A 46,164-nucleotide genomic window follows, 5' to 3' on the forward strand; every position below is an offset into this window, starting at 1 on the left:
CGCAGCACTGATCCAGGATCAGCCGGCCGAATTCATCGTGGCCGACAAGGGCTACGATTCGGATGCCTTCGTCGAAACAATTACGACGCAGGGCGGTCAGGCGGTAATCCCGCCGCGTTCCAACCGACTCAACCCCCGCTCGTTCGACCGGCATATCTACAAGAGCCGCAATCTGATCGAGCGTTTCTTCGCTCGCATCAAGCAATTCAGACGCATCGCCACGCGTTACGACAAGCTCGCCCACTCCTTCCTGTCGTTCGTCCATCTGGCTTGTTCCATCGTCTGGTTGGCTTGATTGAGAACAGACCCTAGGAGTTTCCATGCCCCTATCCCTGCCCCTTGGCCCCGTCATGGCGGATGTCGCCGGCCTGCGCCTCACGCCCGAAGAGCGGGAGCGCCTGCTGCATCCCATGCTCGGCGGCATCATTCTTTTCGCCCGCAACTGCGAAAGCCCCGCCCAGGTGGCCGAATTGGTGGCCGAGATCAAGGCCCTGCGCAGCCCGGCCCTGCTGGTCGGCATCGACCAGGAGGGCGGCCGGGTGCAGCGCTTGCGCGAGGGCGTGACGCGCCTGCCGCCCATGGCGCGCCTGGGCCAGCGCTACGACGCCGACGCGGACGCCGGACTGCGGCTGGCGGAGAACGCCGGCCGGCTGCTCGGCGTGGAGATGCGGGCGCTCGGCATCGACATCAGTTTCGCGCCGGTGCTGGACCTCGGCCTGGAAGTGAGCGCCGTCATCGGCGATCGCGCCTTCCACCGCGAGCCCGAGGGCGTGGCGCGCCTCGCAGCGGCCTTCTGGCGCGGCATGGAAGCGGCAGGGCTGCGCGGGGTGGGCAAGCACTTTCCCGGCCACGGCAGCACGGCGCTGGATTCGCATCTGGCCATTCCCGTGGACGAGCGCCCGCTGGCGGCCATCGAGGCGCTCGACCTCGTTCCTTTCCGCCGTCTGGTGGACGCCGGCATTCCCGGGATGATGCCGGCGCACGTCATTTATCCGCAGCTCGATCCCTTGCCGGCGGGTTTCTCCCGCTTCTGGCTGCAGGACGTGCTGCGCGGCCGGCTGGGCTTTGCGGGCTGCATCTTCAGCGATGATCTGTCCATGGCCGGGGCCGGCGCGGTGGGCGGCGTGGCGGAGCGGGTGGGGGCGGCGCTGCGGGCGGGCTGCGACATGCTGCTAGTCTGCAACGATCCGGCGGCCGCGCTGCAGGCCATGCAGGCGGCGGAAGCGCTCGGCGCGCGCGCCGACGCCGGGCGCCTGGAGCGCATGCGCGGGCAGGGCGGCACGCCCTGGCCGGCGCTGGCGGTGGCGCCGGATTATCTGGCCCTGCGCGAGGAGATCGGCCGCGCCTTCCCGCTGGCCTAAGCCAGGTTGCGCACCACGGCGCGCCGGCTGCCGGGGATCTGGCTCTTGAGCAGGCCGTCCTGCACCAGTCCCGCGCCCAGGCAGAGGCCGTCGTGGAAGATGGCGACTTGGCCGCCCTCCGGGCCGGCGTAGGGCACGCTGCCGCCCGCCAGCAGGGCCTGCAGGGCGCCTTGCTCGTGTTCGGCCAAGTCCACCCGGCGGCGGCTGATCCAGGGGGCGATGAACTGCAGGAAATCGCTGGTCACCTTGGTGAGCTTGCCCTCCCGGTTCAGGCGGGCCATGCGGATGCCGCTGCGCTGGGCCAGTTGCGCCACCGAGAGCTCCGTCTCCCGGCTGATCACCCACAGGTCCTTGTCGCGCAGATAGGCGAACTGATCCAGCAGCTCCGCCGGCAGGCCGTACTCGCTTTCCATGCGGCGCAGGATGGGCTGGATCTCGGGATGTTCGGGGGTCAGCAGGTCCGGCGCCCCGGCGCGGGCCGGACCGGCATGGCTGCGGGCTGGCCGGACGCGCGCCGCGTCGCCGGTCTTGGTGAAGGCAGCGATGAAGAAGCCCTGGCCGTCGTTGTCCTGCGGATTGAGCCGGATGCTGCGCGCCAGGCGCGGATCCAGCGCTTGCCCGTCCACTTGGGTCCAGCCGGCTTCGACGTTCACCCCGGGCAGCGGGGGCAGGGCTTCCAGCGTCAACGGCAGTTGGCGCAGGGCCCAGTCCACCCGCAGCTCGTTTTCCTCGGCCGTCAGGGTGCAGGTGGAGTAGACCAGCCGGCCGCCGGGGCGCAGCGCCTTGACCGCCGCGTGAAACAGGCGCTCCTGCACCTTGACCAGACGCTCCATCCGCTCGCGGCTCCACCAGCCGAGCACTTCCGGCTGGCGGCCGATGATGCCGAGGGCGGAGCAGGGGGCGTCCAGGAGCACACGGTCGAAGTAGCCCGGCAGCAGATTGCCCAAGCGTGCGCCGTCCATCTGGCTCTGGCTGACGTTGATCGTGCCGAGCCGGTCCAGGTTGAAAGCCAGGGCGCGCACGCGCGCCGCCGACACGTCGTTGGCCAGCACCAGGCCGCGGCCCTGCATGGCCTGGGCGAGCTGGGTGGTCTTGGAGCCGGGCGCGGCGCAGAGATCGAGCACGCGCTCGCCGGGCTGGGGATCGAGGACGCGCACCGGCAGGTAAGAGCTCAGATCCTGGAGGTAGTAGAGCCCCATGGCGTGCTCCAGGAGCCCGCCCACATTGGCATCTGCGGGCGCATAGGCGAGCAGGGCGGGGTCCAGGACGCTTGGACGGGTGTGGATGCCCTGGCGGGCCAAGCGGGCGCGCAGGGCCTCCACCTCGATGCGCTGGGTGTTGACCCGGATCTGGGAACGGGTCGGGCGGCCGGCGCAGGCGAGATAGGCCGCCGCCCGCTCGCCGAAGTAGCGCGTCGTAAAGTCGAGCAGGTCCTTGCCGGGCTCGAAGACGGCGGCCATGCTGCTGTGACCCGGCTCAGGGAATTCGGGCGCTCAGGCCCGGTCTAAATAGCTGCCGTCCACGGTGCTCACGCGGATCTTCTCGCCGGTGTTCACGAAGGGCGGCACCATCACGGTCAGGCCGGTCTCGACCTTGGCGGGCTTGTAGGAGCTGGCGGCGGTCTGCCCCTTGATGGCGGGGTCGGCCTCCACCACGGTCAGCACCACCGCCGGCGGCAGTTCCACGCCGATGGGACGGTCGTTATGGAAGTTGATCTGCACGTCCGTGTTCGGCAGCAGGAACTCCACCTGGCCTTCCAGGGCGTCGGCGTCCAGGGTCATCTGCTCGTAGGTGCTGGTATCCATGAACACGTAGCCGCTGCCGTCATTGTACAAGTACTGCATGGCGCGCGGCTCCACCACCGCCTTCTCCACCTTGTCCTCGGAGCGGAAGCGGATGTTGGTCTTGGTGCCGGTCTCGATGTTCTTCATCTCCACCTGCATGAAGGCGCCGCCCTTGCCGGGCTTGACGTGCTGGGTCTTGGCCACGCGCCACAGGCCCTTTTCGTATTCCAGCAGGTTGCCGGGACGGATGTCGAAAGCGGAAATCTTCATGAGCGCACTCCCTCGGAACGTTGCAATGATTTGAAATTCGCGCGATTGTACCCCATTCCCTTTTCGGCTGCCTAGCTGGCCCGGGCGGCACGGCCGCCCACTGACAAACGAGGACCACGATGACGGACAAGCGCACCCAACCCCTGGAAATCCGGCCCATGATGCTGAGCAAGCAGATGGAGATCGACTGGGCGGACGGGCACACCAGCCGCTACAGCTTCGAATATCTGCGCGTGGAATGCCCGTGCGCCGACTGCAAGGGCCACACCCCCGACCAGGCCAAGGTCATCACCGGCAAGGAGGGGATCGGCATCACCAACATCGAGCCGGTCGGCAATTACGCCGTCAAACTGTTTTTCGAGGACGGCCACAACACCGGCATCTACTCCTGGGATTATCTGCGTCACCTGGACCCGGCGGAGCGCAATAGCTGATCTTTTCCGCATGGCTTTCGATCTGAGCGAATTCCTGAAGAACCTGAGCACCCGCCCGGGCGTCTATCTCATGATCGGCCGGGGCGGCGAGGTGCTGTACGTCGGCAAGGCCCGCAATCTCAAGCGCCGCGTCAGTTCCTACTTCCAGAAGACCAAGCACCCGCCCAAGACCTTGGCCATGCTGGCCCAGGTGGATCACGTGGAGGTGAACGTCACCCACACGGAGACCGAGGCGCTGGTCCTGGAGAACAACCTCATCAAGCAGCACCAGCCGCGCTACAACGTGCTGCTGCGCGACGACAAGGGTTATCCCTACATCTACCTGGACACCACCCATCCCTTCCCGCGCCTGAGCTACCATCGCGGCGCGCGCAAGGGGAGGGGACGCTACTTCGGCCCCTATCCGGCCGCCGCCAGCGTGCGCGAAAGCCTCAATCTCATGCAGAAGGTCTTTCCTGTGCGCCAGTGCGACGACACCTACTACAAGAACCGCACCCGCCCCTGCCTGCAGTACCAGATCAAGCGCTGCAGCGGCCCCTGCGTCGGGCTGACGACACCCGAGGCCTACGCCGAGGACGTGCGCAACACGGTGCGCTTCCTGGAAGGCAAGACTCACGAGATCATCGACGAACTGGGCCGGCAGATGCAGGCCGCCGCCGAGGCGCTGGACTTCGAGCGTGCCGCGCAGCTGCGCAACCGCATCGCCGCCCTGAGCAAGGTGCAGGAGCGCCAGTACGTGGACCAGTCGGGCGGCGGCGACTTCGACATCGTCGCCGCCAGCCGCGAGCAGGACGCCGCCAGCGTCTACGTGGCTTTCATCCGCAGCGGCCGCCACCTGGGCGGCAAGGCGTTCTTCCCGCAGCATACGGAGGGCGTGAGCGAGGCCGATCTCCTGGCCGGCTTCCTGCCGCAGTTCTATCTGGACAAGTCGGTGCCCGGCAACGTCCTGGTCAGCCACATGCCGCGCAACGCCCAGTGGATCAGCGATGCGCTGGAGCAGCAGGCCGGCCACCGGGTGCAGATCAGCCACCCCCAGCGCGGGCCGCGGCGCCGCTGGCTGGACATGGCCGCCGTCAACGGCCGTGATGCCTTGCGCCGGCGCCTGGCCGGGCAGGCCACCGTGCTGGCCCGCTTCGAGGCCATGCGCGATGCCCTGGGCCTGGAGGCCACGCCCGAGCGCATCGAGTGCTTCGACATCAGCCACACCATGGGCGAGGCCACCGTCGCCAGCTGCGTGGTCTTCGACGCCAACGGTTCGCGCAAATCCGATTACCGCCGCTACAACATCAGCGGCGTGGCCCCCGGCGACGATTACGGCGCCATGCGCCAGGCGCTGACGCGGCGCTACGAGAAGCAGGTGGCGGCCGGCACCCCGTTGCCCGACCTCATCCTCATCGACGGCGGCCCCGGCCAGATCGGCGTGGCGGTGGACGTGCTGAACGGCCTGGGCGTCCATGACGTGCAGTTGTTGGGCGTGGCCAAGGGCACGACCCGCAAGCCGGGCCTGGAGCAGCTTTTCCTGCCCGGGCGCAAGGAGGCGCTGGTGCTGCCGGCCGACTCGCCGGCCCTGCTCGGCATCCAGCAGATCCGCGACGAGGCGCACCGCTTCGCCATCACCGGCCACCGCGCCCGGCGCGGCAAGGCACGCACCCAGTCGAGCCTGGAGGAGATCGCCGGCGTCGGGCCGAAGCGGCGCCAGGCGCTGCTGAAGGCTTTCGGCGGGCTGAAGGGCATCCTGAACGCCGGGATCGAGGACCTTGCCCGCGTGCCCGGGATCGATCACAATTTAGCGCAGAGAATCTATAACCAACTGCATCCCGACACCCCCTAGGAGCCGGCCCGGCCATGCTGGCAAGACTGCCCAATTACCTGACCCTGCTGCGGATCGCCCTGATCCCGGTGTTCGTGGCGTTTTTCTTCGTCGACGCTCCCTGGGGCAATGCCGGCGCCGCGCTGGTTTTCGCCGTCGCCTCCCTGACCGATTGGCTGGACGGCTATCTGGCGCGTAAGTACAACACCGTGTCGCCCTTCGGCACCTTCCTGGATCCAGTGGCGGACAAGCTCATGGTGGCCACCGCGCTCGTGCTGCTGACCGGCGCGGACCGGGCGCCGGGCCTGCTGACCGCCATCATCGTCGGCCGGGAGATCACCGTGTCCGCCCTGCGCGAATGGATGGCGGAGGTGGGGCAGCGCGCCAAGGTGGCGGTGTCATGGATCGGCAAGGGCAAGGCCACCAGCCAGATGCTCGCCATCGTTTTTCTGCTTTATGATTTCCCCATCTTTGGCCTGCCCACGCACAGCATCGGGCTCGCGCTGCTCTTTTTCGCCGCCTTCCTGACCTTGTGGAGCATGCTGGCCTATCTGCGCGCCGCTTGGCCGAACCTGCGCTTCGCGCCGCCGGAAAGCAAGTTGTGATGCAAGCGGGGCTTGACAGCCGCCGCGTAATCCATAGAATAGCGTTCATCACATGCGGGAATAGCTCAGTGGTAGAGCACAACCTTGCCAAGGTTGGGGTCGCGAGTTCGAGTCTCGTTTCCCGCTCCAAGATTTCCATGGGGAAAGCGGTGCTTTCCCCTTTCTTGCATTAAGCGCCCCCGGCTGGGTGGCAGAGTGGTTATGCAGCGGCCTGCAAAGCCGTGGACGCCGGTTCGATTCCGACCCCAGCCTCCAAATTCCTTCCCCCGCCCGGGTGGCGAAATCGGTAGACGCAAGGGACTTAAAATCCCTCGCCTTCGGGCATGCCGGTTCGAGTCCGGCCCCGGGCACCATCCCGTAAGTCAAGCAGTGACAACGAATTTTTCCTTCCCACCGCAGCATGCGGCGTGCCAGGGCTGTTCCCGCGGCAACGACCGTGCTGTTTGCTCGCCGCCGCCAACTCATCGTTGCCCATCAGGTGGCCGGGAACATTCTCTGCCGGCCGGCTTGTTTAAGATCGATTGCTAAGTGGTTGCCAGGAATGCCTTTCTCACCAGCGGATAATTTGCTATTTTTAGCGGCTGTCTTGCTGCGTCTGTTCTAAATTGCTTCGGCTTGTGCATGCGCGATGCCATTCGGTTTGCAGTGGCAGCCGCTCGTATTGCTTTTGCCATCGCCGCATTCCCGAATCGACCTTCGCCTTCTGCTTCAAGGCTGAATCCATGCCTTCGATAAAACCTGCGTTTTGGCACTACGCTGCTGCCTTGCTGCTCAGCGCGCTGGCCTTTTTCATCAATACGCTGCTGTCGCCCTACGGGGTGGCGCCTCTGGCTTTTTCCATCGCCGCGGTGATGCTGAGCGCATGGCTCGGCGGCTGGGGACCGGGGTTGCTGGCGACCGCCATGCTCGCCTTCGCGCTTCTGCACTTTCTGCCTCCCTTCGCCTCCTCCGAAGCAGCGCCCCTGTACGTGGTCTCGCGTCTGGCCAGCTTCATCCTGCTGGCGCTGCTCATCACCTGGCTCAGCGATCTCCTGCGCAGCGCCCTGCGGCGGACCGAAGCGGCGCAGGCGGATGCGGCCTTTCTCGCCGAAACCGGTGTGCTGCTGTCGGAATCCCTGGATTACACGACCACGCTGCAGCGCCTGGTCCAGGCGGCCGTTCCACGCTTTTGCGACGCCTGCATGGTGGACATGGCGCAACAGGATCGCTCCTTCGAGCGCGTGGCCGTGGCCCATCACAATCCCGCCAAGGATATGCTGCTGCGCGACCTGGGGCGGCTCTATCCGCCGGCTCCGAATCCCCGCTACGGCGTGTCCAAGGTCATCGACACCGGTCGTCCGGAAGTTCTGGCAAGGGTGACCGACGACATGCTGGCTGCCGTGGCGCGGGATGGGGAGCACCTCGCCGCGCTGCGGCAGCTGAAAATCCGCTCCTACATGTGCGTGCCTCTCATCGCCCGCGGCCGCACCCTGGGTGCCATCTCCTTCATCCTGTCGGAATCGACTCGCCGCTACGGGCCGGCGGATCTGGCCCTGGCGGAGGAGTTGGCCCGCCGGGCCGCCCTGGCCGTGGACAACGCCCGGCTCTACAGCGAGGTCTGCGCGACCGAACAGCAGCTGCGCGCGCAACTGAATTTCACCCGGGCCTTGACCCAGTGCCTGGGGGAAGGTGTCTATGCGCTGGATCTGGACGGCCGGCTCAGCTACATGAATCCCGCCGCGGAACGCATGCTCGGCTGGACGGAAGCGGAGCTGCGCGGCCGGGTGGTGCACGACCTCATTCACTTTCAGCATGCCGACGGCAGCAGGCATCCCCGCAGCGAGTGCCCCACCACGGCGGTCATGCGTTCGGGCGAACCGGTGCGCATCGATGACGATGTCTTCACCCAACGGGACGGCTCGCTGCTGCCGGTGGCCTACACCGCTTCGCCCATCACCGACGGCGACAGCAAGGGGGCGGTGCTCGCTTTCCACGACATCAGCGAGCGCAAGCGCAACGAAGCTCTGCTGCGCGGCCAGAAGGACCTGCTGGAGACCATCGCCCGCGGTGCGGCACCGGAAGCGGTGTTTGGCGCCTTGGCTGCTTTCATGGAGAGCCAGGCCCCCGGCTCGATGTGCGCCGTCCTGGTCCTGGACGACAGCGGCAGGCATTTCCGTTGCGCCGCACCCAGCCGCTTGCCGTCCGAGGTCGTTGACCTGGTCGAGGCGATGGCCGTCGCTCCCGGTGCCGGGCCTTGCGCCTGCGCCGCGGCGGCCGTGGACAAGGCGCCGGTCTTCGTGGCCGACATCATGGAGGATCCGCTCTGGAAGGATTACCTGGACTTGGCCCGCCGCCATGGGCTGCGCGCCTGCTGGGGCGCGCCCATTCTGGGGTCCGACGGCAGCGTGCTGGGTGCCATCACCATGGACTTTCACGAACCGCGCCGTCCCAGCCCGCGGGATCGCCAGCTGATCGACATCTCCACCCACTTGGCCGCCATCGCCCTGGAGCGCAGCCAGGCGGAAAAGCGCTTGCGCGAGAGCGAGGCGCGCTTTCGCGCCACCTTCGATCAGGCGGCGGTGGGCATGGCGCAGACGCAGCCGGACGGACGGTTGCTCCAGGTGAATCAGCGGCTGTGCGACATGCTCGGCTACGCGCCCGAGGAACTCTTGCAAAAGCGCTTTCAGGACATCACCCATCCGGCGGATCTGGAATCGAATATCGCCTGGGTGCAGCGACTGCTGGCCGGCGAGATCCAGACCTTCACCATCGAAAAGCGCTATTTGCGCAAGTGCGGCGAGACCTTGTGGGCCAACCTGACCGTGTCGCTGGTGCGCGCGGGGGGCGAACAGCCCGACCACTTCATTGCGATCATCGAAGACATCGGGGCGCGCAAGCGGGCGGAAGCGGAGATCCGGCGCCTGAACGCCAGCCTCGAGCAGCGGGTGGCGGAGCGTACCGCCGAGCTGCAGGCCAGCAACCTGGAGCTGGAGGCGTTCAGCTACTCGGTGTCGCACGACCTGCGCGCGCCGCTGCGCGCCATCAACGGCTTCAGCCAAGTGCTGCTGGAGGACTACGGCAAGCGGCTGGACGAGGAGGGCAGGCGCTATCTGGCGCGGGTGCGCGCCGCCAGCGAGCGGATGGCCGATCTCATGGACGCCCTGCTGAATCTGTCGCGGGTGACGCGCAGCGAGATGCAGCGGGAACAGATGAATCTGAGCGCCGCGGCGCACAAGATCGCGCGGCAACTGCAGCAGGCCGAACCGCAGCGGCAAGTCACCTTCGCGATTGCCGATGCGGTCACTGGCGAGGGTGATGCCAAGCTGCTGTGGCTGGCCTTGGAGAATTTGCTGGGCAATGCCTGGAAATTCACCCGCGACTGCGCGGACGCGCGCATCGAGTTCGGCGTGCGGGAGGAAGCGGGGGAGCGGGTCTACTGCGTGCGCGACAACGGCATCGGCTTCGACATGGCCTATGCCGACAAGCTCTTCGAGCCCTTCCATCGCCTGCACCCGCCTGCCCAATTCGAGGGCACCGGCATCGGCCTGGCCACCGTGCAGCGCATCGTCGCCCGCCACGGCGGGCGCATCTGGGCCGAAAGCACCGTGGGCCAGGGTGCGACCTTCTACTTCACTTTGTAAGGCTTGGATCTTGGAGGAGCCGGATAGGCGAGGCTATCCGGCTTGCTTGCGCTCGAGGGTGGAAATGGTGCAGACCAGGCTGCCCGGCTTGCGGTAGGGTTCCAGGTCCACCTCCTGGAGAAGCGGCACCTTGCCGTAATCGATGCTGCCCTTGCGGAAAGTCTTGGCGACCCGCACCCCGGCGCCCATGGTGACGCCGGTGCCGGCCAGGGCCTCCAGGCGCGCCCGGGCTTCGGCTTCGGCGGCCCTGGCCGCCTGCAGCGCCTGCTGGGCCTGCTGCCAAGCGCGGGCATGCCGCGCCCACTCGGCATCCTCGCGCAGCACGGGGTCCTGGGCGCCGAGTGGCGGCGGCTCGTCGGCTTGCACGTAGCCCCAGAAGGTGCGCTCGGCTTCCACCAGATCATGGATGTAGGCACCATCCGGGTAGACCTCCACCAGCACGCCCTGCGCCCCGTCGAAGGACCAGAGGTGACACACTTCGGCGCCGGTCACGCTCAGTTGATGCTGAATCTGCGCGATGTACTTCTGCGGCACCTTGCCCGCCCGCGCCAGGGAATGATCCTCCGTCCCGGGACACTTGATTTCCAGGATGAGATCCTCGTCCAGGGAGATGCCGTCCAGGCTGGCCAGCATGAAATCGTGCTGGGGATGGATCCGGCAGTGCGGCTCCACGATGTTGCCGGTGTACGCCTCGTAGGCCGCGCGGGCGACCGGCTCCAGGGCGATGCCGCGGCGCATGGCCCCGGTGCGGGGCGCCGGCGCCCGGCGGCCGGTCTTGCTCTCCCACAGCTCAAAGGGCGTGGCCCAGGGCGAATCGCCTGTCACGATCGGGGCCTCGGACGAACCGATGCCCCGACTGCGCCACGCCAGCCAGTCGGCCGTGCGCTGCTTCATGCCGCGGCCCGCCGCTTCTTCTCGAGCATCTTGACCGCCCGGTTATAGTCCTTGGCGGGCAGTTCCGCGAAGCTGGCGACGTGGAAGAAGGCCAGCATCTTGTCCACGTCCGCATGCACCTCGTCGGCCAGGGTGCGCAGATGCTCCTGCTGTTCCACCGTCACGGTGTCCACCTTCACTTCCTGCTGCTGGTGAATGGCGTTTTCCACCTCGTTGGCGCTGGCATACTCGCCGCCGTGCAGTCCCAGATTGGCCAGGGCCCGGCCCACCGCGCTGGTTTCGCAGTTCTCGATGGCGCTGGTGCGGTTGACCTGGCTGGAGTTGCGCCGCTCCTCGGCATAGCCGTTGCCGATCAGCACCCACTGGCCGTCATGGAAAAACTCGATGCGGGCCAGCACGATCACGCGCTCGTCGTTGGCCTCCACGATCTCGGTCAGAATGCGACCCTTGACGCCAAAGATTTCGCGGAAGACCTCGTTGCGTTGCGCGACGGTGGTGTAGCGCTTGCGGCCGAGCAGAATGCCCTTCTCGTTCAGTTCGGCAACCCGCTGCATGGCCGCTTTCAACAGTTTGTTCAACTCTTCCATATTCATCTCCATACGTTCGCCTGCCGCATCCCGGCGGGAGGCGGCAAAACAGGGCGGTGCGCCCGGGGCGCCAGCAGGGTTGATCAGAGGCAGAAACAAAGCGCTTGGAAGCGGTTCCGGTGCTGGCGGTCGAAGCTGTTTCCCAAGCTATAATCAGACCGCGAAATCGCAGAAAAGTTTCCGATGGCGGGGAAAGTGGAAGAAGAAATATGAAAAGCCTGGGAAACCAGGAATGATGGAGATGCGTCGTCAGGCGATCCCGCGTTCAAACAAAAGGATAAACGCTGGTGTTCGAGTTGTAAACATCCTTTGCAAGGCCGGAAACAAGGGGGCGGCCGGTGCGTGAGAGTGCCGGAAACCGGGGGTTTCTGGCCGCGGATGAAAAGTTGACCCGCTGATCGCCCGCATTAGGGGGGAAGGTCGCGCAGACGCGGCACTCAGGGGAGCACCACCATCGCATTTATCCCCAGATCGTCGGCCAGGCGCAGCCTGACGGTTTCCGCTTCACGGCTGTCCGCGAAAGGGCCAATTCGGACCTTGTAAAGCGTGCTCCCTGGCGATGGGTTGGACAGCACGCTGGCGTTGGCGATGCCCGCGCTCAGGAGCCGCTGGCGCAGTCCCTCGGCATTGCTGACGAGGGCAAAGGCGCCGGTCTGCAGATAAACGCCCGCCGAAGCGGTGGACGGCAGCGCAGGGACTGCCGGCGCCACCGGCGGCGCGACGGGGACGGGTGCCGGGGCGGTCGGCAACGGCGCACCGCCCAAGGCCACCACTTCCACCGGCGCGGTGCCGGTGATGCCCAGGCGCTTGGCGGTGCCGGCGGACAGGTCGATGAGCCGGCCGTCGATGAAGGGGCCGCGGTCGTTGACCATCACCTCCACGGAACGGCCGTTTTGCAGGTTGGTCACGCGTACCAGGGTCGGCAGGGGCAAGGTGCGATGGGCGGCGCTGATGCCGTCGGGATCGAAGCGGGTGCCCATGGAGGTGCGGTTGCCGGATTCCCAGCCGTACCACGAGGCGATGCCCCGTTCCCGATAGCCGGCGCTGCTGGCCATGGGGTAGTAGGTACGGCCCCGGATGGTATAGGGCCGGTTGTAGGCGGCCTTGGGATTGGGGGCGCTCAGTTCGGGGCGCGGCGGCGTGGTGCTGCAGGCCGTCACTGTGAGCAGGGTCGGGAAGGCGAGCAGGAGCGCTATGGCGCTGCCGGTCACGCGGGGCAGGCGTGGGATTGCAGTCGACACGGTGATCTTCCTCGGAGGCTTGGTGTTGTTCTTGCCGCGGGCGGCTAGCGCAGCAGCCGCTCCAGAATGTCCCGGTAGATTTCCGCCAGCTGATCCAGATCGGCCGCGCGGACGTGTTCGTTGAGCTTGTGGATGCTGGCGTTGATTGGTCCCAGCTCGATGACCTGGGCGCCGGTGGGGGCGATGAAGCGGCCGTCCGAGGTGCCGCCGCCCGTGGACAGCGCGGCCTCGCGGCCGGTGGCCGCCCGGATCGCCGCGCGTGCGGCGTTCACCAGCTCGCCCGGCGGGGTCAGGAAGGGCTGGCCGGACAGGGACCAGGTCAGCTCATAGTCGAGCCCGTGCCTGTTCAGCACCGCTTCCACGCCCGCCCGCAGCCCGGCGTCGCTGGAAGCCGGGGAGAAGCGGAAGTTGAAGTCGACGGTGCAGGTGCCGGGAATGACGTTGCTGGCGCCGGTGCCGGCATGGATGTTGGAGATCTGCAGGCGGGTGGGTTCGAAATAGTCGTTGCCCGCGTCCCACTCGATGCGGACCAGCTCGTCCAGGGCCGGCAGGGCCTTGTGGACGGGGTTGTCCGCCAGCTGCGGATAGGCGATGTGCCCCTGCACGCCCTTGATCACCAAGCGGCCGTTGAGGGAGCCGCGCCGGCCATTCTTGATGGTGTCGCCCAAAGCCTCGCCGGACGAGGGCTCGCCCACCAGGCAGTAGTCGATGCGGCGATTGTGCTGCCGCAGCCACTCCACCACCTTGACCGTGCCGTTCACGGCCGGCCCTTCCTCGTCGGAGGTGATCAGGAAGCCGATGCTGCCATGGTGCTGGGGGTGCAGGGCCACGAAGCGCTCCACGGCGACGAGCATGGCGGCCAGGCTGCCCTTCATGTCCGCCGCGCCGCGTCCGTAGAGCACGCCGTCGCGCAGGGCCGGGGTGAAGGGATCGCTGTGCCAGGCCTCCAGCGGACCGGTGGGCACCACGTCCGTGTGGCCGGCGAAGACGAAGAGCGGGCCGCTGCTGCCACGCTGGGCCCAGAAGTTCTGCACCTCGCCGAAGGGCAGGCGGGTGATCTCGAAGCCCAGCCGCTCCAGGCGCTCGATCATCAGGTCCTGGCAGCCGGCGTCCTCGGGCGTGACGGACGGCCGGGCGATGAGCGCCTGGGCGAGTTGCAGGACGGCGGACTGGTCAGCCATGGGTTCCCCTTATTTCGCTGGATGTATGTTATCTTGCCGGCACTTTATAGTGGCCGTTTTCAGTGGCGCCACGCCCTTCACGATGGAGATGCAGCGGATCATGAGTCTTTACCGCAAGGGGGAGCCTTACCTCGTCAAGCTGGCGGCGGGCGAGGGCGCGAAGATCTGCAGCTGCGGCCAGACCGCGTCCCCGCCCTTCTGCGACGACAGCCACATGCGCTGCGACGGCCGGCACCGTCCCTTCGTGCTGGCGCCCGCCGGCTTCCCCCAGCATGTCTGGGTGTGCGGCTGCGGCCGCTCGCGGGCCATGCCCTACTGCGACGGCAGCCACAAGGCGGCTCAGGAGCAGAAGGCCTCGTAGTCGGCCGGCCGGAAGCCCAGCTGGTAGGCGCCGTCACGCGCCAGCAGGGGACGCTTCAGCAGGGTCGGATGGCGGGCCAGCAGGGCGATGGCCGCCTCCCTGTCCGCCACCGTCCTGTCCGCTTCCGGCAGCTGCCGCCAGGTGCTGGATTGGCGGTTGAGCAGACGCTCCCAGCCGAGGGCGTCGGCCCAGGTCCGCAGCATGGCCGCGTCCAGGCCGTCCCGGCGCAGGTCGTGGAAGCGGTGGGCGATGCCGCGCTCCTCCAGCCAGCGCCGCGCCTTGCGGCAGGTGTCGCAATTGGGAATGCCGTAGAGGGTGAGCATGGCGCTCAGATGTCCCGCAGCAGCTCGTTGATGCCCACCTTGGCGCGGGTCTTGGCGTCGACCTGCTTGACGATGACCGCGCAGTAGAGGCTGTACTTGCCGTCCTTGCTCGGCAGGTTGCCGGACACCACCACCGAGCCGGCCGGGATGCGCCCGTAGCTGATCTCGCCGGTCTCGCGGTTGTAGATTTTGGTGCTCTGGCCGATGTAGACGCCCATGGAAATCACCGAGCCTTCCTCCACGATCACGCCTTCCACCACCTCGGAGCGCGCGCCGATGAAGCAGTTGTCCTCGATGATGGTGGGGTTGGCCTGCAGCGGCTCCAGCACGCCACCGATGCCGACGCCGCCGGAGAGGTGCACGTTCTTGCCGATCTGGGCGCAGGAGCCCACCGTCGCCCAGGTGTCCACCATGGTGCCCTCGTCCACGTAGGCGCCGATGTTCACGAAGGACGGCATCAGCACCACGTTGCGGCCGATGAAGGAGCCCTTGCGCACCGCCGCCGGCGGCACCACGCGGAAGCCGCCGGTACGGAAGTCGTTGCTGTTGTAGTCGGCGAACTTGGGCGGCACCTTGTCGTAGTACTGGGTCTCGCCGCCGTTCATGCGGTAGTTGTCGTCGATGCGGAAGGACAGCAGTACGGCTTTCTTGAGCCACTGGTGGGTGACCCACTGGCCTTCCTGTTTCTCGGCCACGCGCAGCACGCCCTTGTCCAGGCTCTCGATCGCGTGGTGCACGGCCTCGCGCAGCTCGGCGCTGGTGCTGCGCGGATTGATGCTGGCGCGGTCCTCGAAGGCGGTTTCGATGATCTGCTGCAGGTTCGACATACGTCCTTATCCTTTTCTTGAGCTGACGAAATCTTGGATGCGGCGCGCGGCTTCCACGCACTCCTCCAGCGGCGCGACCAGGGCGATGCGCACCCGGTCCCGGCCGGGATTGGCGCCGTGGGCGGCGCGGGACAGATAGGCGCCGGGCAGCACGGTCACGTGCTGCTGGGCATAGAGATCACGGGCGAAGGCCTCGCCGTCGCCCACCTGCGGCCACAGGTAGAAGCCGGCCGCCGGGCGCGCCACCGGCAGCACCCCGGCCAGCACCTCGAGCACCGCGTCGAACTTCTCCCGGTAGGCGCGGCGGTTGGCGCGCACGTGCTCCTCGTCCTGCCAGGCGGCGATGGCGCCGGCCTGCACGAAGGGCGGGGTGGCGTTGCCGAGATAGGTGCGATACAGGAGAAACTGCGCCAGGATCTCCGGATCGCCGGCCACGAAGCCGCTGCGCGCGCCGGGCATGTTGGAGCGCTTGGACAGGCTATGGAAGACCAGGCAGTGCCTCAGGCTGTGGTGGCCCAGGCGCGCGGCCGCCTGCAGCAAGCCGGGCGGCGGGGCCGCTTCGTCCATGTAGATCTCGCTGTAGCACTCGTCGGCGGCGATGATGAAGTCGTGCTGCTGCGCCTTGCCGATGAGGTAGGCGAGGGTATCCTCGTCCAGTACGGCGCCCGTGGGATTGTTGGGCGAGCAGACATAGAGCAGTCGGGTGCGCGTCCAGACCTCGTCCGGGACGGCGCGGTAGTCGGGTTGGCCGTCCGCGCCGCTGTTGAGGTAATGGGGCTCGCCGCCGGCCAGGATCGTCGCGCCTTCGTAAATCTGGTAAAAGGGGTTGGGCATCAGCACCCGCTGGGCCGGGCTGGCGCAGGGGTCCAGCGCGGCCTGGGCAATGGCGAAGAGGGCTTCGCGGGTGCCGTTGACCGGCAGCACGTGCCGCTCGGGCGCAAGGAAACCCGCGGGCAGGCCGAAGCGGCGCGTGGCCCAGGCGGCGATGGCCTCGCGCAGCGCCGGCGTGCCCGCCGTCTTCGGGTACTGGGAAATGCCGTGCAGGTGCTCGATGACGGCCTCGCTCACCCGCTGCGGGGTGGCGTGCTTGGGCTCGCCGATGGACAGATCGATGTGGTTGCGGTCCGTCGGCGGCGTCAACCCGCGCTTGAGGGCGGCCAGCCGCTCGAAGGGATAGGGGTGCAGATGTGCAAGCCGTGGGTTCAAAGTCGCTCGTTTCCGTACTGAGAAAGCCGCATTATAGAGGCAAGGGCAAGCCGGCTGCAAAGCAGGTCCAGGCCAGCGGCCTGGATACAAGAGCTGATGGGAGGATGCGCGCAACATGACCGCGAGGGGCCGGCGTGCCTGGCTGCCGGTGCTGGCGCTGCTGCTCGGCGCCACGCTGTGGGGCATCATGTGGTGGCCGCTGCGCCACTTCGAAGGGGCGGGACTGGCGGGCGCCTGGCTGGCGCTGGCCATGTATGCCGTGGCCGTGGCGGTGGCATTGCCGTGGGCCTGGCGCGCGCGCGGCGACTGGCGCATGCACTGGCACGTCTTGGTCCTGCTGATGCTGCTGGGCGGCTGGACCAACGTGGCCTTCACCCTGGCCATGCTGGAGGGCCAAGTGGTGCGGGTGCTGCTCCTCTTTTATCTGGCGCCGGTGTGGAGCGTGCTCGGCGCGCGCCTTTTCCTGGCCGAACCGGTGACCTGGCGGCGGGGGCTGGGGGTGCTGGTGGCCCTGCTGGGCGCGGCGCTGGTGCTGGCGCCCGAGCACCTGGCCGATCTCGCCGACGCGCCGCTGAGCCGGGCGGACTGGCTGGCCCTCAGCTCGGGCATCTGCTTCGCCGGCACCAACATCACCCTGCGGGCCGGCCAGGGATTGGCCGATGCCAGCCGCGCCTGGGCGGTCTGGCTGGGCTGCACCCTGATCGCGGCCCTCATCCTTGCCGGCCAGGACGCAGCGCTGCCCGACCTGCCGCTTTCCGTCTTCTTGCAGCTGTTTCTCTTTGCCGTGAGCTGGCTCGTGGTGGCCACCCTGGTGGTGCAGTACGGCGTGACGCGCATGGAGGTGGGCCGTTCGGCGCTCATCCTGCTCTTCGAGATCGTGGCGGGGGCGGTTTCGGCCGCTTGGCTGGCGGGGGAGACGATATCGAGCCGCGAGTGGTTCGGCGGCCTGCTGATCGTCGGCGCGGCGGTGCTCGAGGCGCGCCGAGCCGAGGACAGCAGCCGGGATTAACGGGCCGGGCTGCCGCTCACGCCGGCGGCCAAGTGGCTGTGCCGGCGCGCATAGCCGAAGTAGACCAGCAGGCCGATGGCGGTCCAGACCACGAAGCTCATCAGGGTGAAGGCGGACAGGCTGGCGATCAGGTAGGCGCAGAAGGCGATGGCCAACAGCGGCGTCCAGGGCATCAGCGGCGTCTTGAAGGGGCGCGGCAGGTCCGGATGCGTGCGGCGCAGCACCAGCACGCTGATGGAGACCAGGATGAAGGCCGACAGGGTGCCGATGTTCACCAGTTCCGCCACCTCGTGGATGGGCAGAAAGCCGGCCACCAGGGACACCAGGAAGCCGGTGGCCAGGATGACCCGGGTCGGGGTCATGAAGCGCGGGTGCACGGCGCTGAAGGCGGGCGGCAGCAAGCCGTCGCGCGACATGGCGAAGAAGATGCGGCTCTGTCCGTAGAGCAGCACCAGCAGCACGGAGGTCAGGCCGGCAATGGCGCCGACGGCGATGGTGCTGGCCACCAGATGCTCGCCCATGCGCGCCAGGGCGAAGGCCACCGGGTAGGAGACGTTCAGCTGCGGGTAGGGCACCAGGGCGGTGAGCAGGCCGGACACGAGAATGTAAATCAGGGTGCAGATGAGCAGGGAGGCGATGATGCCGATGGGCAGGTCGCGTTGCGGATTGCGGGCCTCCTCGGCGGCGGTGGAGACGGCGTCGAAGCCGATGTAGGCGAAGAAGATCAGGGCGGCGCCGCTCATCACCCCGGTCCAGCCGAAGGGCACGTAGGGATGCCACAGGCTGGTATCGGCATGGCGGAAGGCGACCAGGATGAACAGCGCGATGACCGCCAGCTTGATGAATACCACCACGTTGTTGAAGCGGCTGCTCTGCTTGACGCCGATGGCCAGCACGGTGCTCATGAAGAGGATCGCCAGGAAGGCGGGCAGGTTGATCCAGCCGCCCTCATGGGGCGCCTTGGTGAGGAAGGCCGGCAGGGTGAGGCCGATGGCCTCCAGCACGTGGTTGAAGTAGCCCGACCAGCCGATGGCCACCACCGCCGAAGCGACGCCGTATTCCAGGATGAGATCCCAGCCGATGATCCAGGCGATGAACTCGCCCAGGGTGACGTAGGAGTAGGTGTAGGCGCTGCCGGAGATGGGCACGGTGGAGGCGAGTTCGGCGTAGGCCAGGGCGGTGAAGATGGAGGCCAGGCCGGCGACGATGAAGGACAGGGTGATGGCTGGCCCGGCCTTGGTGGCGGCGGCGATGCCGGTGAGCACGAAAATGCCGGTGCCGATCACCGCGCCGATGCCCAGCAGGGTCAAATCCGTGGCGCTCAGGGCGCGCTTGAGGCTGTGCGGCCCGGTATCCAGGGCTCTCTCGACGGACTTGGTGCGAAACAGGCTCATGTGGTCTCCCCGTGCTTTGTCATGGTGTGCTTCCGTTCAGCCCGGGCATTCAGGCGCGGGTGCTAGCATCAAATATAGCCGCATTCCCGCAAAGCTCCATGCAGCGCCGCCACGTCCACCAGGATGCGGTCCGCCGCCCACTGCGCCGGATCGTCGTCGCCGTAGATGTAGCCGTAGGCCGCCGCCCAGGCCCGGGCGCCGGCCGCGTGGGCGCACTGGATGTCGCGGCGGTCGTCGCCGATCAGGAGCGTGGCGGCGGGGTCGAGGCCCAGGCTTTGGGCGGCGTGGCGCAGGGGCAGGGGATCGGGCTTGCTGACCGGCAGGCAGTCGCCGCTGACCACCACGGCGGCACGCGCTGCCAAGCCCAGGGTCGCCAGCAGCGGGCGGGTGAGAAAGCCCGGCTTGTTGGTGATCACGCCCCAAGGCGTGCCGGCGGCCTCCAAGTCGTCCAGCACCTGGGGCATGCCCGGAAACAGGCGGGTGTCGCGGCAGATGTGCAGGGCGTAGGTGTTGAGCAGCAGTTCGCGGGCGTCGTCGTAGCCGGGCATGCCGGGCTCCAGCGCCAGGCCCACCTTGAGCAGGCCGCGGGCGCCGTGGGAGGCGACCGGGCGGATCGTCGCCAAGGGCAGGGGGGGCAGGTCGTTCACTTCGCGCACGGCGTTGAGGGCGAAGGCCAGATCGGGGGCGGTGTCGGCCAGGGTGCCGTCCAGGTCGAAAAAAACCGCCTTGCGGGGCGACGTCATCGGCAAATCTCCATCGGCGGGATCACAGGGGCGGGCGCTGGAAGTGGGCCAGGTAGTTGACGCTCACGTCGCGCGTCAGGCTGAAGCGGCGGGTCAGCGGATTGTAGGCCATGCCTTTGAAACCGCGGACCTGCAGGCCCGCATTCTCGGCCCAGCGCAGCATTTCCGAGGGTCGGATCAGCTTGGCGTAGTCGTGGGTGCCCTTGGGCAGCAGACCGAGCACGTACTCCGCACCGACGATGGCGAAGAGGTAGCTCTTGGGGTTGCGGTTGATGGTGGCGAAGAACACGTGGCCGCCGGGCCGGGCCAGCCGGGCGCAGGCGGCGATGGTGGAGGCCGGGTCGGGGACATGCTCCAGCACTTCCATGCAGGCCACCACGTCGAAGGCGCCGGGCTGCTCCGCCGCCAGCTCCTCGGCGCTGATCTGCCGGTAGTCGATGGCCAGGCCGCTGTCCTGGGCGTGCAGCTCGGCCACCGCCAGCGGCGCCCGCCCCATGTCGATGCCGGTGACCTGGGCGCCGGCGCGCGCCATGCTCTCGGCCAGGATGCCGCCGCCGGTGCCCACGTCCAGCACCCGCTTGCCCGCCAGCCCGCCGGCCGCGTCGGCGATGAAGTCGAGGCGTAGCGGATTGATGTCGTGCAGGGGTCGGAATTCGCCGCTGGGATCCCACCAGCGGTGGGCCAGGTTCTCGAATTTCTGCACCTCGTTGGGATCCATGTTCAGCATGGGCTTTCCTTCGCGTTCTGTGAATTATCGGTTCTGGTCGATGCGCTGGCGCCACTGCTCGGCTTCGGCGCGCAGGGCCGGCCAGCCCAGCTGGGTGAAGGCGCCGCCCGCCAGCAGGCGCCGGCCCGCCACCCACACGTCGCTCACCTGGTCGCGGCCGGCGGCGTAGGCCAGCTGCGAGGCCACGCTGTAGAGCGGCTGGGTGGCGGGATGGTCCAGGTCCACGGCGATGCAGTCCGCCGCCTTGCCGGGCTCCAGGCTGCCGATCTCCCGCTCCAGGCCGAGCGCCCGGGCGCCATTCAGGGTGGCCATCTCCAGGGCGTCCCAGGCGGGCAGGGCGGTCGCCGCGCCGGCCACGGCCTTGGCCAGCAGCGCCGCCGTCTGCAGTTCGTTCAGCAGGTCGAGATCGTTGTTGCTGGCCGCGCCGTCGGTGCCCAGGGCCACGGTGACGCCGGCTTGCAGCAATCGATGCACCGGCGCCAAGCCAGAAGCTAGCTTAAGATTGGACTGCGGGCAATGGGCCACCTTGACGCCGCGCGCGGCGCACAGGGCGATCTCCGCATCATCCAGCTGGGTCATGTGCACGGCCAGCAGGCGCGGCGACAGGAAACCCAGCCGCTCCAGGCGCGCCAGCGGGCGCAGACCGTGCTGCTCGACCGACTGCGCCACTTCGGCCGCGGTCTCGTGGATGTGCATGTGGATGGGCAAGTCGAAGCGCGCCGCCAGGGCCATGACCCGTTCCAGGGTGGCGTCGCCGACCGTGTAGGGGGCGTGCGGGGCGAGCATGCCGTGGACGCGCGCCATGTCGCTGAAGCGTAGCTGCAGCGCCTCGGCCTTGGCCAGGTACTCCTCGGCGTTTTGCGCGTAGCGCGTGGGAAAGTCGATGATCACGTGGCCGATGCTGGCGCGCAGCCCCATGGCCACGGCGGTTTCGGCGGTTTCCGCCGGGAAGAAATACATGTCGTTGAAGCAGGTGGTGCCGCCGCGGATCATCTCGGCACAGGCCAGGCGGGTGCCGGCGCGCACGAAGTCGGGATCCACCCAGCGCTGTTCGGCCGGCCAGATGTGGCCCTGCAGCCAGTCCATCAGGGGCAGGTCGTCGGCCATGCCGCGAAAGAGGTTCATGGCCACGTGGGTGTGGGCGTTCACCAGGCCCGGCAGCAGGGCGTGGCGCGGCAGGCGCACGACGTCGCTGGCCTGCCATCGCGCCTGGGCCTCGGCCATGGGCGCCAGACCGACGATGCGGCCGGCGCGGATCGCCACGGCATGGTCTTCCAGGAGCTGCCGCCGGGGCGCCATGGGCAGCAGCCAGCGGGCTTCGATCAAGGTGTCAACGGGGGTTGGCATCGCCCCTCCAGGGCTTTCGGGCTGGTGCAACTTTCGGGGAGCCTGCACGCATGGGCAAGCAGAGTTCGGGGGACTATACTAACTATTTATTTTTATCCCTGCGAGCTTGCCATGACCCGATTCGATACGGTCCGCGCCGTGCAGTGGCGGGACGACGGCCTTTATCTACTGGATCAACGCCTGTTGCCGGACGAGGTGGTGTATCTGCCGATCGGCGACCACCGGTCGGCGGCCCAGGCCATCCGCGACATGGTGGTGCGCGGCGCGCCGGCCATCGGCATCGCCGCGGCCTACGCCATGGCCCTGGCGGCCCGCGAGTGCGACGGACAGCCGGACTGGCGCCGTTGCCTGGAGGCGGCGGCGGCCACCCTCAACGCCGCCCGGCCCACGGCGGTCAATCTGGCCTGGGCGGTGGCCCGCCAGTTGCGCGTGCTGGACCAGCTGGAGCCGGGGCAGACGCCTTTCGCCGCCCTGCTGGCCGAGGCGGAGCGCATCCAGGCCGAGGACGTGTCCGCCAATCGCCACATGGGCGCCCTGGGTACGGTCTTCCTGCCCGACGACTGCGGCGTGCTCACCCACTGCAATACCGGCAGCCTGGCTACCGGCGGCTACGGCACTGCCCTGGGTGTCATTCGCGCCGCGGTGGAGGAGGGCAAGCAGATCCGGGTCTACGCCGACGAGACCCGCCCCTGGCTGCAGGGTGCGCGCCTGACCGCCTGGGAATTGCAGCAGGACGGCATCCCGGTGAAACTGGTGGTGGACAGCGCCGCCGCCAGCCTGATGGCGGCCGGCAAGGTGCAGGCGGTGATCGTCGGCGCCGACCGCATCGCCGCCAACGGCGACACGGCCAACAAGATCGGCACCTACGGCCTGGCGGTGCTGGCGCATCACCACAAGATCCCGTTTCTGGTGGCGGCGCCGACCTCCACCATCGATTTCGACACGCCCAGCGGCCGGGACATCCGCATCGAGGAGCGTGCCGCCGAGGAGATCACCCACATCAAGGGGCGGGCGGTGGCGCCGGCGGCCACGCAGGTGGAGAATCCGGCCTTCGACGTCACCCCGGCCGAGCTCATCACCGCCATCATCACCGAGGCGGGCATCGTGGAGGCGCCCAACAGCGAGCGGATGAGCCGTCTGCGCCCCCGTTAATGAAAAAAGACCCAAAAGTCGGTATAATTCTTTTTTGCCCCAAACCTTGGGCCAGCAACAGGAAATAACTCGCAGATGACGGATTTCGCCAAAGAAACTATCCCGGTCAGCCTTGAAGAGGAAATGCGGCAGTCCTACCTGGACTACGCCATGAGCGTCATCGTCGGGCGCGCCCTGCCGGATGCCCGCGATGGCCTGAAGCCCGTGCACCGGCGCGTGCTCTATGCCATGCACGAGATGGGCAACGACTGGAACAAGCCCTACAAGAAGTCGGCGCGCGTGGTCGGCGACGTGATCGGTAAGTATCACCCGCACGGCGACACGGCCGTCTACGACACCATCGTGCGCATGGCGCAGACCTTTTCGCTGCGCTATCCCCTGATCGACGGCCAAGGCAACTTCGGCTCCGTGGACGGCGACAACCCGGCGGCCATGCGTTACACCGAGGTGCGCATGGCGCGCATCGCCCACGAGCTCCTGGCCGACATCGACAAGGACACCGTCGACTTCGGCCCCAACTACGACGAGTCCGAGGAGGAGCCGCTGGTGCTCCCGACCCGGATTCCCAACCTCCTGGTCAACGGCTCGGCGGGCATCGCCGTCGGCATGGCCACCAACATCCCGCCGCACAATCTCACCGAGATCATCAACGCCTGCCTGGCGCTGATCGATGATCCCGAGCTCGAGATGGAGCGGCTGCTGGAAATCGTGCCCGGCCCCGACTTCCCCACCGCCGGGATCATCAACGGCCGCGCCGGGATCCGCGAGGCCTACCGCACCGGCCGTGGCCGCGTGGTGATCCGCGCGCGCACCGAGGTGGAAACGGACAAGAAGAGCGGGCGGCAGTCCATCATCGTCACCGAGCTGCCCTACCAGGTGAACAAGGCGCGCCTGCTGGAGAAGATCGCCGATCTCGTCAAGGAGAAGAAGATCGACGGCATCTCCGACCTGCGCGACGAATCGGACAAGTCCGGCATGCGCATGGTAATCGAGCTCAAGCGCGATGCCCTGGCCGAGGTGGTGCTGAACAATCTGTACCTCTACACCCAGATGCAGACGGTGTTCGGCATCAACATGGTGGCCCTGCTGGACGGCCAGCCGCGCACCCTGAATCTGCGCGAGCTGCTCGCCGCCTTCATCCAGCACCGGCGCGAGGTCGTCACCCGCCGCACCCTCTTCGAGCTGCGCAAGGCCCGCGAGCGGGCGCACATCTTGGAAGGACTGGCGGTGGCGCTGGCCAACATCGATCCCCTGATCGCCCTGATCAAGGAATCGGCCAGCCCGGCCGAGGCCAAGCAGGCCATGATTGCGCGCGTGTGGGCGCCGGGCATCGTGGCGGACATGCTGGCGCGGGCCAGCGCCGACAGCGGCCTGGAGGAAGGCGAGAGCGGCCTGCGGGCGGACGGCTATCACCTGTCCGAAGCCCAGGCCCAGGCCATCCTGGACCTGCGCCTGCATCGCCTGACCGGCCTGGAGCAGGACAAGATCATCGCCGAATACAAGGAAATCCTGGCGCAGATCAAGGAATTCACCGAGATCCTGGCCAGCGACAAGCGCCTGATGAAGGTGGTGCGCAAGGAACTGGCGGCGGTCAACAGCCAGTATGGCGACGAGCGGCGCACGGAGATCGTGGACGCGGCGGCGGACATCAGCATGGAGGACCTCATCCCCGACGAGGAGATGGTGGTCACCTTCACCCATGCCGGCTACATCAAGGCCCAGCCCTCCGCCCTGTACACGGCCCAGAAGCGCGGCGGCAAGGGCAAGGCGGCGACCGCCATGCGCGACGAGGACTTCGTCGAGCGCATGTTCTGCGCCTCCAGCCATTCGCAGCTCCTGTTCTTCTCCAACTTCGGCAAGGTCTATTGGCAGAAGGTCTACCAGTTGCCGCAGGCGGGCCGCACGGCCAAGGGCAAGCCCATCGTCAATCTGCTGCCCCTGGGTCACGGCGAGGTCATCACCGCGGTGCTGCCGATCAAGCAGTTCGCCGAGGGCGAGTACGTGTGCATGGTCACCGAGCAGGGCGTCATCAAGAAGACCCCGCTGATGGACTACTCCCGGCCGCGCAGCAGCGGCATCATCGCCCTGTCGCTGGACGAGGGCGATCGCCTGATCAGCGCCTGCCTGCTGGACGGCACCCGCGAGATGCTGGTCTTCACCACCCAGGGCAAGGCCATCCGCTTCAGCGAGGAAGAGGTGCGGCCCATGGGCCGCACCGCGCGCGGGGTGCGGGCGGTGAAGCTGGCCAAGGGCGACAAGGTCATCGCCGGCCTGCCGGTCGAAGCCGACTGCGACGTGCTGACCGCCACGGAGCATGGCTACGGCAAGCGCACGCCCGAATCCGAGTACCGTGCCCAGAGCCGCGGCGGCCAGGGGGTCATCGCCATCCAGACCACCAAGCGCAACGGCATGGTGGTGGGCGCGCTCATGGTCCAGGCCAGCGACGAGGTCATGCTGATCACCAACAGCGGCACGCTGGTGCGCACGGCGGTCAAGGGCATCCCGCAGATCAGCCGCAACACCCAGGGGGTGCGCCTGATCAAGTTCGGCGATGGCGAGCAGTTGGTCGGCATGGCGCGCGTGGCCGAGGAAGAGGAGGAGGATGGCGAGGACGTGCCCTGCGCCGACGGCGACGCGACCCAGTAATTCCCTTATCCAGCAATCTGAAAAGGATTGAACGATGACGCGTGTTTACAACTTCAGCGCCGGGCCCGCGGCCCTGCCCGTGGAAGTGCTGCAGCAGGTGCAGCAAGAGCTGGTCGACTGGCACGGCGCCGGCATGTCGGTGATGGAGATGAGCCATCGCGGCAAGGAGTTCATGCAGATCGCCGCCGAGGCCGAGGCGGATCTGCGCGAGCTCATGCAGATTCCCGGCAACTACAAGGTGCTCTTCCTGCAGGGCGGCGCCAGCCTGCAGTTCGCCATGGTGCCCATGAACCTGCTGCGCGGCCGCGGCAAGGCCGATTACGTGAACACCGGCCAATGGTCCAAGAAGGCCATCGGCGAGGCCAAGAAGTTCTGCCAGGTCAACGTGGCCGCCAGCGCCGAGGACCGCAACTTCAGCTACGTGCCGCCGCAGTCCGAGTGGCGCCTGGATCCCGAGGCGGCTTACGTGCACGTCACCACCAACGAGACCATCGGCGGCGTGGAGTACGACTTCACGCCGGATACCGGCGACGTGCCCCTGGTGGCGGACGCCTCCTCGCATATCCTTTCGAAGCCCGTCGACGTGAGCCGCTACGGAGTCATCTACGCCGGCGCCCAGAAGAACATCGGGCCGGCTGGACTGACCGTGGTGATCGTGCGCGAGGACCTGCTCGGCCATGCGCCATCCGGCACGCCCACCATGCTGGACTACAAGATCCAGGCCGACAACGAATCCATGTACAACACGCCCCCCACCTTCGCCATCTACGTGGCGGGCCTGGTGTTCAAGTGGCTGAAGGCCAAAGGCGGGCTGGCGGAGATGGAACGGATCAACATCCGCAAGGCGCAGAAGCTCTACGGCCTGATCGAATCCAACGACTTCTATCAGTCGCCGGTGGCGCCGGCCAACCGCTCGCGCATGAACGTGCCCTTCACCCTGGCGCGGCCCGAGCTGGACGAGGCTTTCCTCAAGGAGGCCAAGGCGCATGGACTGGTGCAGCTCAAGGGCCATCGCTCCGTGGGCGGCATGCGCGCCTCCATCTACAACGCCATGCCCGAAGCCGGCGTCGATGCCCTGGTGGCATTCATGCAGGATTTTGCCGCCCGCCACGGATGACTGGCGGCAAAGCCTGAGCAGTGAGCGGTAAGCAGGGAAAACACAGCCTTTTTCATTCATGCAAGAAAGGGGAGGCCCATGCCCAAGGTGCTCATCAGTGACAAGATGTCCCCCCGCGCCGAGCAGATCTTCCGGGAGCAGGGGGTCGAGGTGGACGTCAAGACCGGCTTGGCGCCGGAGCAGCTCAAGGCCGTCATCGGCGACTACGACGGCCTGGTGATCCGCTCCGCCACCCAGGTGACGGCGGAGATCCTGGAAGCCGCCGGGCGGCTGAAGGTGGTGGGTCGCGCCGGCATCGGCGTGGACAATGTGGACATCGCCACCGCCAGCAAGCGCGGTGTGATCGTCATGAACACGCCCTATGGCAACACGGTCACCACCGCCGAGCATGCCATCGCCCTGATGATGGCGGCGGCGCGCATGGTGCCCCAGGCCACCGCCAGCATGAAGGCGGGCAAGTGGGAGAAGACCCGCTTTGAGGGTGTGGAGCTCTACCAGAAGACCCTGGGCGTGATCGGCACCGGCAACATCGGTTCCTTGGTGATCGAGCGCGCCCACGGCCTCAAGATGCACGTGATCGCCTACGATCCCTACATCTCCAAGGCGCGCGCCGACGACCTCGGGGTGGAGCTGGTGGATCTCGACGCGCTCTTCGCGCGCGCCGATTTCATCACCATTCACACGCCGCTCACCGACGCCACCCGCAATCTCATCAATGCCGCCAATATCGCCAAGATGAAAGACGGCGCCATCGTCATCAATGCCGCTCGCGGCGGCATCGTCAACGAGGACGATCTTTACGAGGCCTTGAAGTCCGGCAAGCTGCGGGCCGCCGCGCTGGACGTCTTCGCCAAGGAGCCGGTGGGCGAGCACAAGCTGCTGACCCTGGACAACTTCATCTGCACGCCGCACCTGGGGGCCTCGACGGTGGAGGCCCAGGTCAACGTCGCCATCCAGGTGGCCGAGCAGATCAGCGCCTTCCTGCTGCGCGGGGTGGTGCAAAACGCCGTCAACATCCCGGCGGTGGCGGAGGCCGACCTGCCGGTGCTGCAGCCCTACATCAATCTCGGCGAGCGCCTGGGCATGGTGCTGGGCCAGCTGGCGGATTCGGGCCTCAAGCGTGTGGCCATCGAGTACGCGGGCGAGGTTTCCGGCCTCAACACCAAGCCGATCACTACCGCCGTTCTCAAGGGCATCCTGCAAAACGTCCTGCCGGAGACCATCAACATGGTCAACGCGCCCTTTCTGGCGCGCGAGCGCGGCATCGAGGTGGAACAGAGCACCCGCGAACTGGCGGACGAGCTGCGCTCGCGGGTGCGGGTGCAGCTGGTCATGGACCGCGGCCCCCTGGAAGTGGCCGGCACCCTGGTGCACGGCCACCAGCCGCGTCTGGTGTCCATCAACGACATGGATCTGGAAATGGGGTTGTCCGGCCGGATGCTCTACGTGGCCAACGTGGACCAGCCCGGCCTCATCGGCCAGTTGGGTACCTTCCTGGCCGCGCACAACATCAACATCGCCAGCTTCCATCTGGGCCGCGAGCGGCCCGGCGGCAGGGCGGCCTCGTTCCTGGCCGTGGACACGCCGCTGGATCCGCCCCTGCTCGAAAAACTGCGCGGCCTGCCGAATGTGCTGGAAGCGCGCATGTTGACGCTGTAAACTACGCGGCTTTGAACAGATGCTTGGCGCCCTCCAGGTGCGGGGGCGCGTTTGTTTTTCTGCCTCGGCCGGCGCTGCCGGCGAGGCCCGGGATGGGGGTGTCCTTGGAGGCGCGCTTCGCGCCTTCCGCTGCAAGGCTATGGCAAACAAGGAAGAAGCGAAAGGGCTGGCGGCGCTGCGCCGGCAAATCGACCAGCTCGACGATCAGCTCTTGGAACTGCTGAACCGCCGCGCCACGCTGGCCATGGAAGTGGCCCAGGTGAAGCAGGCCGCCGGCGAAAACGGCACCTTTTGGCGGCCCGAGCGGGAAGCGGAGGTCCTGCAGCGGGTCATGGCGCGCAATCCGGGTCCTCTGGACAGCGAGACCGTGGCTTGGCTGTTCCGCGAGCTCATGTCCGCGTGTTTGGCGCTGGAGCGACCGTTGACCGTGGCTTACCTGGGACCGGCGGGCACCTTCACCCAGATGGCCGCCACCAAGCACTTCGGTCAGGGCGCCCGCCTCACCCCGGTTTCCAGCATCCCGGAAGTATTCCGCACCGTGCAGGCTGGGCAAGCGGACTTCGGCGTGGTGCCGGTGGAAAACTCCACGGAAGGCTCGGTGAATCTCACGCTGGATCATCTGCTGGATTATCCGCTCAAGGTCTGCGGCGAGGTGCAGCTGCGCGTGGTGCACAACCTGGTGTCGGCCGGCGTGCCGCTGGCCGACATGCAGCGCATTTACGTGCATTATCAGACTCGTGCCCAGTGCCGCCACTGGCTGGCGGAGCACGCGCCGCGGGTGCAGTTGGTGGAGGTGGCCAGCAATGCCGAGGCGGCCCTGCGTGCCCGTGAGGACGCGGCGGGCGGCGCCATTTCCACGGCGGCGGCGGCGGAGCTCTATGGCCTGCGGATCCTGGCGGCGGGCATCGAGGATGATGCCGAGAACACCACCCGCTTTCTGGTCATCGGCGATCTCGACGTCCAACCCACCGGCCGGGACAAGACCTCGCTGGTGCTTTCCAGCCACAACCGGCCCGGCAGCCTCCACGAATTGCTCCGCCCCCTGGCGGCGGCCGGCATCAGCATGACGCGCATCGAATCCCGCCCGGCCCGGAGGGGACTTTGGCAATACGTGTTCTTCCTGGACCTGGAAGGTCATGCCAAGGACCCGGCGGTGGCGGCGGCGCTTGCCGAATTGCAGGAAAAAGCCACGTTTTACAAGTTGTTAGGCACCTATCCCAAAGCGGTCATTTAAATGGTCAATTCGGTCGTCAATCCGTTTCTTTCCCTCACCGCGCCCGGCGTGGCAGGCCTGAAGCCCTACGAGCCGGGCAAGCCCATCGAGACCCTGGAGCGCGAGTACGGCGTGCGCAACGCCATCAAACTGGCCTCCAACGAGAATCCGCTGGGACCGAGTCCGCTGGCGCTGGAGGCGGTGATCAAGGCGTCCGCCAAGCTCGCGCTCTATCCGGATGGCGCCGGCTTCGCCCTCAAGGCTGCCCTGGGTCGGCATCTGGGCGTGCAGCCGGAGCAAGTGGTGCTCGGCAACGGTTCCAACGAAATCCTGGAACTGGTGACCCGTACCTTCGTCACTCCGGCCGACGAGGTGGTGTTTTCCGAGCACGCCTTTGCCGTCTATCCCATCGTCACCCAGGCGGTGGGAGCGACGGCGCGGGTGGCGCCGGCGCGGGATTACGGCCATGATCTCGATGCCATGGCCGGCCTGGTCAACGAGAATACCCGCCTGGTCTTCGTCGCCAACCCCAACAATCCCACCGGCACCTATCTGGCTCGTGAGGCGCTGGAGGCGTTCATCACCAGCATGCCGTCCCATGTGCTGGTGGTGCTGGACGAGGCTTACTTCGAGTTCGTCGACGCGCCTGATTACCCCGATGGCATCGCCTGGCTGGAGCGCTTCGACAACCTGCTGGTCACCCGCACTTTTTCCAAGATCTACGGCTTGGCCGGCCTGCGCGTGGGCTACGGCGTCGGCCACCCGAAGCTGATCAGCCTGCTGGAGCGCGTGCGCCAGCCCTTCAACGTCAACAGCGCAGCCATGGCCGCCGCCGAGGCGGCGCTGGCCGATCACGAGCACCTGCGGCGCAGCCGTGCGCTCAACGCGAGCGGCATGGCCCAGCTCGTCGCCGGCATCGAGGCGCTCGGCCTGCACGCCCTGCCGTCGGTGGGCAATTTCCTCGCCGTCCACGTGGGCCGCGATGCGGCGCCGGTCTACGAGGCCCTGCTGCGCCAGGGCGTGATCGTGCGTCCGGTGGCCGGCTACGGCATGCCCGAGTTCCTGCGGGTCACCATCGGCCGGCCCGAGGAAAACGCGCGCTTTCTGCAGGCCTTGGAAGCGGCTTTGAACAATTAAACATCGCTTTGAAAGCAAGGATCGACCCCATGATTATTGTACTGAAGCAGCAGGCCAGCGAGGCCGAGATCCAGCAGGTGCTGGACCGCATCGAATCCCTGGGGCTGACGCCCACCGTGAGCCGCGGCGCCGAGCGGGTGGTGGTCGGCGCCATCGGCGACGAGCGCAAGCTGGCGGAAGGGGCCTTCGAGTCCATGGCCGCGGTGGAGCAGGTGTTGCCGATCCTCAAGCCCTACAAGCTGGTCAGCCGCGAGTTCAAGGCCACCGACACGGTCATCGATGTCAGCGGCGTGCCGCTCGGCGGCAATGCGGTGCAGATCATCTCCGGGCCCTGCTCGGTGGAATCCCAGGAACAGATGGACCTGTCCGCCAAGGCGGTGCACGAGGCCGGCTGCCGGCTGATGCGCGGCGGCGCCTTCAAGCCGCGCACCAGTCCCTACACCTTCCAGGGCCTGGGCGACATCGGCCTCGACTACTTCAAGAACGCCGCCAGCAAGTACAATCTGCCCATCGTCACCGAGCTCATGGACGTGCGCAAGATCGATCTCTTCCTGGAAAAGGGCGTGGACGTCATTCAGATCGGCACGCGCAACATGCAGAATTTCGACCTCTTGAAGGAGGTGGGCCGGCTCGACGTGCCCATCATCCTCAAGCGCGGCATGTCCGCCACCATCAAGGACTGGCTGATGGCGGCCGAGTACATCGCCGCCCAGGGCAACCAGAAGATCATCTTCGCCGAGCGCGGCATCCGCACCTTCGAAACCTACTACCGCAACGTGCTGGACGTGACCGCCATTCCGGTGCTGAAGAAGGAGACGCACCTGCCGGTGATCATCGACCCCAGCCATGCCGGCGGCAAGGCTTGGCTGGTGCCGGCGCTGAGCCGCGCGGCGGTGGCGGTGGGCGCCGACGGCCTGCTCATCGAGACCCATCCCTGCCCGTCCGAGGCTTGGTGCGACGCCGATCAGGCCCTGAATCCCGAGCAGCTGAAGACCTTGATGAAGGATCTGCGCGCCATTGCCCAGATCCTGGGCCGGGACCTCTAAAGGGTCATCGGCGCGGCCATGCCACTGGAAGAGCACGTGCTGGCCGGCGTGGAGCGCATCGCCGTCCTGGGCGTCGGCCTCATCGGCGGCTCCCTGGCGCTTGCACTGCGCCGCGCCGGCTACAGCGGGCGCATCGCCGGCTACAGCCGCCGGACGGCGGAAAGCGAACGGGCGCTGGCCTTGGGCGTGGTGGACGAGGCCGCCGCGACCCCGGCTGAGGCGGTGGCGGGGGCGGATCTGGTGGTGCTGGGCGTGCCGCCGGGCGCCATGCCGGCATTGATGGCGCAGATCGCCCCGACCTGCGCCGGGCAGGCGGTCGTCACCGACGTCGGCAGCGTCAAGGCGGCGGTGGTGGCGGCGGGCGAAGCGCAGTTCGGCGGGCGCTTCATCGGCGCCCATCCCATTGCCGGCAAGGAGCGTCATGGCGTCGCTGCCGCCGAGGCCGGCCTGTTCCGGCATAGCCGCTGCGTCATCACGCCCACCGCCACCTCCGATCCGCGGGCGCTCGATCTGGTGCGCGCCCTGTGGGCAGCGGCCGGCTGCGAGGTGCTGGAAATGCCGCCGGCGGTGCACGACGAGGCGCTGGCCGTGACCAGCCATCTGCCGCACCTGCTGGCCTTCGCGCTCATGGAGCAGTTCGCCGCGCATCCACGCAGCAAGGAGCTCTCCCGCCTGACCGGCGGCGGCTTCCGGGATTTCTCCCGGATTGCCAGCAGCGACCCGGCGCTCTGGGCGGACATCGCCCTGCAGAATCGCGAGGCCCTGCTGCAAGCCGTGCAGATTTATCAACAGACCCTGGAGCGATTCGCGGAGCAGTTGCGCCAGGGCGACCAGGCCGCCCTGGCGGCCGGCTTTGCCCGCGCCAAGCGCGCGCGGGATGCGGTTCTCGCCACTCACTCCTGCAGCAAGACTGGAAGCAAGCATGACGGATAGAAAGATCGATTACCTGGTGCACGGCGGCGGGCCCCTGCGTGGGCGCATCCGGGTGCCGGGGGACAAGTCCATTTCCCACCGGGCGGTGATGTTCGGCGCCCTCGCCGAGGGGGAGACCCGGGTCACCGGTCTGCTCGAAGGCGAGGACGTCCTGGCCACGCTCGGCGCCTTCCGTGCCATGGGCATGCGGGCCGAAGGGCCGGCGGATGGACAACTGCTCATCCACGGCGTGGGGCTGCGCGGGCTGCGGGCGCCGGCGGAGGCCATCGATTGCGGCAACTCCGGCACTTCCATGCGCCTGCTGGCCGGCATCCTGTCCGGGCAGCCCTTCAGCACGACCCTGACCGGCGACGCGAGCCTGCGCCGGCGCCCGATGAACCGGGTGATCACCCCGCTGAGCGAAATGGGCAGCCGCATCGAGGCCGCCGAAAACGGCCGGCCGCCCCTGCAGGTGCACGGCAACGCTCAGCTGCGAGGCATTCACTATGCGTTGCCGGTGGCCAGCGCACAGGTGAAATCCGCCGTGCTGCTGGCAGGCTTGTTCGCGGACGGCGAGACCTGCGTGACCGAGCCGGCGCCGACCCGTGACCACACCGAGCGCATGCTGCACGGCTTCGGCTATCCCATTCGCCGCGAGGGACAGACGGTCTGCCTGCGCGGCGGCGGGCGGCTGCACGGCACCACGATCCAGGTGCCCGCCGACATTTCCTCCGCCGCTTTCTTCATGGTCGGCGCGCTGATCTGCCCGGATTCGGACCTGGTGCTGGAACACGTGGGGGTCAATCCCACGCGCACCGGCATCATCGAGATCCTGACCCGCATGGGCGGGCGCATCGATCTGCTGAACCTGCGCGAGGTCGGCGGCGAGCCGGTGGCCGACATCCACGTGCGCAGCTCCAGGCTGACCGGCATCCGCATTCCCGAGAAGCTGGTGCCGCTGGCCATCGACGAGTTCCCCGCCATTTTCGTCGCCGCCGCCTGCGCCGAGGGCGAAACCGTGCTGACCGGCGCCGAGGAGCTGCGGGTCAAGGAGAGCGATCGCATCGCGGTCATGGCCGACGGCCTGCAACGCTTGGGCGTGGATGCCCGGCCCACCGCGGACGGCATGGTCATCCGCGGCGGTCCGATCGGCGGCGGCGAGGTGGAGAGCCACACCGACCACCGCATCGCCATGGCCTTCAGCATGGCCGGCTTGGTGGCCCGGGAGCCGGTGCGCATCCACGATTGCCGCCATGTGGCCACCTCCTTCCCGGGCTACGCCGAGCTGGCCCGGTCGGCCGGCCTGTCCCTGAGCGTGGAGGAAGGACGTTGAGCGGATCGATGCCGAGCAGCGGGCGGGCGGTGCCCGTCATCACCATCGACGGCCCGAGCGGGGTGGGCAAGGGTACCCTGAGCCGGAAACTGGCGCAGCATCTGGGTTGGCATTTCCTGGACAGCGGCGCGCTCTATCGCATCCTGGCCCTCGCCGCCCAGCGGCGCGGGGTGGCGGACCAGGACGAGGCCGGCCTGGCCCGCTTGGCCGATGCGCTGGCGATCCGCTTCGAGGAAGGGAGCGACGCCAGCGCCGAGATCTTCGTGGACGGGGAACGCGTCACCAACGCCATCCGTGCCGACGAGGTAGGGGCCTTCGCCTCGCGCATCGCGGTCCTGCCGCAGGTGCGCGCCGCCTTGCTGGAGCGCCAGCGCCGCTTTCGGCAGCCGCCCGGCCTGGTGGCGGACGGCCGCGACATGGGTACCGTCGTTTTTCCCGACGCCACGCTGAAAATCTTTCTTACCGCCAGCGTGGAGGAACGGGCCCGCCGGCGCCAAAAACAGTTGAGAGAGCATGGCGTAAGTGTTAACCTTCACGAGATTAGCCGGGACATCGAAGCGCGTGATAACCGTGATCGCACGCGCGCCGTTGCCCCTCTGAAACCGGCTGCTGACGCCAAAGTCCTGGATACGAGCGGTCAAAGTGTTGAAAAAAGCTTTGACGAACTGCGTTCCTTGGTGGAAGCGGCCATTTTTGCTTCATTTTAGCCGGGGACCCGACAAGTCCCCCACAGCTGTTTCCGGCTGCGCCCGGGAGCAAATTTTAACCATGAGGTTTTACTCACATGACCAACGTACAAACTGCAACCCCGCACGAACCCAGCTTCGCCGAGCTTTTCGAGCAGAGCGAAACGACCAAGGCCCTGAAGCCCGGTGAGTTGATCATCGGCGAGGTGGTTCACGTCGACAACGATGTGGTGATCGTCGACACGGGGTTGAAGTCCGAGGGCGCGATCCCCACCGAACAGTTCCGCAACGCCGAGGGCGAGATCGAAGTCAAGGTGGGTGATCAGGTCGAGGTCTGCCTGGAGAGCGTGGAAGACGGCACCGGCGAAACCCGCCTGTCCCGCGAGAAGGCCCGCCGCGCCAAGGCCTGGGTCGAGCTGGAGAAAGCCTTCGAGGCGGATGCGGTCATCAAGGGCGTCATCAGCGGCAAGGTCAAGGGCGGCTTCACCGTCGCCATCGACGGCATCCGCGCCTTCCTGCCCGGCTCCCTGGTGGACGTGCGCCCCCTGCGCGACACGACCCACCTGGAGGGCAAGGACCTGGAGTTCAAGGTCATCAAGCTGGACCGCAAGCGCAACAACGTGGTCGTGTCCCGCCGCGCCATCGTCGAGAAGGAGGTCAGCGCCGAGCGCAGCGCGCTGATGGCCAACATCGAGGAAGGCGCCATCGTCATGGGCACCGTGAAGAACCTGACCGACTACGGCGCCTTCATCGACCTGGGCGGCATCGACGGCCTGCTGCACATCACCGACATGGCCTGGAAGCGCGTCAAGCACCCCACCGAGGTGGTCAACGTCGGCGACGAGATCCGCGTGAAGGTGCTGAAGTTCGACAAGGAGCGCGGCCGCATCTCCCTGGGCTTGAAGCAGTTGGCCGACGATCCCTGGAAGGATCTGGCGCGCCGCTATCCGGAAGGCACCCGCCTGTTCGGCAAGGTCACCAACATCACCGACTACGGCGCCTTCGTCGAGATCGAAGACGGCGTGGAGGGGCTGGTGCATGTTTCCGAGATCGACTGGACCAACAAGAACGTGCATCCCAGCAAGCTGGTGCACGTCGGCCAGGAAGTCGAGGTCATGGTGCTGGACATCGATCAGGAACGCCGCCGCATCTCCCTGGGCATGAAGCAGTGCCTGCCCAATCCGTGGGAAGAGTTCGCCGCCAACCATCAGAAGGGCGATCGCGTCAGCGGCCAGATCAAGAGCATCACCGATTTCGGCGTCTTCATCGGCCTGGAAGGCGGCATCGACGGCCTGATCCATCTGTCCGACCTGTCCTGGGACAAGCCCGGCGAGGAGGCGGTGCGCGACTACAAGAAGGGTGACACCGTGGAAGCCGTGCTGCTGGCGGTGGATCCCGAGCGCGAGCGCATCAGCCTGGGCATCAAGCAGCTGGAGGGCGATCCCTTCGCGCAGTTCGTGAGCATCAACGACAAGGGCAGCGTGGTCAAGGGCGAAGTGGTCTCCGTTGACGCCAAGGGTGCCGAAGTCAAGCTGGATGAAGGGGTGGAAGGCTACCTGGCGGCCCGGGAAATGGCCCGCGAGCGAGTCGAAGATGCCCGCAACCTGTTCAAGGCCGGCGATCAGGTCGAGGCGATGATCACCAATATCGATCGCAAGAGTCGCCACATCACCTTGTCCATCAAGGCGCTGAGCGCCCAGGAGGAGAAGGACGCCATGGCGCAGTACAGCCGCAGTGGCGCCGCTGCCGGTACCACCAGCTTGGGTGAACTGCTGAAGGAGCAGATGAAGCGCAAGCAGGAAGAGAAGTAAGTTGTCCGCAACCCCCCTCAGCTTGTGCGCTGAGGGGGGTTGTCTTGTGCTGCACTCCAGAATTTTGGCCTAGCTACAATCTCACACGCTAATGGGGACTTCCGTGTCAAAGCGCCGCAGTTGGTTCAGGATCAGCGTACTCGGTGTGCTGGCGTTCCTGCTGTTTTCGGGGCTGATGGGGCTTTGGCAGGCGATGTCCTCGGACAGCATGGGCTTTGCCCCCTACATCGCCAAGGTCAGGGTCAGCGGTCCCATCCTGAACGCGGACGATGTCCTGGACCAGTTGAAAGTGGTGGAAGAGGACAAAGCGGCCAAGGGGCTCCTGGTGGTGGTGGACTCGCCTGGCGGCGCGGTGGTGCCGTCCGAATCCATCTACAATGCCGTCAAGCGCATCAGCGCCGACCGGCCCGTGGCCGTCTCCATGCAGTCGCTGGCGGCATCGGGCGGCTACATGGTGGCTTGCGCCGCCGATCGCATCTACGCTTACGACTCCACGTTGACCGGCTCCATCGGCGTCATCATGCAATCGGCCAGCGTGACCGGCCTGCTGGACAAGCTCGGCGTGACGCCGCAGGTCATCAAGTCCGGCCAGTTCAAGGATGCCGGCTCGCCCTTCCGTGAAATGTCGCCGGCGGACCGGGAGTATTTCCAGGCCTTGATCATGGATTTGCGCAGCCAATTCGTGCAATTGGTTTCGCAGGGGCGCCGCTTGCCCGTGGAGAAAGTGTCGGAGCTGGCGGATGGCCGCGTCTTCACCGGCCGTGAAGCGCAACGCCTGGGCTTGGTGGACGCCATCGGCGACGAGGAGGATGCCGTCCAGTGGCTGCGCAGCCAGGCGCGCCTGCCCAAGGATGCGGAAGTGAAAGAGATGGACAGTACCCAAACCCGTCTGTTCAAGGTGTTCGGCGAAGCGCAGGAACAGTTGTTCATGGGCTTGGTGGCTGCGGCGAACAGCCCGCGCGCCTACTTCTTCTAGGCCGGCCTCTCGACAAGCAAGTGTTTAGCAGGGGTTATGACTAAATCCGAATTGATAGAGAAAATCGCACAAAGTCAAAGTCATCTCAGCCAGAAAGACGTTGAACTCGCGGTTAAGCTGATTCTGAACCACATGGTACAAGCGCTCAGCTGCGGCGATCGCATCGAGATCCGCGGTTTCGGCAGCTTTTGCGTGCATACCCGTCCCCCGAAACAGGGGCGCAACCCGAAGACGGGCGAGACCGTGCTGGTCGGCGCGAAATGCGTGCCCCACTTCAAGGCCGGCAAGGAACTGCGGGAGCAGGTCGACGGCAAGGCCCAGCAGGGCAATTGATCCTGGCCGCGTCGACGGGCGTGGCACTCTGCCGCTGACGTGGTGCATGGGCGTTGCCTAGCGGCGCCGCGGCCGCCGGAAGTGGGTCTCTTTCTTTTTCCAAACTTGTTCATACGGGGTCAGCGTGGGCCTGTTCGATTGGTTGCTCCTCTTGGCGGCGAGTCTGGCCAGCTTCTTGCTGGGCCGCTATTGGGCCGGCCATCTGACACCTCGGACCAGACCCGCAGGCAACGCTCTGTCCGACATCTACGTGCAGGGCATCAATTATCTGCTCAGCGAGCAGCCCGATGAGGCGATCGAAGCTTTCGATGCCATGCTGGCCAGTCATCCCCGCAACGCGGAGACGCACCTCGCCCTTGGGCGGCTGTTCCGCCATCGCGGTGAATTCGAGCGGGCCATCCGTGTGCACAAGAGCCTGCTCGACAAGCAGGATCTCCCGCCCGATGTCAAATACCAGGCCTTGTTCGAGCTGGGGCGGGACTACCTGAAAGCGGGGATTCTGGATCGCGCCGAATCGGTATTCCGGGAAATCGTCAATCAGCATGCACATGACCGAGCGGCATTGCACGCCCTGGCGGACATCTACGAGCTGGAGCAGGACTGGCCGGCCGCCATCGAGATCCGCAAGCGCCTGGCCGCCCTTGGGGATGCGCAGGAGCAGGCCGTGGTGGCGCTGCTCTACTGCGAACTGGCGGAAGCGGCGTTGAGCGGCGGCGATCTCAAGGCGGCCAGCCAGCATCTGGCCGAGGCTTATGCCATGGATCCAGATTCCCCGCGCGGCACGCTGCTGGCGGGCAAGCTGGCCATGGCCGCCGGCCGGTGCGATCAGGCGTTGGCCATGTGGGAGGCGCTCCTGGAACGCAGCCCCATGCACTTTGCCCTGATCCTGGATGAATTCTTCCAGTGCGCCGAGCGCGCCGGCCAGCAGGAGTTGAAGACCAAAGCCTTGTATCATCTGGCCGGCACCCTGCGGGCGCCGCACCTGGTGGCGCAGGTGGCCAGGCACTTGGCGGCGGAGGAGGGGGGCGCGGTCGCACTGGACTATCTGCGCCACGTGCTGGCGCGCCGACCCCAGTTGCAGGGCCTGCAGGCCTTTGTGGAAATCGCGACCCGGGCGCAGGGCCTGGACCCGGAAGCCTGCCGTACCCTGGCGGACGCCGTGGCACGGTTGCCCGCCGAGCCTTCACGCTTTCACTGCACCGTCTGCGGCTTCCACAGCCAAGCCCACTACTGGAAGTGCCCCGGCTGCCGGCGCTGGGATACCATGGAAGCCGTTCAGGAAAACAATAATCATGCTTAGCCCTGTCATCGTTGCCCTCGACTTCCCCGATCAGCAGCAGGCCCTGCGCTTTGCCCAGGGGATCGATCCTGCGCTCTGCCGGCTCAAGGTGGGCAAGGAGCTCTTTACCGCGTCGGGTCCAAGCGTGGTCGATGCCCTGCACCAGCTGGGCTTTTCCATCTTCCTTGATCTCAAGTTCCACGACATCCCCAACACCACGGCGCAGGCCTGCCTGGCCGCCGCCCGCTTGGGCGTGTGGATGGTCAATGTGCACGCCAGCGGCGGACCGGCCATGCTCGATGCCGCCCGCGCGGCTCTGGACAAATGCGCCAAGCCTCCGCTGCTCATCGCCGTTACCGTGCTGACCAGCATGGATACCGCCAACCTGCGGGCGATCGGCATCGGCGACAGCCCGGAAGCGCAGGTGCTGCGCCTGGCCCGGCTGGCCCATGCCGCGGGACTGGACGGTGTGGTGGCCTCGCCGCTGGAGGTTCCCAGCCTGCGTCAGGCGCTGCCGGCCCAATTTCAACTGGTCACCCCCGGCGTGCGCCCCAGTCACGCGGCGCGCGACGACCAGCAGCGCATCAGCACTCCGGCTGATGCGCTGCGGCAGGGCGCCAATCATCTGGTCATCGGCCGCCCCATCACCCAGGCAGCGGATCCGCAGCGGGCCCTGGAGGCCATCCTGGCGGAAATCCGGCCGTACCTGGGCGGCTAGGCGCGGCCCGTCAGTCACAGAGGAAGTTTTGCATGGAAGACAATAACCACTACCTGGATCTGTACCGCAGCAACAACGCCCTGCTCGAAGGCCATTTCCTGCTCTCCTCGGGCCTGCATAGCGACCGCTACCTGCAATCCGCGCTGCTGCTGCAACATCCGCAGCACGCCGCCACCCTGTGCCAGGCGTTGGCCGACAACCTGCCGTCGGCGCTGCGCGAACAGATCGGCGTGGTGGTCGGGCCCGCCATGGGCGCCGTGCTGGTGTCCTACGAAACCGCCCGCGCCCTCGGCGTGCGCAGCCTCTTCACCGAGCGCCAGGACGGCCAGATGACCCTGCGGCGCGGCTTCACCCTGCAACCGGGCGAGAAGATCCTGGTGGTCGAGGACGTCATCACGACCGGCGGCTCCACCAAGGAATGCATCCGCGCCCTCGAAGCCGCCGGCGGTCAGGTCATCGCTGTCGCCTCTCTGGTCGATCGCAGCGGCGGCAGCGCGGATTTCGGCGCCATCCCGTTCCACCCGCTGATCCGCCTCAGCGTGCAAACCTGGTCCCCCGACCAGTGCCCCCTGTGCGCGGCCGGCAGTACCCCGGTCAAGCCGGGCAGCCGGGGCTTGAAGTAAAAGCCGGAAGGCACCGCCTCCGCCTTGACCTCAGGGATGGTTCCCCATAGAATACCCCGACCAATTCCCCGGTAGCTCAGTCGGTAGAGCGGGTGACTGTTAATCACTAGGTCGGCGGTTCGAGCCCGTCCCGGGGAGCCAAATGAAATCAGAGTAGGGCCTAGCCTCAGCGGCTAGGCCCTTTTCTTTTGCAACCAGGCCGCTTCGCAGGCGAGGTCATGCGGGGAGCGGCGTGCGTGTTGGCTTTTCGCGCAGCTCTTGCGTGGCCGCCTCTGTTTTGATTATCGTACAGAAACAATACGAAGATCAGGAGGACGACATGGCGGGCAAGGGCAGGCGGGGTGGCGTGCGGGCGGGGGCGGGGCGGCCGCGGGGATCGGGGCCGTATGGGGAGGCGACCGAGGCGCTGCGGGTGCCGCTCAGTCTGGTCCCGCAGGTGAGGGCGCTGCTGGCGGCGCGCCGGCAGGGAGATGGGAAGGCCCTGCCGGCGCATCCGGACATCTTGATGCCGGCCGCGACGGCGCCGCAGCCGCTGCCCCTCTACGGCAGCCGGGTGGCCGCGGGCTTTCCGTCGCCCGCGGACGATCATCTGCATGCCACGCTGGATCTCAATGCCTATCTGGTCAAGCATCCGGCCGCGACCTTCTTCGTGCGGGTGGAGGGCGATTCCATGATCCAGGCCGGCATTCATGCCGGTGATATCCTGGTGGTGGATCGTGCCTTGGAGGCGCGGGACGGCAAGATCGTGGTGGCGGCGCTCAATGGCGAACTGACAGTGAAGCGCCTGGACCTGCGCGACGGCCGCATCCGATTGCTGCCCGAGAATCCCGATTATTCGCCCATCGAGGTGGGGGAGGAGGCGAACTTCCTCATCTGGGGCGTGGTGACCAGCGTCATCCACGCACTCTGAGGCCCGGTCATGGGCCGTATCTTCGCGCTGGTGGACTGCAACAATTTTTACGCCTCCTGCGAGCGGGTCTTCAATCCCGCCCTGGAGCGCCGGCCCATCGTGGTTTTGTCCAACAACGATGGCTGCGTCATCGCCCGTTCCAACGAAGCCAAGGCTCTGGGCATTTCCATGGGTGCGCCCTTTTTCAAGGTGCGTCGGATCGTCGAGCGGCACGACGTGGCCGTATTTTCCTCCAACTACGCCCTCTATGGCGACATGTCGCGGCGGGTGATGGCGGTGCTGGCCGGGCTGGTGCCGCGTCTGGAGGTCTACTCCATCGACGAGGCCTTTCTGGATCTGCGGGGTCTGGGTGCTCAGGAGCTGAGCGAGTTGGGCCGGCACATCCGCCGTACCGTGCGCCAATGGACCGGCATTCCGGTGTCCGTCGGCATCGCGCCCAGCAAGACCCTGGCCAAAGCTGCCAATGCTTTGGCCAAGCGGGATCTGCTGCGGCAGGGCGTTTGCGATCTGTGCGATCCGCAGGCCCGGGAGGCGGCCCTGGCGCATCTGGCGGTGGAGGAAATCTGGGGCATCGGCGCCCGCTCGGGCGAGCGGCTGCGGGCGCGCGGCATCGCCACCGCCCGGCAACTGCGCGACAGCGATCCGGCGGCCATGCGGCGGCACTTCGGCCTGGTCATGGAGCGGATCATCTGGGAGCTGCGCGGGGTGTCCTGTCTCGCGCTGACCGACATCCGACCGCCGCGCCAGCAGATCATCACCTCGCGTTCCTTCGGCGTGCGGGTGACGAGCTATCGCGATCTGGCCGAGGCGATCAGCCACTTTGCCAGCCGTGCCGCGGAAAAGCTCAGGAGCCAGGGCGACAACGCCCAGGCGCTCCAGGTTTTCGTGCGCACCAGTCCATTCAATACAGGGGAGCCTTTCTACCAGAATGCCGCCACCCTGCTCCTGCCGATGCCGACCCAGGACACCAGTCTGCTGATCCGCCACGCCCTGTTGGGGCTCAGGCAAATCTATCGGCGGGGATATCGTTACCAGAAAGCCGGCATCATGCTGCTCGACCTCGTGCCGGCTTTGGGGGCGCAGGCCACGCTCTTCGCTGCGGGGGAGCGGGAAACGGCGAAATCCCAGGCGCTCATGCACGCCATGGACGAAATCAACCGCCGCATGGGGAGCGGCGCCCTGCGCTTTGCCGCGGAAGGCACCCGGCAACGCTGGCAGGGGACGGCGGCCCGCTGCTCGCCGGCCTACACCACGCGCTGGGAAGACTTGCCGCTGGTCAGGGCGTGACGCGGTTTTCCTGCCTAAGCCGGATTTCTGCGGGCTGCGGCGGATGTTAGTTTGGATGCGCATCATCCTGCCTCAATAATTCCAGGACCGTTTGCACAGTTGCGCCAGCGCACGTCAGGACGGCGGGAGAACGCCCGCACCGGCCATGTGTTGCACGCGGTCTGCCACCATCCAATTCAAGAGGAGGAGCCTTGTGGACATCTATGCACTCCTGAAGCAGGACCACGAGAAAGTGACCGAACTGCTGGACAAGCTGGACGAGACCGGCGACGGCGCAGTGAAAACCCGGGAAAAGCTCTTTGCCCAGCTCAAACAGGAACTGACGGCACATTCAGAAGCGGAAGAAAAAACCTTCTATGACGCGCTCAAGAAAGCCGAGGAGACCCGTGAGATCGTCCTTGAAGGCGTCGAGGAGCACCATGTGGCGTCCGCGCTTCTGACGGAACTAGATGCCATGCCTAAGGACGACGAGCGCTGGGGCGCGAAGCTGAGCGTGCTGAAGGAAAACGTGACGCACCACATCGAGGAGGAGGAAAAGGAGCTGTTCAAAAAGGCCCGCAAGGTGTTGGATGCGGCGCAGGCCGAGGAGATCGGCAAGCGTATGGAAGCGGAAAAGCGCGCACTCCTGGCCCAGGTCTGAGCCGAGGCCGGATGCGGAAATCTGAGCGTCGGGATGGCGCTGTCGCCATCCCGCATCGCCGCGCCTGATGGCAAATGGGGAGCGCGGCGCCTGCGCTCCAGCGAACGCCGTTGCCGCGCGGACATCCCCGTGGTTACGCCGTGTCCGCTGGACCTCCCCACCTGCAGAATCATCGTCTATCTTTACTCATAAGCAGTGACAACCCGCTGGAAGCGCACAGCCGTTTGCCGGCTGGCACGAGAGCAAGCACCAAATCGGCGTCAGACCGGTTCAGGCCCGAACATGAAGAATAATCAGGAATCCGCCCTCCTCCTGCGGGACCGTCCCGCCGGTGCAGCGCCGCCGCCCCCTGGCAGTCCGTCAGCCGTTTACGTGCTGCGGGTGGAAGAGGACAGGGTGGCGCCCGTCTGGGTCAGCGAGAGCATCACCCGCATTGCCGGCTACGATACCCACGAGATGCTGGGCAGCCACAGGTGGTGGTTGGATCGCATCCATCCCGAGGACCAGCCCCGGGTGGCCGCGCATCAATTGCTGCTCTTCGAGCAGAACCACCTGACGCAGGCATACCGCTTTCAACATAAAAACGGCGATTACGTGTGGGTGACGGACGAGCGCAAGCTCCTGCGGGATGCCGCGGGCAAGCCGCTGGAAATCGTGGGCACCTGGCATGGCGCCAGCTCCTGCAAGGAGGCGGTGGAGGCTCTGCGGGAAAGCGAAAAACGCTACCAGATCCTGACGAAAATGGCGCCGGTCGGCATTTTCCACACGGATGCGGAAGGCAACTACCGTTATGTGAACGAGTGCTGGCGCGAACTCGCCGATCTTACCCTGGAAGAGGCCGCTGGCGCGGGCTGGACGCAAGCTCTGCATCCCGATGATCGCGAGTGGGTGTCTGCGGAGTGGCAGCGGGCCGCCAGGCTGAACCTGCCGTTCAAAGCCGAATACCGCTTCCGGCGCCGCGATGGCGTGGTCACCTGGGTCCTAGGCCAGGCAGTGGCGGAGTGGGATGCGAGCGGCGAGCTTGCCGGCTACATCGGCACCATCATCGACGTGACCGAGCACAGGCGGATAGAAAGAGCGCTGCGCAAGAGCGAGGAGCGGCTGAACAGGGCGCAGAAGATCGCCCAGCTGGGCAGCTGGGACTGGGATATCGTCAGCGGCGAACTGGTGTGGTCCGAGGAGACTTACCGCATCTTTGGCCGGCAGGCGCAAAATTTCCATCCAAGCTATGAAAGCTTCATGGCAACGGTGCACCCGGAGGATCAGTCCTCGCTGGCGGAGGCGCTCAAGCAGGCCCTGTTCGAGCACCGGCTGTTCAGGATCGATCATCGGATCATCCTGCCCGATGGCGCGGAACGCTTCGTCCACGAGGAAGCGGAAATCAGCTACGCCGACGACGGCCGGGCGTTGCGCATGGTCGGCACGGTGCAGGACATCACCGCACGCAAGGAGGCGGAAGAGGAGATCCGGCGCCTGAATGCGGAACTGGAGCAGCGGGTGGAGGAACGCACGGCCGAACTGCTGGCCGCCAACCGTGAGCTGGAATCCTTCAGCTATTCGGTGTCCCACGACCTGCGCGCGCCGCTGCGCGCCATCAACGGCTTTACCCAGATTTTGCTGAACGACCACGCCGCCTGCCTGAACGAAGAGGGCAGGCGGCATTTGGAGCGGGTGCTGTGCGCCAGCGAGCGCATGGGCCAGCTGATCGATGACCTGCTTAACCTGTCACGCATCACCCGCAGCGAGATGCACCGTGAATGGGTGAACCTGAGCACTTTGGCCCAGCAGATCGCCGAAACGCTGCAGGCTGGCCAGCCGGAGCGGTCGGTGGCATTCGTCATTGCGCCGAATGTGGTGGCTCGGGGAGATGCGCGTCTGCTGCAAATCGTACTGGAGAACCTGTTGGGCAATGCCTGGAAGTTCACCGGCAAGCACGCGCGGGCGCGCATCGAGTTCGGCACCGTGCAGTTGGACGGCAAGCGCAGCTATTTCGTGCGCGACGACGGCGCCGGTTTCGACATGAGCTACGCCGACAAGCTCTTCGGCGCCTTCCAGCGCCTGCACGGCGCCAGCGAATTCGAGGGCACCGGCATCGGTCTGGTTACCATCCAGCGTATCATCGCCCGCCACGGCGGCCGCATCTGGGCCGAAGGGGCAGTGGAGCAGGGCGCCACCTTCTACTTCACGCTGAACTGAGCCGATGGCAGGCCGCTGCCTCACCACCGGAACCGGCCGCCTGAAACTGGCGGCTGCCGGTGGCTGATGCGCGTGCCGGATCAGACCGCCAAGGCGTACTGGTCGTCAAAGAGGCAGTTGTCCGCGACCCGCTCCAAGCCGTCGTAGCTGCAACCGTGGAACAGGCAATCCCGGAAGCACGCCGCGCTTTGGCCGGGGCGCACGGTGATGCGGCAGTTGTAGAAGGAACAGCCGACAAAAAGCGGCAGGGGATGGCTTTCGTCGATCAGGATTTCTGCATCGTACAGTTTGGCATTGCTGATATGCGCATTCATCGCTTTCTCCGGCAATAGGTGGCGCCGCCGCATAGCGGCGGGTTGCGACTGGCGGCGTGATCAACCCGAGCGTTGGGGGCGAGTCAGGCTACACTCTGAAAAATCGGCCTCTTTTCAATTTCGAGTGGGTAAGCTGGACCTGAGCAGGTACGGGATCGGGTATGACTGACAAGCTGTTTGAGGCTGCCTTGGGGGTCTCTCCGCCGTGGCAGGTGACGGGCGCGGACTTCGATTTGGCGGCCAAGACGCTCACCATCCGGGTGGACTTCATCGCCGGCAGCCGCTTCGCGCTGGCTGGCGTGGAGGGCCAGCATCCGGTTCACGACACCGTCGCCAAGCGTTACCGGCACCTGAACTTCTTCCAGCACGAGTGCTTCCTGGAAGTGCGTGTCCCCCGGGTAAAGCTGCCCGATGGCAGCGTCCGCCAGGTCGATCCGCCGTGGGCCGGCAAG

Annotated in this window: 42 protein-coding genes, 4 tRNA genes and 1 pseudogene; 33 read left to right on the forward strand and 14 right to left on the reverse strand. The window is 66.8% G+C overall.

The annotated features are described in order from the left end of the window. Both G579_RS0109950 and nagZ read left to right on the forward strand, forming a co-directional pair. On the forward strand, positions 1–295 hold a 295-nt coding region (locus G579_RS0109950; protein WP_028990066.1), incomplete at its 5' end, for an IS5 family transposase. A gap of 25 nt (positions 296–320) precedes the next feature. Then, positions 321–1,361, forward strand: coding sequence for a beta-N-acetylhexosaminidase (gene nagZ, locus G579_RS16950; RefSeq protein WP_051181363.1), 1,041 nt, complete (start codon positions 321–323; stop codon positions 1,359–1,361). Here nagZ and G579_RS18315 read toward each other — a convergent pair. Together G579_RS18315 and efp are read right to left on the reverse strand one after the other, a co-directional pair. Then, complete coding sequence (locus tag G579_RS18315; protein WP_051181366.1) at positions 1,358–2,821, reverse strand: RsmB/NOP family class I SAM-dependent RNA methyltransferase; 1,464 nt, start codon at positions 2,819–2,821, stop codon at positions 1,358–1,360. The two genes, nagZ and G579_RS18315, sit on opposite strands and share 4 nt — an antisense overlap. Before the next feature lie 33 nt (positions 2,822–2,854). Next, positions 2,855–3,415, reverse strand: a complete 561-nt coding sequence (gene efp / locus G579_RS0109965; protein WP_028990067.1) for an elongation factor P — start codon at positions 3,413–3,415, stop codon at positions 2,855–2,857. A 119-nt stretch (positions 3,416–3,534) separates the two neighbouring features. Between efp and G579_RS0109970 the strand changes: the two genes are divergently transcribed. From G579_RS0109970 to G579_RS18320, 7 genes are all read left to right on the forward strand, one after another. Next, positions 3,535–3,849 (forward strand): gamma-butyrobetaine hydroxylase-like domain-containing protein, encoded by a 315-nt coding sequence (locus G579_RS0109970; protein WP_028990068.1) that lies wholly within the window; start codon positions 3,535–3,537, stop codon positions 3,847–3,849. A gap of 10 nt (positions 3,850–3,859) precedes the next feature. After that, positions 3,860–5,680 (forward strand): excinuclease ABC subunit UvrC, encoded by a 1,821-nt coding sequence (gene uvrC, locus G579_RS0109975; protein WP_038019353.1) that lies wholly within the window; start codon positions 3,860–3,862, stop codon positions 5,678–5,680. Between the two features lie 14 nt (positions 5,681–5,694). Then, on the forward strand, positions 5,695–6,264 hold the full coding sequence (gene pgsA / locus G579_RS0109980; protein WP_028990070.1) for a CDP-diacylglycerol--glycerol-3-phosphate 3-phosphatidyltransferase: 570 nt from the start codon (positions 5,695–5,697) through the stop codon (positions 6,262–6,264). A 54-nt stretch (positions 6,265–6,318) separates the two neighbouring features. Then, positions 6,319–6,393: transfer RNA gene (locus G579_RS0109985), tRNA-Gly, on the forward strand. Positions 6,394–6,445: 52 nt separating this feature from the next. Beyond that, positions 6,446–6,519, forward strand: a tRNA-Cys gene (locus tag G579_RS0109990). A gap of 13 nt (positions 6,520–6,532) precedes the next feature. Continuing rightward, positions 6,533–6,617 (forward strand) — tRNA-Leu (locus G579_RS0109995). A gap of 369 nt (positions 6,618–6,986) precedes the next feature. Further along, positions 6,987–9,884 carry a PAS domain S-box protein gene (locus G579_RS18320; protein WP_081662717.1) on the forward strand — a complete coding sequence of 966 codons (2,898 nt, stop codon included), beginning with the start codon at positions 6,987–6,989 and terminating at the stop codon, positions 9,882–9,884. Between the two features lie 33 nt (positions 9,885–9,917). Here the strand turns inward: G579_RS18320 and G579_RS16965 are convergent, their stop codons facing one another. The 4 genes from G579_RS16965 to dapE all read right to left on the reverse strand — a co-directional run bounded on the left by G579_RS16965 (position 9,918) and on the right by dapE (position 13,787). Then, positions 9,918–10,778, reverse strand: a complete 861-nt coding sequence (locus G579_RS16965; protein WP_051181372.1) for a YqaJ viral recombinase family nuclease — start codon at positions 10,776–10,778, stop codon at positions 9,918–9,920. Further along, positions 10,775–11,365, reverse strand: a complete 591-nt coding sequence (locus G579_RS18325) for a hypothetical protein (protein WP_051181374.1) — start codon at positions 11,363–11,365, stop codon at positions 10,775–10,777. The genes G579_RS16965 and G579_RS18325 overlap by 4 nt, the downstream gene beginning before the upstream one ends. 437 nt (positions 11,366–11,802) lie before the next feature. Further along, positions 11,803–12,606, reverse strand: coding sequence for a septal ring lytic transglycosylase RlpA family protein (locus tag G579_RS18675; RefSeq protein WP_155989802.1), 804 nt, complete (start codon positions 12,604–12,606; stop codon positions 11,803–11,805). Between the two features lie 44 nt (positions 12,607–12,650). Further along, positions 12,651–13,787, reverse strand: coding sequence for a succinyl-diaminopimelate desuccinylase (dapE, locus tag G579_RS0110020; protein ID WP_028990071.1), 1,137 nt, complete (start codon positions 13,785–13,787; stop codon positions 12,651–12,653). Positions 13,788–13,887: 100 nt separating this feature from the next. Here dapE and G579_RS19210 point away from each other — a divergent pair, with 100 nt between their 5' ends. Beyond that, the gene (locus tag G579_RS19210) at positions 13,888–14,148 is read left to right on the forward strand and encodes a CDGSH iron-sulfur domain-containing protein (RefSeq protein ID WP_028990072.1); all 261 of its coding nucleotides are present in this window, start codon (positions 13,888–13,890) and stop codon (positions 14,146–14,148) included. Here the strand turns inward: G579_RS19210 and G579_RS0110030 are convergent. From G579_RS0110030 to dapC, 3 genes are read right to left on the reverse strand one after another with little or no spacing between them, the layout of a single operon-like run. Next, the gene (locus G579_RS0110030; protein WP_028990073.1) at positions 14,127–14,471 is read right to left on the reverse strand and encodes an ArsC family reductase; all 345 of its coding nucleotides are present in this window, start codon (positions 14,469–14,471) and stop codon (positions 14,127–14,129) included. The genes G579_RS19210 and G579_RS0110030 overlap by 22 nt on opposite strands. Positions 14,472–14,476: 5 nt before the next feature. Beyond that, positions 14,477–15,298: a 2,3,4,5-tetrahydropyridine-2,6-dicarboxylate N-succinyltransferase gene (gene dapD / locus G579_RS0110035; protein WP_028990074.1), complete on the reverse strand. Its 822-nt coding sequence runs from the start codon at positions 15,296–15,298 to the stop codon at positions 14,477–14,479. A 6-nt stretch (positions 15,299–15,304) separates the two neighbouring features. Continuing rightward, positions 15,305–16,504: a succinyldiaminopimelate transaminase gene (gene dapC, locus G579_RS0110040; RefSeq protein WP_028990075.1), complete on the reverse strand. Its 1,200-nt coding sequence runs from the start codon at positions 16,502–16,504 to the stop codon at positions 15,305–15,307. Positions 16,505–16,619: 115 nt separating this feature from the next. Between dapC and G579_RS16980 the strand changes: the two genes are divergently transcribed. Further along, positions 16,620–17,513 carry a DMT family transporter gene (locus G579_RS16980; RefSeq protein ID WP_051181379.1) on the forward strand — a complete coding sequence of 298 codons (894 nt, stop codon included), beginning with the start codon at positions 16,620–16,622 and terminating at the stop codon, positions 17,511–17,513. On the opposite strand, the gene G579_RS0110050 is transcribed toward G579_RS16980, so the two are convergent. From G579_RS0110050 to G579_RS0110065, 4 genes are all read right to left on the reverse strand, one after another. Beyond that, positions 17,510–18,907: an amino acid permease gene (locus tag G579_RS0110050; RefSeq protein ID WP_028990076.1), complete on the reverse strand. Its 1,398-nt coding sequence runs from the start codon at positions 18,905–18,907 to the stop codon at positions 17,510–17,512. The two genes, G579_RS16980 and G579_RS0110050, sit on opposite strands and share 4 nt — an antisense overlap. Before the next feature lie 68 nt (positions 18,908–18,975). After that, entirely contained in the window at positions 18,976–19,650 is a 675-nt protein-coding gene (locus G579_RS16985; protein ID WP_038019357.1) for an HAD-IA family hydrolase, read from the reverse strand. Positions 19,651–19,672: 22 nt separating this feature from the next. Then, positions 19,673–20,377: a bifunctional 2-polyprenyl-6-hydroxyphenol methylase/3-demethylubiquinol 3-O-methyltransferase UbiG gene (gene ubiG / locus G579_RS0110060; RefSeq protein WP_028990077.1), complete on the reverse strand. Its 705-nt coding sequence runs from the start codon at positions 20,375–20,377 to the stop codon at positions 19,673–19,675. A gap of 24 nt (positions 20,378–20,401) precedes the next feature. Next, the gene (locus tag G579_RS0110065) at positions 20,402–21,724 is read right to left on the reverse strand and encodes a TRZ/ATZ family hydrolase (RefSeq protein ID WP_028990078.1); all 1,323 of its coding nucleotides are present in this window, start codon (positions 21,722–21,724) and stop codon (positions 20,402–20,404) included. 111 nt (positions 21,725–21,835) lie between these two features. Between G579_RS0110065 and mtnA the strand changes: the two genes are divergently transcribed. The 21 genes from mtnA (at position 21,836) to G579_RS17000 (ending at position 45,398) form a co-directional block, all read left to right on the forward strand. Next, positions 21,836–22,876, forward strand: coding sequence for an S-methyl-5-thioribose-1-phosphate isomerase (mtnA, locus tag G579_RS0110070; protein WP_028990079.1), 1,041 nt, complete (start codon positions 21,836–21,838; stop codon positions 22,874–22,876). Between the two features lie 75 nt (positions 22,877–22,951). Next, on the forward strand, positions 22,952–25,522 hold the full coding sequence (gene gyrA / locus G579_RS0110075) for a DNA gyrase subunit A (RefSeq protein WP_028990080.1): 2,571 nt from the start codon (positions 22,952–22,954) through the stop codon (positions 25,520–25,522). Positions 25,523–25,556: 34 nt separating this feature from the next. Next, positions 25,557–26,639, forward strand: coding sequence for a 3-phosphoserine/phosphohydroxythreonine transaminase (gene serC, locus G579_RS0110080; RefSeq protein WP_028990081.1), 1,083 nt, complete (start codon positions 25,557–25,559; stop codon positions 26,637–26,639). A 78-nt stretch (positions 26,640–26,717) separates the two neighbouring features. Beyond that, positions 26,718–28,298 carry a phosphoglycerate dehydrogenase gene (gene serA / locus G579_RS0110085; RefSeq protein WP_028990082.1) on the forward strand — a complete coding sequence of 527 codons (1,581 nt, stop codon included), beginning with the start codon at positions 26,718–26,720 and terminating at the stop codon, positions 28,296–28,298. A 139-nt stretch (positions 28,299–28,437) separates the two neighbouring features. Then, positions 28,438–29,532 (forward strand): prephenate dehydratase, encoded by a 1,095-nt coding sequence (gene pheA, locus G579_RS0110090; RefSeq protein ID WP_028990083.1) that lies wholly within the window; start codon positions 28,438–28,440, stop codon positions 29,530–29,532. After that, entirely contained in the window at positions 29,533–30,648 is a 1,116-nt protein-coding gene (gene hisC, locus G579_RS0110095; RefSeq protein WP_028990084.1) for a histidinol-phosphate transaminase, read from the forward strand. Between the two features lie 29 nt (positions 30,649–30,677). Further along, positions 30,678–31,694 carry a 3-deoxy-7-phosphoheptulonate synthase gene (gene aroF / locus G579_RS0110100; protein ID WP_028990085.1) on the forward strand — a complete coding sequence of 339 codons (1,017 nt, stop codon included), beginning with the start codon at positions 30,678–30,680 and terminating at the stop codon, positions 31,692–31,694. An 18-nt stretch (positions 31,695–31,712) separates the two neighbouring features. Next, on the forward strand, positions 31,713–32,627 hold the full coding sequence (locus tag G579_RS16990; protein ID WP_051181381.1) for a prephenate dehydrogenase: 915 nt from the start codon (positions 31,713–31,715) through the stop codon (positions 32,625–32,627). Next, positions 32,617–33,939 carry a 3-phosphoshikimate 1-carboxyvinyltransferase gene (aroA, locus tag G579_RS0110110; protein ID WP_038019361.1) on the forward strand — a complete coding sequence of 441 codons (1,323 nt, stop codon included), beginning with the start codon at positions 32,617–32,619 and terminating at the stop codon, positions 33,937–33,939. The genes G579_RS16990 and aroA overlap by 11 nt, the downstream gene beginning before the upstream one ends. Then, a complete protein-coding gene (cmk, locus tag G579_RS0110115) occupies positions 33,936–34,646 on the forward strand; it encodes a (d)CMP kinase (RefSeq protein ID WP_330700682.1) in 711 nt (236 codons plus the stop codon). The genes aroA and cmk overlap by 4 nt, the downstream gene beginning before the upstream one ends. 77 nt (positions 34,647–34,723) lie before the next feature. Beyond that, positions 34,724–36,436, forward strand: a complete 1,713-nt coding sequence (rpsA, locus tag G579_RS0110120) for a 30S ribosomal protein S1 (RefSeq protein WP_028990088.1) — start codon at positions 34,724–34,726, stop codon at positions 36,434–36,436. Positions 36,437–36,539: 103 nt separating this feature from the next. After that, positions 36,540–37,412 carry a signal peptide peptidase SppA gene (sppA, locus tag G579_RS16995; protein ID WP_162142993.1) on the forward strand — a complete coding sequence of 291 codons (873 nt, stop codon included), beginning with the start codon at positions 36,540–36,542 and terminating at the stop codon, positions 37,410–37,412. 36 nt (positions 37,413–37,448) lie between these two features. Further along, the gene (locus tag G579_RS0110130) at positions 37,449–37,745 is read left to right on the forward strand and encodes an integration host factor subunit beta (protein ID WP_028990089.1); all 297 of its coding nucleotides are present in this window, start codon (positions 37,449–37,451) and stop codon (positions 37,743–37,745) included. A gap of 124 nt (positions 37,746–37,869) precedes the next feature. After that, positions 37,870–39,045 (forward strand): tetratricopeptide repeat protein, encoded by a 1,176-nt coding sequence (locus G579_RS0110135; RefSeq protein WP_028990090.1) that lies wholly within the window; start codon positions 37,870–37,872, stop codon positions 39,043–39,045. Further along, complete coding sequence (pyrF, locus tag G579_RS0110140) at positions 39,038–39,742, forward strand: orotidine-5'-phosphate decarboxylase (protein ID WP_028990091.1); 705 nt, start codon at positions 39,038–39,040, stop codon at positions 39,740–39,742. The genes G579_RS0110135 and pyrF overlap by 8 nt, the downstream gene beginning before the upstream one ends. A gap of 32 nt (positions 39,743–39,774) precedes the next feature. Continuing rightward, positions 39,775–40,365, forward strand: coding sequence for an orotate phosphoribosyltransferase (pyrE, locus tag G579_RS0110145; RefSeq protein ID WP_038019364.1), 591 nt, complete (start codon positions 39,775–39,777; stop codon positions 40,363–40,365). A 65-nt stretch (positions 40,366–40,430) separates the two neighbouring features. Next, a tRNA-Asn gene (locus G579_RS0110150) sits at positions 40,431–40,506 on the forward strand. A 178-nt stretch (positions 40,507–40,684) separates the two neighbouring features. Next, a complete protein-coding gene (locus G579_RS0110155) occupies positions 40,685–41,275 on the forward strand; it encodes a LexA family protein (RefSeq protein ID WP_028990093.1) in 591 nt (196 codons plus the stop codon). Positions 41,276–41,284: 9 nt separating this feature from the next. Further along, positions 41,285–42,562: a Y-family DNA polymerase gene (locus G579_RS0110160; RefSeq protein ID WP_028990094.1), complete on the forward strand. Its 1,278-nt coding sequence runs from the start codon at positions 41,285–41,287 to the stop codon at positions 42,560–42,562. 193 nt (positions 42,563–42,755) lie between these two features. Then, positions 42,756–43,202, forward strand: coding sequence for a hemerythrin domain-containing protein (locus tag G579_RS0110165; RefSeq protein ID WP_051181385.1), 447 nt, complete (start codon positions 42,756–42,758; stop codon positions 43,200–43,202). 282 nt (positions 43,203–43,484) lie between these two features. Then, entirely contained in the window at positions 43,485–45,398 is a 1,914-nt protein-coding gene (locus G579_RS17000) for a PAS domain-containing sensor histidine kinase (protein ID WP_081662720.1), read from the forward strand. 80 nt (positions 45,399–45,478) lie between these two features. Here G579_RS17000 and G579_RS0110175 read toward each other — a convergent pair whose 3' ends face one another. Further along, on the reverse strand, positions 45,479–45,712 hold the full coding sequence (locus G579_RS0110175) for a hypothetical protein (protein ID WP_028990096.1): 234 nt from the start codon (positions 45,710–45,712) through the stop codon (positions 45,479–45,481). Between the two features lie 161 nt (positions 45,713–45,873). Here G579_RS0110175 and G579_RS0110180 point away from each other — a divergent pair. Beyond that, positions 45,874–46,164, forward strand: a pseudogene (locus G579_RS0110180) (ISL3 family transposase); the annotation flags it as partial.

Origin of the sequence: Thermithiobacillus tepidarius DSM 3134, from assembly GCF_000423825.1 — a bacterium.
Lineage (GTDB): Bacteria > Pseudomonadota > Gammaproteobacteria > Acidithiobacillales > Thermithiobacillaceae > Thermithiobacillus > Thermithiobacillus tepidarius.

Coding starts and splice junctions, on each gene's coding strand:
- G579_RS0110065 (WP_028990078.1), bottom strand. CDS start 21,724: ATGCCAACCCCCGTTGACACCTTGATCGAAGCCCGCTGGCTGCTGCCC.
- nagZ (WP_051181363.1), top strand. CDS start 321: ATGCCCCTATCCCTGCCCCTTGGCCCCGTCATGGCGGATGTCGCCGGC.
- G579_RS16965 (WP_051181372.1), bottom strand. CDS start 10,778: ATGAAGCAGCGCACGGCCGACTGGCTGGCGTGGCGCAGTCGGGGCATC.
- gyrA (WP_028990080.1), top strand. CDS start 22,952: ATGACGGATTTCGCCAAAGAAACTATCCCGGTCAGCCTTGAAGAGGAA.
- G579_RS18325 (WP_051181374.1), bottom strand. CDS start 11,365: ATGGAAGAGTTGAACAAACTGTTGAAAGCGGCCATGCAGCGGGTTGCC.
- G579_RS0109970 (WP_028990068.1), top strand. CDS start 3,535: ATGACGGACAAGCGCACCCAACCCCTGGAAATCCGGCCCATGATGCTG.
- mtnA (WP_028990079.1), top strand. CDS start 21,836: ATGACCCGATTCGATACGGTCCGCGCCGTGCAGTGGCGGGACGACGGC.
- G579_RS18315 (WP_051181366.1), bottom strand. CDS start 2,821: ATGGCCGCCGTCTTCGAGCCCGGCAAGGACCTGCTCGACTTTACGACG.
- rpsA (WP_028990088.1), top strand. CDS start 34,724: ATGACCAACGTACAAACTGCAACCCCGCACGAACCCAGCTTCGCCGAG.
- dapE (WP_028990071.1), bottom strand. CDS start 13,787: ATGGCTGACCAGTCCGCCGTCCTGCAACTCGCCCAGGCGCTCATCGCC.
- serA (WP_028990082.1), top strand. CDS start 26,718: ATGCCCAAGGTGCTCATCAGTGACAAGATGTCCCCCCGCGCCGAGCAG.
- G579_RS18320 (WP_081662717.1), top strand. CDS start 6,987: ATGCCTTCGATAAAACCTGCGTTTTGGCACTACGCTGCTGCCTTGCTG.
- G579_RS0110130 (WP_028990089.1), top strand. CDS start 37,449: ATGACTAAATCCGAATTGATAGAGAAAATCGCACAAAGTCAAAGTCAT.
- G579_RS0110030 (WP_028990073.1), bottom strand. CDS start 14,471: ATGCTCACCCTCTACGGCATTCCCAATTGCGACACCTGCCGCAAGGCG.
- pyrF (WP_028990091.1), top strand. CDS start 39,038: ATGCTTAGCCCTGTCATCGTTGCCCTCGACTTCCCCGATCAGCAGCAG.
- pyrE (WP_038019364.1), top strand. CDS start 39,775: ATGGAAGACAATAACCACTACCTGGATCTGTACCGCAGCAACAACGCC.
- uvrC (WP_038019353.1), top strand. CDS start 3,860: ATGGCTTTCGATCTGAGCGAATTCCTGAAGAACCTGAGCACCCGCCCG.
- serC (WP_028990081.1), top strand. CDS start 25,557: ATGACGCGTGTTTACAACTTCAGCGCCGGGCCCGCGGCCCTGCCCGTG.
- pheA (WP_028990083.1), top strand. CDS start 28,438: ATGGCAAACAAGGAAGAAGCGAAAGGGCTGGCGGCGCTGCGCCGGCAA.
- dapD (WP_028990074.1), bottom strand. CDS start 15,298: ATGTCGAACCTGCAGCAGATCATCGAAACCGCCTTCGAGGACCGCGCC.
- G579_RS16985 (WP_038019357.1), bottom strand. CDS start 19,650: ATGACGTCGCCCCGCAAGGCGGTTTTTTTCGACCTGGACGGCACCCTG.
- aroF (WP_028990085.1), top strand. CDS start 30,678: ATGATTATTGTACTGAAGCAGCAGGCCAGCGAGGCCGAGATCCAGCAG.
- aroA (WP_038019361.1), top strand. CDS start 32,617: ATGACGGATAGAAAGATCGATTACCTGGTGCACGGCGGCGGGCCCCTG.
- efp (WP_028990067.1), bottom strand. CDS start 3,415: ATGAAGATTTCCGCTTTCGACATCCGTCCCGGCAACCTGCTGGAATAC.
- G579_RS0110050 (WP_028990076.1), bottom strand. CDS start 18,907: ATGAGCCTGTTTCGCACCAAGTCCGTCGAGAGAGCCCTGGATACCGGG.
- G579_RS16990 (WP_051181381.1), top strand. CDS start 31,713: ATGCCACTGGAAGAGCACGTGCTGGCCGGCGTGGAGCGCATCGCCGTC.
- G579_RS0110155 (WP_028990093.1), top strand. CDS start 40,685: ATGGCGGGCAAGGGCAGGCGGGGTGGCGTGCGGGCGGGGGCGGGGCGG.
- G579_RS0110175 (WP_028990096.1), bottom strand. CDS start 45,712: ATGAATGCGCATATCAGCAATGCCAAACTGTACGATGCAGAAATCCTG.
- G579_RS17000 (WP_081662720.1), top strand. CDS start 43,485: ATGAAGAATAATCAGGAATCCGCCCTCCTCCTGCGGGACCGTCCCGCC.
- hisC (WP_028990084.1), top strand. CDS start 29,533: ATGGTCAATTCGGTCGTCAATCCGTTTCTTTCCCTCACCGCGCCCGGC.
- ubiG (WP_028990077.1), bottom strand. CDS start 20,377: ATGCTGAACATGGATCCCAACGAGGTGCAGAAATTCGAGAACCTGGCC.
- G579_RS16980 (WP_051181379.1), top strand. CDS start 16,620: ATGACCGCGAGGGGCCGGCGTGCCTGGCTGCCGGTGCTGGCGCTGCTG.
- G579_RS19210 (WP_028990072.1), top strand. CDS start 13,888: ATGAGTCTTTACCGCAAGGGGGAGCCTTACCTCGTCAAGCTGGCGGCG.
- pgsA (WP_028990070.1), top strand. CDS start 5,695: ATGCTGGCAAGACTGCCCAATTACCTGACCCTGCTGCGGATCGCCCTG.
- G579_RS0110160 (WP_028990094.1), top strand. CDS start 41,285: ATGGGCCGTATCTTCGCGCTGGTGGACTGCAACAATTTTTACGCCTCC.